This window comes from Clostridium sp., from assembly GCF_050717635.1.
Taxonomy (GTDB): domain Bacteria; phylum Bacillota; class Clostridia; order Clostridiales; family Clostridiaceae; genus Clostridium_AD.
Genome location: NZ_JBOITO010000039.1, coordinates 173,015 through 230,685 on the forward strand (window position 1 = coordinate 173,015; position 57,671 = coordinate 230,685).

63 protein-coding genes and 4 pseudogenes (2 of these 67 running past the window's edge) are annotated in these 57,671 nt (G+C 30.3%); 18 read left to right on the forward strand and 49 right to left on the reverse strand.

Translation table 11 applies throughout. The features are described from left to right. Positions 1-780 carry the 3' portion of an IS4 family transposase gene (locus ACREWB_RS19685; RefSeq protein ID WP_431549168.1) on the forward strand. The gene continues 498 nt to the left of window position 1, outside the view, so only the last 780 of its 1,278 coding nucleotides appear in the window; the start codon falls outside the window, past its left edge; the stop codon is at positions 778-780. Between the two features lie 269 nt (positions 781-1,049). On the opposite strand, the gene ACREWB_RS19690 is transcribed toward ACREWB_RS19685, so the two are convergent. The 9 genes and pseudogenes from ACREWB_RS19690 to ACREWB_RS19730 form a co-directional block, all read right to left on the reverse strand. Continuing rightward, complete coding sequence (locus ACREWB_RS19690; RefSeq protein ID WP_431549169.1) at positions 1,050-1,415, reverse strand: uracil-DNA glycosylase family protein; 366 nt, start codon at positions 1,413-1,415, stop codon at positions 1,050-1,052. A gap of 96 nt (positions 1,416-1,511) precedes the next feature. Then, on the reverse strand, positions 1,512-1,736 hold the full coding sequence (locus tag ACREWB_RS19695; protein WP_431549170.1) for a hypothetical protein: 225 nt from the start codon (positions 1,734-1,736) through the stop codon (positions 1,512-1,514). 392 nt (positions 1,737-2,128) lie between these two features. Next, positions 2,129-2,299 (reverse strand): annotated as a pseudogene (locus ACREWB_RS19700) (cell division protein FtsZ); the annotation flags it as partial. A gap of 15 nt (positions 2,300-2,314) precedes the next feature. Continuing rightward, a complete protein-coding gene (locus ACREWB_RS19705; protein WP_431549171.1) occupies positions 2,315-2,716 on the reverse strand; it encodes a hypothetical protein in 402 nt (133 codons plus the stop codon). A gap of 396 nt (positions 2,717-3,112) precedes the next feature. Continuing rightward, the gene (locus ACREWB_RS19710; RefSeq protein WP_431549172.1) at positions 3,113-3,985 is read right to left on the reverse strand and encodes a DUF4351 domain-containing protein; all 873 of its coding nucleotides are present in this window, start codon (positions 3,983-3,985) and stop codon (positions 3,113-3,115) included. A gap of 514 nt (positions 3,986-4,499) precedes the next feature. Then, on the reverse strand, positions 4,500-4,664 hold the full coding sequence (locus ACREWB_RS19715) for a hypothetical protein (RefSeq protein ID WP_431549363.1): 165 nt from the start codon (positions 4,662-4,664) through the stop codon (positions 4,500-4,502). After that, positions 4,585-4,830, reverse strand: a pseudogene (locus ACREWB_RS19720) (LexA family protein); the annotation flags it as partial. The gene ACREWB_RS19715 and the pseudogene ACREWB_RS19720, both read right to left, overlap by 80 nt. A gap of 259 nt (positions 4,831-5,089) precedes the next feature. Next, positions 5,090-5,632, reverse strand: a complete 543-nt coding sequence (locus ACREWB_RS19725) for a type I restriction enzyme HsdR N-terminal domain-containing protein (protein WP_431549173.1) — start codon at positions 5,630-5,632, stop codon at positions 5,090-5,092. A 16-nt stretch (positions 5,633-5,648) separates the two neighbouring features. Further along, on the reverse strand, positions 5,649-5,897 hold the full coding sequence (locus tag ACREWB_RS19730; RefSeq protein WP_431549174.1) for a hypothetical protein: 249 nt from the start codon (positions 5,895-5,897) through the stop codon (positions 5,649-5,651). A gap of 418 nt (positions 5,898-6,315) precedes the next feature. Here ACREWB_RS19730 and ACREWB_RS19735 point away from each other — a divergent pair. Beyond that, positions 6,316-6,826 (forward strand): annotated as a pseudogene (locus tag ACREWB_RS19735) (IS1595 family transposase); the annotation flags it as partial. 80 nt (positions 6,827-6,906) lie between these two features. After that, a complete protein-coding gene (locus ACREWB_RS19740; protein WP_431549175.1) occupies positions 6,907-8,118 on the forward strand; it encodes a hypothetical protein in 1,212 nt (403 codons plus the stop codon). A 94-nt stretch (positions 8,119-8,212) separates the two neighbouring features. Here the strand turns inward: ACREWB_RS19740 and ACREWB_RS19745 are convergent, their stop codons facing one another. The 6 genes from ACREWB_RS19745 to ACREWB_RS19770 form a co-directional block, all read right to left on the reverse strand. After that, positions 8,213-8,335 (reverse strand): hypothetical protein, encoded by a 123-nt coding sequence (locus ACREWB_RS19745; RefSeq protein WP_431549176.1) that lies wholly within the window; start codon positions 8,333-8,335, stop codon positions 8,213-8,215. Positions 8,336-8,479: 144 nt separating this feature from the next. Next, the gene (locus tag ACREWB_RS19750) at positions 8,480-9,136 is read right to left on the reverse strand and encodes a hypothetical protein (protein ID WP_431549177.1); all 657 of its coding nucleotides are present in this window, start codon (positions 9,134-9,136) and stop codon (positions 8,480-8,482) included. Between the two features lie 9 nt (positions 9,137-9,145). Then, the gene (locus ACREWB_RS19755) at positions 9,146-9,307 is read right to left on the reverse strand and encodes an SEC-C metal-binding domain-containing protein (RefSeq protein ID WP_431549178.1); all 162 of its coding nucleotides are present in this window, start codon (positions 9,305-9,307) and stop codon (positions 9,146-9,148) included. Then, entirely contained in the window at positions 9,295-9,459 is a 165-nt protein-coding gene (locus ACREWB_RS19760) for a hypothetical protein (RefSeq protein WP_431549179.1), read from the reverse strand. Before ACREWB_RS19760 ends, ACREWB_RS19755 begins: the two co-directional genes overlap by 13 nt. A 96-nt stretch (positions 9,460-9,555) precedes the next feature. Continuing rightward, positions 9,556-10,635, reverse strand: coding sequence for a Fic family protein (locus ACREWB_RS19765; protein ID WP_431549180.1), 1,080 nt, complete (start codon positions 10,633-10,635; stop codon positions 9,556-9,558). A gap of 69 nt (positions 10,636-10,704) precedes the next feature. After that, complete coding sequence (locus ACREWB_RS19770; RefSeq protein WP_431549181.1) at positions 10,705-10,842, reverse strand: hypothetical protein; 138 nt, start codon at positions 10,840-10,842, stop codon at positions 10,705-10,707. A 357-nt stretch (positions 10,843-11,199) separates the two neighbouring features. Between ACREWB_RS19770 and ACREWB_RS19775 the strand changes: the two genes are divergently transcribed. Further along, positions 11,200-11,448 carry a hypothetical protein gene (locus ACREWB_RS19775; RefSeq protein WP_431549182.1) on the forward strand — a complete coding sequence of 83 codons (249 nt, stop codon included), beginning with the start codon at positions 11,200-11,202 and terminating at the stop codon, positions 11,446-11,448. Positions 11,449-11,473: 25 nt separating this feature from the next. Here ACREWB_RS19775 and ACREWB_RS19780 read toward each other — a convergent pair whose 3' ends face one another. The 3 genes from ACREWB_RS19780 to ACREWB_RS19790 form a co-directional block, all read right to left on the reverse strand. After that, a complete protein-coding gene (locus ACREWB_RS19780; protein ID WP_431549183.1) occupies positions 11,474-12,463 on the reverse strand; it encodes an ADP-ribosylglycohydrolase family protein in 990 nt (329 codons plus the stop codon). Between the two features lie 239 nt (positions 12,464-12,702). Next, positions 12,703-13,821 carry a HipA domain-containing protein gene (locus tag ACREWB_RS19785; RefSeq protein ID WP_431549184.1) on the reverse strand — a complete coding sequence of 373 codons (1,119 nt, stop codon included), beginning with the start codon at positions 13,819-13,821 and terminating at the stop codon, positions 12,703-12,705. A gap of 209 nt (positions 13,822-14,030) precedes the next feature. Then, complete coding sequence (locus ACREWB_RS19790) at positions 14,031-14,765, reverse strand: AAA family ATPase (protein ID WP_431549185.1); 735 nt, start codon at positions 14,763-14,765, stop codon at positions 14,031-14,033. A 242-nt stretch (positions 14,766-15,007) separates the two neighbouring features. On the opposite strand from ACREWB_RS19790, the gene ACREWB_RS19795 reads away from it, so the two are divergent. Next, entirely contained in the window at positions 15,008-15,328 is a 321-nt protein-coding gene (locus ACREWB_RS19795) for a hypothetical protein (RefSeq protein WP_431549186.1), read from the forward strand. Positions 15,329-15,367: 39 nt separating this feature from the next. On the opposite strand, the gene ACREWB_RS19800 is transcribed toward ACREWB_RS19795, so the two are convergent. Next, the gene (locus tag ACREWB_RS19800; RefSeq protein WP_431549187.1) at positions 15,368-15,751 is read right to left on the reverse strand and encodes an ADP-ribosylglycohydrolase family protein; all 384 of its coding nucleotides are present in this window, start codon (positions 15,749-15,751) and stop codon (positions 15,368-15,370) included. A gap of 323 nt (positions 15,752-16,074) precedes the next feature. Between ACREWB_RS19800 and ACREWB_RS19805 the strand changes: the two genes are divergently transcribed. Together ACREWB_RS19805 and ACREWB_RS19810 are read left to right on the forward strand one after the other, a co-directional pair. Further along, positions 16,075-16,290 (forward strand): hypothetical protein, encoded by a 216-nt coding sequence (locus ACREWB_RS19805; RefSeq protein ID WP_431549374.1) that lies wholly within the window; start codon positions 16,075-16,077, stop codon positions 16,288-16,290. Continuing rightward, positions 16,230-16,667, forward strand: a complete 438-nt coding sequence (locus ACREWB_RS19810; protein WP_431549364.1) for an Rpn family recombination-promoting nuclease/putative transposase — start codon at positions 16,230-16,232, stop codon at positions 16,665-16,667. The genes ACREWB_RS19805 and ACREWB_RS19810 overlap by 61 nt, the downstream gene beginning before the upstream one ends. A 161-nt stretch (positions 16,668-16,828) precedes the next feature. Here the strand turns inward: ACREWB_RS19810 and ACREWB_RS19815 are convergent, their stop codons facing one another. The 4 genes from ACREWB_RS19815 to ACREWB_RS19830 form a co-directional block, all read right to left on the reverse strand. After that, entirely contained in the window at positions 16,829-17,059 is a 231-nt protein-coding gene (locus tag ACREWB_RS19815) for a DUF4351 domain-containing protein (RefSeq protein ID WP_431549188.1), read from the reverse strand. Positions 17,060-17,380: 321 nt separating this feature from the next. After that, positions 17,381-17,695 (reverse strand): TIGR04540 family protein, encoded by a 315-nt coding sequence (locus ACREWB_RS19820; protein ID WP_431549189.1) that lies wholly within the window; start codon positions 17,693-17,695, stop codon positions 17,381-17,383. Between the two features lie 3 nt (positions 17,696-17,698). Continuing rightward, complete coding sequence (locus ACREWB_RS19825; RefSeq protein WP_431549190.1) at positions 17,699-18,499, reverse strand: ExeA family protein; 801 nt, start codon at positions 18,497-18,499, stop codon at positions 17,699-17,701. Further along, positions 18,492-18,971 (reverse strand): Mu transposase C-terminal domain-containing protein, encoded by a 480-nt coding sequence (locus ACREWB_RS19830; RefSeq protein ID WP_431549191.1) that lies wholly within the window; start codon positions 18,969-18,971, stop codon positions 18,492-18,494. The genes ACREWB_RS19825 and ACREWB_RS19830 overlap by 8 nt, the downstream gene beginning before the upstream one ends. 278 nt (positions 18,972-19,249) lie before the next feature. Here ACREWB_RS19830 and ACREWB_RS19835 point away from each other — a divergent pair, with 278 nt between their 5' ends. The 3 genes from ACREWB_RS19835 to ACREWB_RS19845 are packed head-to-tail and all read left to right on the forward strand — an operon-like array spanning position 19,250 to position 22,471. Further along, the gene (locus ACREWB_RS19835; RefSeq protein ID WP_431549192.1) at positions 19,250-20,509 is read left to right on the forward strand and encodes a site-specific integrase; all 1,260 of its coding nucleotides are present in this window, start codon (positions 19,250-19,252) and stop codon (positions 20,507-20,509) included. Continuing rightward, positions 20,502-21,458, forward strand: a complete 957-nt coding sequence (locus ACREWB_RS19840) for a tyrosine-type recombinase/integrase (protein ID WP_431549193.1) — start codon at positions 20,502-20,504, stop codon at positions 21,456-21,458. Before ACREWB_RS19835 ends, ACREWB_RS19840 begins: the two co-directional genes overlap by 8 nt. Beyond that, positions 21,455-22,471 carry a site-specific integrase gene (locus ACREWB_RS19845; protein WP_431549194.1) on the forward strand — a complete coding sequence of 339 codons (1,017 nt, stop codon included), beginning with the start codon at positions 21,455-21,457 and terminating at the stop codon, positions 22,469-22,471. Before ACREWB_RS19840 ends, ACREWB_RS19845 begins: the two co-directional genes overlap by 4 nt. Positions 22,472-22,556: 85 nt before the next feature. Here ACREWB_RS19845 and ACREWB_RS19850 read toward each other — a convergent pair whose 3' ends face one another. From ACREWB_RS19850 to ACREWB_RS19865, 4 genes are all read right to left on the reverse strand, one after another. After that, positions 22,557-23,342, reverse strand: coding sequence for a DDE-type integrase/transposase/recombinase (locus tag ACREWB_RS19850; protein ID WP_431549195.1), 786 nt, complete (start codon positions 23,340-23,342; stop codon positions 22,557-22,559). 158 nt (positions 23,343-23,500) lie between these two features. Then, positions 23,501-24,106, reverse strand: coding sequence for a hypothetical protein (locus ACREWB_RS19855; protein ID WP_431549097.1), 606 nt, complete (start codon positions 24,104-24,106; stop codon positions 23,501-23,503). Positions 24,107-24,254: 148 nt separating this feature from the next. After that, complete coding sequence (locus ACREWB_RS19860; RefSeq protein WP_431549196.1) at positions 24,255-24,413, reverse strand: hypothetical protein; 159 nt, start codon at positions 24,411-24,413, stop codon at positions 24,255-24,257. Between the two features lie 83 nt (positions 24,414-24,496). Next, a complete protein-coding gene (locus ACREWB_RS19865) occupies positions 24,497-24,649 on the reverse strand; it encodes a hypothetical protein (protein ID WP_431549197.1) in 153 nt (50 codons plus the stop codon). Between the two features lie 223 nt (positions 24,650-24,872). Between ACREWB_RS19865 and ACREWB_RS19870 the strand changes: the two genes are divergently transcribed. Together ACREWB_RS19870 and ACREWB_RS19875 are read left to right on the forward strand one after the other, a co-directional pair. Beyond that, positions 24,873-25,136: a hypothetical protein gene (locus ACREWB_RS19870; RefSeq protein WP_431549198.1), complete on the forward strand. Its 264-nt coding sequence runs from the start codon at positions 24,873-24,875 to the stop codon at positions 25,134-25,136. Next, a complete protein-coding gene (locus tag ACREWB_RS19875) occupies positions 25,072-25,377 on the forward strand; it encodes a DUF3231 family protein (RefSeq protein WP_431549365.1) in 306 nt (101 codons plus the stop codon). Before ACREWB_RS19870 ends, ACREWB_RS19875 begins: the two co-directional genes overlap by 65 nt. On the opposite strand, the gene ACREWB_RS19880 is transcribed toward ACREWB_RS19875, so the two are convergent. From ACREWB_RS19880 to ACREWB_RS19950, 15 genes and pseudogenes are all read right to left on the reverse strand, one after another. Next, positions 25,287-26,219: a zinc ribbon domain-containing protein gene (locus ACREWB_RS19880; RefSeq protein ID WP_431549199.1), complete on the reverse strand. Its 933-nt coding sequence runs from the start codon at positions 26,217-26,219 to the stop codon at positions 25,287-25,289. The two genes, ACREWB_RS19875 and ACREWB_RS19880, sit on opposite strands and share 91 nt — an antisense overlap. Before the next feature lie 456 nt (positions 26,220-26,675). Further along, complete coding sequence (locus tag ACREWB_RS19885; protein WP_431549200.1) at positions 26,676-27,227, reverse strand: Uma2 family endonuclease; 552 nt, start codon at positions 27,225-27,227, stop codon at positions 26,676-26,678. 294 nt (positions 27,228-27,521) lie between these two features. Then, the gene (locus tag ACREWB_RS19890; protein ID WP_431549201.1) at positions 27,522-27,662 is read right to left on the reverse strand and encodes a hypothetical protein; all 141 of its coding nucleotides are present in this window, start codon (positions 27,660-27,662) and stop codon (positions 27,522-27,524) included. A gap of 37 nt (positions 27,663-27,699) precedes the next feature. Next, positions 27,700-27,897: pseudogene (locus ACREWB_RS19895) on the reverse strand (molybdopterin dinucleotide binding domain-containing protein); the annotation flags it as partial. A 15-nt stretch (positions 27,898-27,912) separates the two neighbouring features. Continuing rightward, on the reverse strand, positions 27,913-31,284 hold the full coding sequence (locus tag ACREWB_RS19900) for a UvrD-helicase domain-containing protein (RefSeq protein WP_431549202.1): 3,372 nt from the start codon (positions 31,282-31,284) through the stop codon (positions 27,913-27,915). Next, positions 31,274-34,330 carry a PD-(D/E)XK nuclease family protein gene (locus tag ACREWB_RS19905; protein ID WP_431549203.1) on the reverse strand — a complete coding sequence of 1,019 codons (3,057 nt, stop codon included), beginning with the start codon at positions 34,328-34,330 and terminating at the stop codon, positions 31,274-31,276. Before ACREWB_RS19905 ends, ACREWB_RS19900 begins: the two co-directional genes overlap by 11 nt. Positions 34,331-34,497: 167 nt before the next feature. After that, a complete protein-coding gene (locus ACREWB_RS19910; protein WP_431549204.1) occupies positions 34,498-34,890 on the reverse strand; it encodes an SMI1/KNR4 family protein in 393 nt (130 codons plus the stop codon). 2 nt (positions 34,891-34,892) lie between these two features. Continuing rightward, on the reverse strand, positions 34,893-35,441 hold the full coding sequence (locus tag ACREWB_RS19915) for an HNH/ENDO VII family nuclease (protein ID WP_431549205.1): 549 nt from the start codon (positions 35,439-35,441) through the stop codon (positions 34,893-34,895). Next, a complete protein-coding gene (locus tag ACREWB_RS19920; protein WP_431549206.1) occupies positions 35,438-38,707 on the reverse strand; it encodes an ATP-binding protein in 3,270 nt (1,089 codons plus the stop codon). The genes ACREWB_RS19915 and ACREWB_RS19920 overlap by 4 nt, the downstream gene beginning before the upstream one ends. 15 nt (positions 38,708-38,722) lie before the next feature. Next, on the reverse strand, positions 38,723-39,223 hold the full coding sequence (locus ACREWB_RS19925) for a hypothetical protein (protein ID WP_431549207.1): 501 nt from the start codon (positions 39,221-39,223) through the stop codon (positions 38,723-38,725). A gap of 12 nt (positions 39,224-39,235) precedes the next feature. Beyond that, positions 39,236-41,509, reverse strand: a complete 2,274-nt coding sequence (locus tag ACREWB_RS19930; RefSeq protein WP_431549208.1) for a dynamin family protein — start codon at positions 41,507-41,509, stop codon at positions 39,236-39,238. Next, positions 41,506-42,867 (reverse strand): dynamin family protein, encoded by a 1,362-nt coding sequence (locus ACREWB_RS19935; protein ID WP_431549209.1) that lies wholly within the window; start codon positions 42,865-42,867, stop codon positions 41,506-41,508. Before ACREWB_RS19935 ends, ACREWB_RS19930 begins: the two co-directional genes overlap by 4 nt. A gap of 399 nt (positions 42,868-43,266) precedes the next feature. Further along, complete coding sequence (locus ACREWB_RS19940) at positions 43,267-43,842, reverse strand: GGDEF domain-containing protein (protein ID WP_431549210.1); 576 nt, start codon at positions 43,840-43,842, stop codon at positions 43,267-43,269. A gap of 217 nt (positions 43,843-44,059) precedes the next feature. Beyond that, positions 44,060-45,043, reverse strand: coding sequence for a helix-turn-helix transcriptional regulator (locus ACREWB_RS19945; protein ID WP_431549211.1), 984 nt, complete (start codon positions 45,041-45,043; stop codon positions 44,060-44,062). Between the two features lie 83 nt (positions 45,044-45,126). After that, positions 45,127-45,294 (reverse strand): hypothetical protein, encoded by a 168-nt coding sequence (locus ACREWB_RS19950; protein ID WP_431549212.1) that lies wholly within the window; start codon positions 45,292-45,294, stop codon positions 45,127-45,129. Between the two features lie 527 nt (positions 45,295-45,821). Between ACREWB_RS19950 and ACREWB_RS19955 the strand changes: the two genes are divergently transcribed. From ACREWB_RS19955 to ACREWB_RS19975, 5 genes are all read left to right on the forward strand, one after another. After that, positions 45,822-46,868, forward strand: coding sequence for an Rpn family recombination-promoting nuclease/putative transposase (locus tag ACREWB_RS19955; protein ID WP_431549213.1), 1,047 nt, complete (start codon positions 45,822-45,824; stop codon positions 46,866-46,868). A gap of 258 nt (positions 46,869-47,126) precedes the next feature. Continuing rightward, positions 47,127-47,606 (forward strand): MarR family winged helix-turn-helix transcriptional regulator, encoded by a 480-nt coding sequence (locus ACREWB_RS19960; protein ID WP_431549214.1) that lies wholly within the window; start codon positions 47,127-47,129, stop codon positions 47,604-47,606. After that, positions 47,587-49,329: an ABC transporter ATP-binding protein gene (locus ACREWB_RS19965; protein WP_431549215.1), complete on the forward strand. Its 1,743-nt coding sequence runs from the start codon at positions 47,587-47,589 to the stop codon at positions 49,327-49,329. The genes ACREWB_RS19960 and ACREWB_RS19965 overlap by 20 nt, the downstream gene beginning before the upstream one ends. Then, entirely contained in the window at positions 49,319-51,064 is a 1,746-nt protein-coding gene (locus ACREWB_RS19970) for an ABC transporter ATP-binding protein (RefSeq protein WP_431549216.1), read from the forward strand. Before ACREWB_RS19965 ends, ACREWB_RS19970 begins: the two co-directional genes overlap by 11 nt. A gap of 222 nt (positions 51,065-51,286) precedes the next feature. Beyond that, positions 51,287-52,294 carry a DUF3231 family protein gene (locus ACREWB_RS19975; protein WP_431549217.1) on the forward strand — a complete coding sequence of 336 codons (1,008 nt, stop codon included), beginning with the start codon at positions 51,287-51,289 and terminating at the stop codon, positions 52,292-52,294. Between the two features lie 72 nt (positions 52,295-52,366). On the opposite strand, the gene ACREWB_RS19980 is transcribed toward ACREWB_RS19975, so the two are convergent. The 6 genes from ACREWB_RS19980 to ACREWB_RS20005 all read right to left on the reverse strand — a co-directional run bounded on the left by ACREWB_RS19980 (position 52,367) and on the right by ACREWB_RS20005 (position 56,016). Next, on the reverse strand, positions 52,367-52,999 hold the full coding sequence (locus ACREWB_RS19980) for a hypothetical protein (protein ID WP_431549218.1): 633 nt from the start codon (positions 52,997-52,999) through the stop codon (positions 52,367-52,369). A gap of 195 nt (positions 53,000-53,194) precedes the next feature. Then, on the reverse strand, positions 53,195-53,524 hold the full coding sequence (locus tag ACREWB_RS19985; RefSeq protein WP_431549219.1) for a DUF3784 domain-containing protein: 330 nt from the start codon (positions 53,522-53,524) through the stop codon (positions 53,195-53,197). Positions 53,525-53,551: 27 nt separating this feature from the next. After that, entirely contained in the window at positions 53,552-53,887 is a 336-nt protein-coding gene (locus ACREWB_RS19990; RefSeq protein WP_431549220.1) for a hypothetical protein, read from the reverse strand. Positions 53,888-54,041: 154 nt separating this feature from the next. Then, a complete protein-coding gene (locus tag ACREWB_RS19995) occupies positions 54,042-54,866 on the reverse strand; it encodes a metallophosphoesterase (protein WP_431549221.1) in 825 nt (274 codons plus the stop codon). A 242-nt stretch (positions 54,867-55,108) separates the two neighbouring features. Continuing rightward, entirely contained in the window at positions 55,109-55,612 is a 504-nt protein-coding gene (locus ACREWB_RS20000) for a hypothetical protein (RefSeq protein WP_431549222.1), read from the reverse strand. 158 nt (positions 55,613-55,770) lie between these two features. Next, positions 55,771-56,016, reverse strand: a complete 246-nt coding sequence (locus tag ACREWB_RS20005; RefSeq protein WP_431549223.1) for a hypothetical protein — start codon at positions 56,014-56,016, stop codon at positions 55,771-55,773. Positions 56,017-56,222: 206 nt separating this feature from the next. On the opposite strand from ACREWB_RS20005, the gene ACREWB_RS20010 reads away from it, so the two are divergent. Continuing rightward, on the forward strand, positions 56,223-56,495 hold the full coding sequence (locus tag ACREWB_RS20010) for a hypothetical protein (RefSeq protein ID WP_503417249.1): 273 nt from the start codon (positions 56,223-56,225) through the stop codon (positions 56,493-56,495). Between the two features lie 169 nt (positions 56,496-56,664). Here the strand turns inward: ACREWB_RS20010 and ACREWB_RS20015 are convergent, their stop codons facing one another. Continuing rightward, positions 56,665-57,671: the 3' portion of an ATP-binding protein gene (locus tag ACREWB_RS20015; protein ID WP_431549224.1), read on the reverse strand. 703 nt of this gene lie beyond the right edge of the window; 1,007 of the gene's 1,710 nt are visible here — the last part of the coding sequence; its start codon lies beyond the right edge, outside the window; it ends in the stop codon at positions 56,665-56,667.

The following is a 57,671-nucleotide window of genomic DNA, read 5'->3' on the forward strand; positions in this document are numbered from 1 at the left end:
ATAACTTCTGTATTAGGTAAATATAGAGCAAGTGAGAGAACTCAGGCTGAACAACTTATAAATAAATTAGAGGATATAGGTTTTTCAAATGACTTGATTCTATTCGATAGAGGTTATCCATCAAGGGATTTAATTTCGTTTATAGAAAATAAAAAGATACATTATCTGATGCGTGTATCTAGTTCATTTCTAAAAGTTGTAGCTAATGCACCAAATGCTGATCAGATAATTGAAGTAAAACATAAGGGTAAAATTATAAGAATGAGAGTTCTTAAATTTAAATTAAGTGATGAAATAACAGAGACATTGCTAACAAATATATATAACGAAAGCTTTAGTATATCTGACTTTAAAGAACTTTATTTCAGGCGGTGGGGAATCGAGGTAAAATATGATGAACTAAAAAACAGACTACAAATAGAAAACTTTACTGGTTCAACACCTATTTCTATAGAGCAGGATTTTTATGCAAGCATGTATTTATCTAACATGGTCACACTTGCAAAAATGGATGCAAACGCAATAATTATGGAAGGAAATAAAGATAAAAATTTAAAGTATGAATATAAGGTTAATACCAATATTCTCATAGGTAAATTAAAAAATTCATTAGTTTATATGCTTTTACAAAAAAGTTCTAGAAAACGATCAAAAATACTAAAGAACATCATGGATGAAATATCGCGAAACATAATACCCGTACGTCCAGGAAGGAAATTTAATAGGCGAATGACCTTAAAAGCTAACAAACATTCATTAAATAAAAAAAGAACATTGTAATTGGTATATTTAAACTGAAAATTCAAAATAGCTTTCAGTCAAAATAACTGATGGCTTATTAAAGTTACTCATAAATAGTGAAAATTGCAATGTCAAAATTATTTTAAATCAAAACATAACAAATTTTAGTCGAAAATATAGATAAAACATAAATATTGCATGCTGCTACTGATATTTATGTTTTATCTGATTTTTAAGCATTGAGCTTTTAATTGTAATTTATTTACACGATAGCTTGATGACATTGCCCACGTGGCAAGTGGCAAGTTCTAAACGCATTTCGCCGACTCAAATAATGTAATTAATTCACCATATTCTGTACTGTCCTTTTTAATTACAGAAGCATTGCATAACGCCTCTAAAACCCCATATGAATAAGACCGTCTCATCTCTAAATTACTTACACGTGCTGCTGGATGTGGTAAATAAATCACATTAGAATTTTGGGGTGCTTTTCTTATAATTCTGGATGTTTGTCTTCCAAAAGCAAATATTACCTTTGGCTGTAATACCTCAATTTCTTTAAGCAAATGCGTCGTTACGCATATATTTACCGTTTCTTTGCAATATTTTCTAGTATTATCTCCACTTTCAGTACCGCATTTAACTGCATTAGTTACATAGGCATTATCCAATTTAAATAATAAAATAAGAGATAAAATGAGCGCTCCGTAATTTTTCTGGTTGAAAAAATTCGGATAAGCAAAATCACTTTGGTGCGTCTTCCCCTCCTATCTAACCCATGACCATGAATTTAACATAGGTCTTTTTTTATATGGCAATTCCTCACAGTATCGATACATTCCCTTTTCACTATCCAACCCGTTATATTTTTTCGGTGCTTTACCAGGATTTTCGAACACAAACATTACACCATCTTTATGCCAATCCTCCCTATGTAATGGAGCATCGGTTAAGTATCCCCTATAATCAATTGTATGCGTTCCATAAGTCATAAGGCTAAGACTTTTGCCTGAGACCATATTAAAACCATTTTCTTCACATTTAGTACAGTAACCTGAAATTTCATGCCCACTTTATAACTCTTTAAAATAACCATAATTATAAAACGGAATAATACTTTGATCTTTCAACTTTAGTATATTGGAAAACGAAATGCTTCTAAGTTTAGTTAAATCCATTTATACATAACCTCCGATTAAAATATATATATTTAATTTCTACATTATATTTTAAAAAATTCTCTTAATTCCACTCTATCACATTAGCATTGCTAAATTAGGGGAATGCTGTCACATTTGAAATTAAAAATGATGTCCCTCCACTAATAAGTGACAAAATGAATAGTTAGATACTTATTAACTATTCACCGCATTCACAATTAAATTTATACTCCAATAATACTTACCCTCATCTCATCCACCATACTTTCATCAAGCACTACAGTGAATAGTATTGTTTCCTTATCACCATAGTTGTCCACTACAATTTGTGCTGCATTATTAATCTCTAACAGGCCTAAACTCTCATCACCTGAAAAAGTAAGTAAAAGTACCTTACACTCTTTATAATTTTAAAAACTATATATATTAATTAATGCTAAAGTAGCTGCTCTCTCTGCTCTATCTTCTCCAGTTGCTGATGCTGAAGATACATAAGCTATACCCTTATGATGTGTAAATGTATCTATTATATAAATTGGTCCAATTACACTTGTACATTTTGTTGTAAATTCTAAAATAGTATTCATATACTGCTTTACTAGCTCTTCCTTAAGATTATTTTTATCTAAAGAGCTAAATGCGTTCTGCTCATATTGTTGAACTTGATTATTTATGATTGGTACTAACACATTTACTTTTGTAGATATTTCTCTTATTATGTCATTATCTATGTTGCTGCTCATACTTAATAGCAATACAGTCTTTATATCTCTTAAGTGTGCATTTTGTATAATATAATCAAGCTTTGTCATGCCTTCAGTATCCTCATAGTCTCCAATTAATAATGCTAAATCTGTATCACATAATAATTTATTATTCTTCTCTAAATCTTCAAATTCTACCTCCTTAAGATTAATAAACTTTCTATACTCTGTATTTTGAGTATTTAATTTATTACTTCCTTTTCCTCATCTAATCCTAAAAAATGTATTAAATCTTTATCCATATTAAAATCCCTCATTCACATTTACTTTTTATTTTTTATGTGCTTATATTTATATGGTATCATTCACCAAAGGTAAAAATTTGCCTTGCAAAATATATCTTATGTGCCACCCACGTGACAAGTGGCAAGTTGCAAAAAAAATAATGGATAAGCATTAAATGCTTATCCATCATACTCAATATTATTCCTGTGATAACCCATCCTAAAAATATTTTTCTATTTCCTTCACATCTTTCATGTCAAATAGCTCAAGTCCTATTATCTCTATAGTTTCATCGGGTAATTCCATTATCTTATTTTTATATTCATTAGGTATTTTATTGAATCTCTTTGTTAACTGTTTTAATAAAAGCTGTGCTTTTCCTTCTTTCCTACCCTTTTCTATTCCTTTGGCAATTCCATCCTCTAATATCATTTTCCCTATTTCTGTCATATTAAAGACCTCCTTCAATTTTTTCTTGCTTTCAGCATCTCCGAATTTCTCTAATAATGCATATAACATTGTAAGACACTTTAATTTGCTCTCACTTATATTTATCTTATCTGCTAATTCTATACTTCTTATAGTTCTTTCTGTTCTGGTTAGCTTTCCCTTCATTAATGGTATAAAGGTTAAACTTAATACTTCCTCATTTGTAAGTTCTTCATTATTATCGATTTTGTTTTTCAAATAGTTATATTTTTCATCACCATCTATATTATTCATGTAATAGGCTTCTATATTATATTTGATACTTCCTGCATCTATATAGCTTTCTACCTTTTTAATATCTGAAGAATATACCACTATAGTTCTTATTTTTCTATTTCCTTTATAATGCAAAGATGCATCATAAAACATAAATCTTCTTATATCCTCTTTCTTATTTGTCGTTTGGAATTCGAAATGAAGATAATCACCATCTTCTGTATAGAAGGTATAATCCATATAGTGTGTATTTATTTTTATATCTTTTAGCTCTGTTTGTGCCGGTGCTATTATCTTAGTATTTATTCCAAAAAAATCAACTGCATTTTGTTGAAAAAAATCCATAGCACTTTTAAGCACCGAATCTTCAATTTTCTCGTAATCCATATCTGTTCCTCCTCTATTATATCATAATATTGTGTATATATAGTATTAGTATAATTTTGGATTGTATGCGAACAATTGTTCTTATTGATTCACTAGCTGATATTTTATTTTTAAACTAGTTCTTCTGAAGCCTCACGTAATTAATATTTATATCTAATAATATAATTGTACAATGAGCCAGCTAAGAAGTTTTTTTCTTACAGAATATTTTTTCATTCTTTAAATATTTTTTTAGAACTTTGGAAGCTGTAATTAAGTTTTTTAAAATTAAAAAGCTATCAAAATGTTTATTACATTTTGATAGCTTTTAGGTGCCACCCACGTGGCAAGTGGCATTGCTCGTTTCTTCCTATTTCATCACTCTTCTAACCCAATAGCAAGTTCAGCCAAGGCCTCACAAAGACCCCTAGGGGCAAACCGAATGATGTCGATAATTTTTTCTTAACAATATTTACATCATCGTTCTTTAATATATTTACAACATTATTATAAGGCAATGTAGTAGCAATACTCTTTAAGTATAGCATTTTCTATACCATTTTAAAGCCTCCGCATAGTCTTTTTCCAGTTCTCTTCCATGTTCATACCTATCTGCAATTTCATATTGTGCTGCGGAGTGTCCTTGTTCTGCTGCTCTTATGTATAATCGTACTGCCTGACCAATATATTGGATTTCTATCCATCCATTCTGGTATCAAAAGGATTGTATCTCCCATTTTCATGTATCTCTTTAACGTTGCCGATTCTGCATCTGTAGCCACAGCAACGATATCCCTATTATCAGCAGTTTGTCTAACCTCCAGTACTACTAAGTCTCCATTATCGATATTTGCACCAATCATGCTATCTCCCTTAACGACATTTCAGAAGGAAAGCATCCCACTTCTATAAGTGAACGTTACACACTATAGCAAATAGAAACCTTCAGTGAGAGTCTAAATCTCCTTCTGAAGTCGTTAATATTGCAGCTTCGCAGAAGATGACTTAACATTTAAAATAAAATGTTCACCACTATTCCCTACCCAATCAGTAGGCACGTAAAAGTTATCTTGAGCTTGAGAATTCATGTATATAGGTAGCCCTGCTGCAATTTCACAGTAAATATTAAGCCGTATTAAATTCAGGTATATCATCTATAATTTCAAAATCCTTATTAATAATAGTAACTTCGTTTCCGTTAGTTACAATTCCATATTGACAAGTATTACTGTTTGACATATAAGATTTTAATTGGTTTAGACCATTTTCCAAATTCGTATGAGGATCTTTAACCTCCATGAATACATATGGAATAGGATTATTGTTACTATAAATTTTAATGGCAACATCCACAAGTCCTATTTTAGAAAAATTATTAACTTTATATTCTACACTTATTAAATCTTGTGGATATTTATAAATATTATTTAATTCCTTTATAATCCACTGTCTTACTTTTTCTTCACGGGAATATATATCTATAATATTGTTCTTATAAGCATAGTTTTCCATAGATACATTATAGAATTTACTTAATTTACATTTATACTTTAATTTTAAGTACTTTGAATCAATATCTTCTAAAAATCTAGAAGGTTTCCCGCTACTTGTTAAATACAATAGCTCGTTTGCCCTTGTCATTCCTACGTATAGTAATTTTCTCTCCATAGTTTCTTGCATACCTTCATCTTCTGCTTCTTGATAGGATAGATAAGGTATTTTTTATTTCTGAAATATTATAACCCGCTTCCTCCTTTGTAGTTTTAAATTGCGTACATGTAGGATAATACCCTTGCCTATCAATTAATGAAGGTTTTACAAAATTATCATCATTTATTATATTTGGATCCTTATCTAAAAGACTATAAGCAGCCTTAGCAATTTGAGTTGTTGTCCTATAATTTTTCGATAGTACATTACTCTTACCACTCATATCAAACCCTATACTAGTAAAGCTTCTACCCTTAACTAACCATGAATGTGGATAAATGCTTTGAGATATTGCCCACTTGGTTTCCCCTGTATTAACTTTTGTTGTTCTACAGTTAATTGCATGTTTCGTCCCCCTAAAGGTAAATTTACTAATATATATATATTATAGTATAAATTTGTATATTTATCAAAATATTTAGGTGCCACCCACGTGGCAAGTGGCAAGTTCTGCAGTTAATCTCGTTACTTCTATGCTTACAGGTTCACACTTTAAATAAAACAGCTCTAATGAATCACCATCTTACCTTCTAACCTTCTAACCTTTTAAAATTAGGCTATGTTTAAGAAAGATGTTGAAAATGGATAGATTTTAGATAATATAGTATAATAATACTATAAGAAGGTTTATGGAGAGTTTATGTATGATAAACGGTTATTCTATAAGGAAATGTGCCGAAATTGTGGGGATAAGTATACCTACGTCATTTTTTTGGAGACATAAATTTTTAGATGCTATCAGAGTATATATGGGCGTAGGTAATGTCGGTGGCGTAATTGAAGTTGACGAGGCTTTTTTTAGAATCATTTAAAGGCAACCACAAGAGAAGCACAACTTTTACTATGCCTCGAGAAGCCCATATGAGAGGTGTTAAAGGTAGAATGAAACATACAGATTTAGAAAGGCTCTTTACATGCAGAATTGAGGATGAATCTATCATCTGTACCTATTCACACAAAAGCTATATTCGTTTTGCACAAAATTCAGGTGTTGAGCTACAACAAATTAAACGAGGAAAGCATAAAAAAGCTATATATCATATACAACATATAAATGCTTTTCATAGTAAACTAAAAGAATGGATGTATGGATTTCATAGTGTTGCCACAAAATATCTTGCTAACTACATGTACTGGTTTAAATGGCTACAGTTATGTTTAATATTTCATATAATTATACAAGAATACAGTGGTATTTTATTGCGGTAACTTAATATCACAGGAGGGTACATATGAATTTAATTGATTTAAGAGAATTTGAGTCTAAAATAGATAAAATAATTCCATTTGACGATACTGAATTTATTTTCAGCACTACAGAATGTGAAAAAGAAGATTACAAAAGGTATTTCTATAAATACAATATGAAGAATAAACATTTTTGCAGGATAAACAAAATAGGAATAGATACCTATGCAGATGTTTATTATAATAATTATATTTTAAATAATTGTATATATACCAATTCTTATAAGGTAAAGTATAATGGCACAGAAACATTTATGAGCAAAGTTAATCTTATAGATGGTAAAATAGATAAAATTTACTCTATAGAAAAGGATGTAACTTTTATTTTTATTTTTATTAGTGAAAGGTATTTACTTTTAAATAGTAGCAATTGTAATATAGATGAAGAACATTTTGATGTAAAAAAAGATATTCAAGGTGAGTATGATTATGCCATTCTATGCGATTTGAAAGAAAAAAAAGAATATGAAATAAAAGATAAAAGAGTTGTTTTAGGTACTAGAGATTATTTTATATCTTATATTGTTGATAGTAAAATATATATAGTTTTTGAAGAAGCCTATATGGAAGATTATGAACTTGAAGATATGTTTAAGGAAAGAATTAAGAAAGAAGACTTTTATAAAAGTGGATATAGAGAAAGTATTAATGTTATCCCCTTAGATAAATTTGTTGAATCTGTACAGGAAGGGTGTGAGATAATTCCTTTCAATCAAATCCATAAGACAGAGATTACTTCATGGACAAGATACTTTGGCATGGATGAAAAAAATATTTATTATAGAGTAAAGGATTTTGAGAGTAAGATTCAATATATATATTCAATTAATAAGAAAACTTTAGAAAAACAATTATTAAAATCTATACAAATGGATAATAGTGAGTTATCATTTTTAAATTATTCTATATGGTATGATAAAGATAATAGAAAAATATACGAAACTAAAGTTATAGATGATAACACAAAAGAGGTTAAAGAGATAATGCATGAAGATTTCACTTTTAAATATGACGGGATTAAAGAAGAATTTGAAGGACTAATTGAGAATCACCTTATAACAAGTTATTGGATAGAGGAAGATAATGGATATGATTATAAGAATTTTGTTAAGGTACAAGATACTAAAAGTGGGACTATAGATACTTATGAAGGAGTTTGTACAATAATTAAAGATAATATAATATTATTTATATAGCTATGCATTTGAGGAAAAAGCTATCAAAATGTTTTTTACATTTTGATAGCTTAGGTGCCACCCACGTGGCACGTGGCAAAAGTATATTTTAAACTTAATTTCCTTCTAACAATGCCTGTTCTAATTTACCTTGCATTTCAAATTTTATTAAATCTACTATATCTAGTAGTGCCTTACAATACATGCCTGTATTTTCATCTTCCCGAAGTTTATACATTTTCGAATTATATAACTTTTAACTTGTTATATACACTGCTCCCACTGATACCCTTAATTCTTTTTACCGCTTCTATACCCCAAATTAAAAAGTATTGTCTATCATAACCATACTACACAACACATTCAAGAATACAAAATAATCTTAATCGTCTTCATCTCTACCTTCCGTGCAAAGCCCATCTAGACATCCATCATCCATAGCTGACCCTCTATTTTTATAAGGAACTGAACGTGCTCTACCCATTTTATAAAATCCGCATGAATATGGTCCATAACAAAATGTCTCAAATCGGTATTTTTTTATATCTTTATCGAAATCCCATTGAATTTCAACATTAGCCATATTGGCCCAGATACATTTAAAACATTTTGTTTTCCACAAACTTTTACTTAATAATCTAGCACCTCTTTCTTCATACGTCTTCATTGTTGGAGGGACCATTATCCATGGTGGTGTTATAATTTTAGGTTTCACGGTTGCTCTATTCAAAAGTTTTAAAGCACCAGCTTTATAATAATCAGCAAATTCTCTTTTTTCATATTTTTTTGTCCATGCTGTTCCCTCCATAACATCACCTACCTGAAATAAACCCTTTAACTGCTGCTTTTCTGAAATTGCAACTGTAAACTGTTTTTTAACTTCACTACTATCTCCTACAATAAACAAATTGTATCCTAAGTAATAATGTGTCCGATTATGAGTAAGATATCTCCAGACTCTAGTTCTAGGTTGAATAGATACAATTTCCCCTTGCCAATTCACTTTTAATGAAGTACTTTCTAAAATATTCTTTATCATTTGCTTTTTTCACTTCCCGCAACATTTTTTATATTTTTTACCACTACCGCAAGAACATTGCTCGTTTCTTCCTATTTTATTACTAAGGATATCAGAATCTTTTTCATCTTTGACTATACCCTGTGTTCTAGAACTATTTTCAGTTCTTATATTTAGGTTTATTTCTTCCAAACGTCTATCCAACTTCTAACGGCTTTATCATATTGATTATCAATTAAAAATTGATATCCACCTTGCATCTTTGCGTCAAACTCTATAAAGTCCTCTGAAACTAGTTGCGGATTATTGTGAAAGTTTTTATTATTAATCCAGTTGTTTTTCATTGCTTACACTTTGCCTCCCTTTATAAAAAGTTTTCATTATCTTGAAGTTAGCGTGCTTTCGAGGCATATATACGAATTGATATGAGCTTCATACTATTATTCCCTACTTTTAGTGTATTTTACCAGGTCATATAATCTTTTATTTTGATAAATTCGCTCCTTACCTATCTTTTCTGACACAAGAAAACCTTCTTTTTCTAAAGTCTGTAGATAGGTAACTGCTGTTCGTCTCGAAACTGATAAACCCTCCTCAATATATTTTATCTTTGTGTAAAATTCATAAAATAAAAGTTCTATAAGTTCCTTTGTGTATATCTTGGGAAGCTTTTCTTTAATCTCCGCAGTCATAGTTATAACCTCGTCATTTATTCTCTTAACCAGAGATAAGGTTTCTTCTGCAGTTTCCTCTATACCAGTCAAAATGTAAACAATCCAATCTTCCCAGTTTTCATCGGTGCGAACTTCCTGTAGCAGCTTGTAATAAGCAGATTTATTTCTAATGATATAGCTACTCAAATAAAGTATTGGGCTATGTAGGAGTTCCATTAATACTAAGTACAAAATATTTATTATTCTACCTGTTCTTCCGTTGCCATCATAAAATGGATGAATGCTTTCAAATTGGTAATGGATTACCGCAAGCTTAATAAGAGGATCAACTCCATCAAAATCTTCATTAATATATTTTTCAAGATTGCTCATCAAATCTAAAATTTCAACTTCACCGCTTGGAGGAGTGTATACAGTTTCACCTGTTGCTTCATTCAATAAAACTGTTCCAGGTAGTTTTCTGATTCCAGCACGATTATCTTCAATACACCCTTGAATATCAACAATCATATTCGTAGTAAGCATTCCATTCTCTTTTACCTTTTTATAGCCAAGCCATAAAGCACTTCTGTATGAAACAACCTCCTTTGCGGCTGAATTAATCATACTATTACCACTCATAGCTTTATATATATCATCGTGGGTAGTTACAATGTTTTCAATAGCAGAACTGTCCTTTGCTTCATTTATCGTTATAGCATTTATTAAAATATATTTATTTGGAATAGTATCCGCATAACCTTTTAACTCCGCAAGTGACCGGCTTGCTCTTGTTAGTGCCTTCAATACTGCCTTTGTTTCTAGATTCGCATTTGGCGGTAACATAGGTAATTTATATTTATTCATTACACTCGCCTCCTCAATATAGGTAGTTTATCATATGTTTTTGCATACGTCAATGGAACACATGCAAATTTACTTGTTTTTTTGCTTATATATTATTTTATCCATTTTTTGCGGATTCTTTCTGCTAACTCTTATTTCACGAATTTTTTCCAAAAGTTCATCAAAATAGTCTTTTCCAAAGGCTTTCCATTCTAACCATTTTATCATTTAAAACAAATCCTTTAGTTATATATTCTGTAAATTCTCTACCAAGAATTCACGTACGATTGTATAAGGCATTAGTTTCAGTATCTTAATAAATAAATCAGTTAAGCATTTAATTAAATTCTTGCTAAATTTTACAAGATTCTAGTTAAATTTAACTAAATTTAACTAGAATCTTGCCATGCGAATATATGTTCGCATGGTGAATGTAGAGAAACCCCTCCATATGAACCAGAGGCACCTGTATTGTCTATATTAGTAGCAATGTAATTGGCTTTCAAGTAACACTCTTTTATTTTACACATATTATGTAGAAGGTCACAATACCTAAATAAAAAGTATATAAAGGGGGTTTTATAAATGAAAACAGACGAGGAGCGTGAGAAGTTAAGGCTGATAAAGCATTCTATTATTTTGAACATGTTACAACAACCATCTTGTTTTATAAATTTCAATAAAACATCCAAAAATCACTCAACAAACATCAAACCAGAAAGCATAAATGTTGAAAATAATTCAGAATCTATGATTCGTAATAGTGCTAAATCCAGTATGGCGAAATTCCTTGTTATTTTAAAACTCTTACAACAACCACATTATATTGTATGAAAATTGTACATTTATTTTTCGTAAACTATAATAATAATTGCCTAAGCCTTTGTATTTCTACTTTTCCCACAGCCTCACTTAGCTCATTACAAAGTCTTTCTATATACTCTCGTTTTGCTATAACAGAAATCCATTCTTTAGGAATACTATCATAACCATAATATAGCCCTGCAAGCCCTCCTGCAACTGCAGCAACAGTATCAGTATCCTCACCAAGATTCACAGCTAAAAGAACACAGTCCTTGTAGTTTTTTGTATTTAGCAAGCACCAAATAGCCGCTTCAAGTGTATCCACTACATACCCGCTACTTTTAATACTATTAATAGGCGTTTCGGAAAAGAACATATCACTTAGTCTATTATAATGATATAGTTCACCGGCAAACTCATCATGTCTTTTATAGTAATTAATTGCATTTTTAATACCCATTTCAACTCCGCTTAAAACATCCATGCTTCCTATTAACATATTTGCAACAGATATGTATATTCCACATGCAATTGTGCTTCGTTTATGTGCATGAGTAAGTGCTGAAACTTCATGAATTATATTCATGGCATCATCATTTTCAGTGAACTCTTCTCCATAAATAGACCTAATATAAAATAAAGTCGGCAGAATCCTCATAAGCGACCCATTTCCGTTATCATTTTCAGATAGCCCTCCACAATCCAAAGGAGCTTTTCCGCCTTCAAACCGTCTGAGCGCTTTTCTGGTTGCATTTCCTACATCGAAAACCTCTCCATAGGGTGTGTATTCTCCACTATTAATCCACTTAATAAAATTAGTCATTATATCCTTATAATCAAGCCCCTTAGAAAGGCTATCAATAAGGCACAATGTCATGCTTGTATCATCAGACCAGGTCCCTGCTTTCTGGTTATGGGTACCATAGGAACGCATGTAAGTCACGGGTTCTTTACTAAGCGTTTCTCTATTTACAAATTCAACTGGCACACCTAAAGCATCAGCAACGCAAGCGCCCATTATTCCATTCAATAAGTTATTTTCCATTTTATCACCTTCCTCTATTTAGTCCACCTAAGTGACATGTGCAACACTGATTATTTGACCTTTATCATTCTACACTTTAAACTTGAAAATATATCTTAGGTGCCACCCACGTGGCAAGTGGCATTGCTCGTTTCTTCCTATTCCATCGCCCTTCTAATAAGCCAATATTATTATCGCATTATCTCAGAATAAAAGAAAAATGCACTTCTCTCCACAACAGCGGGAGTGCATTTTTATTTTTACTTCAATAGTTCTTCATAATTGTTTTTAATTATTTTAAATACAACCTCACTAAATCCTGCCTCTGAGCTTAATGTGGGGAAATCTTTTAATGTATCAGTTATAAGTCTTTTTATCCATTCTAAATCAATCTTAGGTACATCATAATTATACTCTTCTAATATTGGCTTATAATTATTTCTTGTAAATGATGTTGAATACCATGTATTTTCTAAACCGCTATTATTAAGAACTCCTGATAAGCCTAGATTATTATCAAAATTTGGTGCAAGTCCTACTGGCTCTCCATCTTTTCTTAATATTCCAAAGTTAAAGGTATGTCTATCTATGTTATAACACAAAGCATCCATAAATGTAATATTCAAAAAATCTTCTATATAACCAAGTTCTTTTAATATACTTATAGAATCATCTATTTCCCAATAATCCCGAACAAAGCTGAACATTGGCTCGAAGTCGACTTCGCAATTATTAGTAAAGTCTTTACACTTAACTAATGCACCATCTTCCATAGCTTCATATTTAACAGCATGAAATCCAAGGTTAATTGCAATATTTGCTATTAATACTTCCGCAAAATTCTCCTTATAAGTACCCTTTTTTATCATATACCAACATCCATCAATGAGCTTCCAGCACTTCTCAAAGCTTCCTATGTTGGTTAATTCAGGCGTTATATCTACATCTTTAAAGTTTATTTCTGTAGCATTGCCGTACAAAGCAACCGTATTTAGTCCATCCGATAACCTGCTTCTTACTTCATTATAAGTTACATCTTCATTTATCCATTTTAGCCAATAGTTATCTGTAATACTTATAGCTCTAGCTTTAATAACTATTTCCTTAGGAACCTCTGATCTAACACTTAACCTACGCCTTACTTGCCTTGAATTTGTCCTAGTAGTGTCTATTACTCTAGTTTGTAGCCATACTTCTAATGATACAGCATTCTTATTCATCATTATTACTGGTAATAGATTATCATCCAATGATTTTACAAACTCTGTGTCTTTTATTTCAGCTACTTGTTTGTCCTTATACATCAAATACCCAGTAAAATTATATTCTTCATGCTTTAAATATTTATTTGCTAAGTTAATTAAATCTATTTTTCCCATATAAATCCTCCATAATTGAGTGAATATTTTAATTCTCTTATATTGTAACCAAGCATTTCATTTTAAACATCCATCTCTATACTTACACGGGCTACAGTTTTCACTTTCTAAATCTGCTCTACCTGCTCGCATTTCATATTTTATCATCCTTCCATAAATGTTCACGTCCCCCGAGGGTTTTTATGAGCGCAGCAAATTTGCTACTTTATTTATTCTTCAAATAAAAGTGTTTTTAGCATTCTTTCTGGATTATCAAGAAATGCTTTTGTTATCTTATAATGCTGCGTATCCTTGTAATTAACTTCTTTTATGCCATCACTTAATTCATAAATTATTGAATCTGGGTAAGCCATTATTATAGGTGAATGAGTAGCTATTATAAATTGAGAACCTTGCTTTATTAATTCATCCATAAAAACTAGCAAAGACATTTGTCTTGATGGTGACAATGCAGCTTCAGGTTCATCTAAAATATATAAACCATGTCCACTAAATCTATTGCTAATAACCGATAGAAAAGATTCCCCATGAGATTGTGAATGTAGAGAAACCCCTCCATATGAACCAGAGGCACCTGTATCGTCTATATTGGTAGCCATATTATAGAAGCTTTCTGCTCTTAAGAAAAAACCATCATTTGGTCTTTTAACTCCTTTAACTAATTTAAGATTTTCATGTAAATCTGAATGGGTATCATTTGTAGAAAAATTAAAATTTCTAGTTCCACCCTCTGGATTAAAACCATATGCTACCGCAATGCCTTCAAGTATTGTTGATTTACCAGTACCATTTTCTCCTACAATAAATGTTACACTCTTATGAAATTCCAATATATATAAATCCTTTATAGCTGGCACGCAGTATGGATATTCTGAAAATGATTGTATTCTTTCTCTACATAATTCAACATGTCTTAAGTATTGATTATATTTCACTGAGTTCATTTATCATTACCTATGACCTTTCCTTGTTCTCTTTGTAAAACTATATTTTTAGTATGTATATAAGCATACTTTCTTATATCTTATGATTATAATATAAGTCCATTATATCATAATCATACCACACAACAAATTTAAATTGTAAAATAATGTAATTAAGTTTCAAGTAACACTCTTTTATTTTACACATATTATGTAGAAGGTCACAATACCTAAATAAAAAGTGTATAAAGGGGATTTTATAAATGAAAACAGACGAGGAGCGTGAGAAATTAAGGCTGATAAAGCATTCTATTATTTTGAACATGTTACAACAACCGTCTTGTTTTATAAATATCAATAAAACATCCAAAAATGACTCAACAAACATCAAACCAGAAATCGTAAATGTTAAAAATGATTCAGAATATATAAAAAATAAAGATGAAATTTATACTAACTCCGATAATATTTATGAAACTTATAAAAATCAAAATGATGATTTTTTTGAAAGTTTAACACCAACTTCACCTATTATAATAGAAGCAGAAGATATAATAGAAGATATAGATATTCCTAATGAATAATCCTACTTACAAGCTTAACATATTCTTCTGAATCTTTAACTATATTTCAACCTCAAAAATAGCCGCTTCAAGTGTATCCACTACATACCCGCTACTTTTAATACTCACTTCAACTCCGCTTAAAATATCCATGCTTCCTATTAACATATTTGCAACAGATATGTATATTCCACTATTAATCCATTTAATAAAATTATTCATTATATCATTATAATCAAGCCCTTTAGAAAGGCTATCAATAAGGCACAATGTCATGCTTGTATCATCAGACCAGGTCCCCGCTTTCTGGTTATGGGTACCATAGGAACGCATGTAAGTCACGGGTTCTTTACTAAGCGTTTCTCTATTTACAAATTCAACTGGCACACCTAAAGCATCAGCAACGCAAGCGCCCATTATCCCATTCAATAGGTTATTTTCCATTTTATCACTTTCCTCTATTTATTCCACCTAAGTGACATGTGCAACACTGATTATTTGACCTTTATTATCTTATATTCGTCATCTAATAACTTATCTGAATCTATATGCCATAATTTATTACTTCCTCATCCGCTATTATTTTTTATAATAAATACATCAGTTAAGTATTTAATTAAATTCTTGCTAAATTTTACAAGATTCTAGTTAAATTTAACTAAATTTAAAATATAGATATGCGAATACACGTTCGCATTATGGTAATAATATTATTATAATATATATATTATTTATACGTGAAATTTGATATAATTAGGAGTAATACTATGAGTTTTAAAAACGATTTAAATAATATTCATGATAAGAGTTATAAAGATTTACTTTCTACTAAGGATGCTTTTTTATCCTTTGTTAACACATTTGTTAAAGGAGAGTGGTCCAGTCAATTAGAAAAGGATTTAGACTTCCTGCAGTCATTCCCATTGTTCTTTATAATGGTACTAACAAATGGACCTGTGCTACAAACTTTAAAGATATTATAACTGGTAGTCAATTGTTTGGAGATAATGTTTTAGACTTTAAATATATACTGGTAGATATTAATAGATATTCTAAAGAATATTTGTATGGATTTAAAAATATTTCCTCAGCAATATTTTTATTAGATCAAGATATAAATGCTATGGAATTTTTAGAAAGATTAAAGAATATAATAATTAATTTTAATAGTTTAACTTCTGAGGAAAAACTATTATTAAAAGGATGGATTAAAAATACAACTAATAACAATGATATAGTTGATATGAATAAGCTCGTGGAAAACATTTTTAATAATGAAATGGAGGTAGAATCAATGGTTTCTAACGCATCAAATATCTTTGAGTTAGAAAAAATTGAGGATCTAAAAAAATACTTGTAATATTTAAATTTAACTTGTTTGCAATGGTGAATATAGGATCAAGTACGTGACTTCCTGAAGCCTTTCCAAAAATATAACTTAGGTGCCACCCACGTGGCAAGTGGCAAGTTACAAAAAAAATAATGGACAGGCACTAAATGCCTATCCTGTGTTAACCCATCCTAAAAATATTTTTCTATTTCCTTCACATCTTTCATGTCAAATAGCTCAAGCCCTATTATCTCTATAGTTTCATCCGGTAATTCCATTATTTTATTTTTATATTCATTAGGTATTTTATTGAATCTCTTAGTTAATTGTTTTAATAAAAGCTGTGCTTTTCCTTCTTTCCTACCTTTTTCCATTCCTTTAGCAATTCCATCCTCTAATATCATTTTCCCTATTTCTGTCATATTAAATACCTCCTTAAATTTTTTCTTGCTTTCATCATCTCCAAATTTTTCTAATAATGCATATAACATTGTAAGACACTTTAATTTACTATCACTTATATTTATCTTATCTGCTAACTCTATACTGTCGATTTTCTTTTTATATTAGAGTTAATCTTCAAATTATTTAGGGCTATTTTTATAAGAAATAAGCTAATTTTATCAAATTAATCTAGTATTAAGCCTTAGATTAGTCAGTTTAAATTAGGTTTAATAGAGGCTTATTATTTCAGCAAATTCTAAGAGAATTTTAAGCACCATGCAAAGCATGATGCTTAAAAATTATAACATTTTAAATTGGAAACCATTAAGCATTTCTTCTACTAAATAAGCTCGTTTTTTTCCTATTCTATTTAAAATGGTAGGGTTCAATTTATTTCCATTAAATATTTTTGTCCCATGAGCTTGTCCATAATGCCAAATTAAATCTCTTAATGAATTTTCGGAGAGTCTTAGTGCAAGATAGCTATCACAAGCTTTGATTATTTCAGTAGCTAATGCTTTTATAGTTGTAGGATTCCTAAGAATATTCATGTTAATCAATTCTTGTATTAAACTCGTACATTTCGTATCATTTTCTTTCTGTTTTCGTACCAAAACTTATAGCTCACACTCCTTGTATCCCTGATAAACACAATCTTCATCAATAACTTCCATTTTCATAGAATATGCATACATCAAAGCGGCAGTTGTAACTTTATTTATCATTCTTGGAAAACCCTTTGATACTGAGGCTATCGCCTCCGCTGATTCTTTTGAAAATATTGTTGTTGCTACTCCTGATAATTTCATTCTACTATTCAAGTATTCGTAAACTTCATCCTTTTTTAATCCAACCATGGTATGTTTTACTGTTATCCGTTGTTTAAGAGGAACATTAATGGATAAATTAAGCTTACTCTTTAATTGAGTTTGTCCAGATAAAATTAAAATATAGGGGCTCTCTGAATCCATATTAAAACTAAACAAAAGTCTCAATTCCTCTAAAATACTATTTGATAGCATATGTACTTCATCAAGTATTATTACAGGGGTTATTTTTTGATTATAGTATAGAGAATTTATTGTATTTTGAATTTGTTTAAACATAGTTACTTTTTTGCTAGAGGGTATCTCCCCCAGTTCAGTCAATAGTCCTCTATAAAAATCGGAAACCGAAACAGTAGCTAATGTGAAATAGCAGCTTTTATATAAACCAGGGTTCAATCCTTTTACAAAATTTCTTAAAGCCGTTGATTTACCAGTACCTGGTTCTCCAATCAGCACAAATATACCTCGAGTACTTTTAATATATTTAAATCTAGAATTTACTTCCAGTAGGTCCAGACTTTCAAAAGAGTTTTCAATATCTAATTCCTTTGAAAAAGGATTGAATTTCATCCCATAAAATTGCTTAAACATTATGCAGACCTCCCATAATACTATTGAATAATATTGGTTGTTCACTTATTGTTTCTGTCTCTGTAATTTCTATCTCACTGTTGTCACCCTGTATATCAACTTTTTTTAATGGCTTATATGTTGATTTTCTTTTCATATGAGCATTTTCATGAAAATTCACTTGACGAGCTTCCCCCATTAGTTTATCATCTTTATATAGTAGTACTGGAATACTAATAGACCTTAGCCATTCTGGCTCGTAGCGGACTTGTATTTCAGTGTTAGCGAAGCTCTCGGGGGCTTCGTATAGTATCTTATTCATAGAGAAAGTAGCATCGTGCTTAATCTTTCTTCTTTCTCTTAGTAAGAACTTTTCCTTTAATAGACTTGGATGTTTAAATAGTTTAATCTTATCATTTTGAGATATGAACACGTCTAATGGAGATAGATTTTTATGTGCTGAGTGTTGTTTTCTCTGATAGTCAGATTCCAACCATATTTTAAATCTTTCATTTAATTCTTCGATAGATTGCAGCTTTAATGGATCTACTGTTGACAGGAATCTTTTTCTTACAGTTAAGAAAAAGCGTTCAATTTTGCCTTTTTAATGCAAAGCTTTGCATTAAAAAGGTTATGTATAGTAAATGATAATGTAAAGTAACATTACCTACTTATTGTAAATACTATGATTTATGCTGTTTAACTTTACATTATTAAACCTATAATTTATATATAGGAAATACCTAATAAATTATGGGAGGAAAAGTAACCATGGAACAAAATCAATTATCTAGTTCATTAAATATAATGTCAAAAGAATTACTGACTTACTTAACTAAGCTTGAATACTCGGAGGTAAGGGTTAATAGATATCAAACTTGTGCTAAACACATTCAGTCATTTATGACTAAAGAAGGAATTACTCTGTACAATTCAGAAGCTTGTGAATTATTCATTAAACATTTAATAGGAAAAGAGTCATACCAAGAGTTAAGTAGATGGCATAAAGATGATATTCGTTGTGCAAATACTATTTTAGAGTACAATTTAACTGGAAACATCTCTTATAGGTCTTCCAAAAAGAAGTTTGAATTTAATGGAACAATGGGAACTATCATTTCAGATTATCTCATATACCGTAGGTCAAGAAATATTTCTAAAGATACATTAGATAGTAATAGGTTATATCTAGTGCGCTTCCAAAAGTATTTAGATACAAGTAGCATTTCTGATTTTAAAAATATTTCTCAACAGGATATACTTTCATTTGTTAAGAGTCTTAGTTTTTATACATCGGCAACTCGGCATTGCATACTATGCTCACTAAGAGGTTTTTTAAAATACTTATACCAAAGTAATACTCTTTGTACCGATTGGTCCTATCTTGTACCAAAAGATAATTATAAAAAAGAGGCTAGATTGCCAACCACATACACAAAAGATGAGGTGGAATCTATTCTTAACGCAGTTGACCGGGGTAATCCGAAGGGTAAGCGAGATTATGCTATACTTCTCTTAGCATCAAGGCTTGGTCTAAGAGCATCAGATATATGTCGTATGACTTTTGAGAACATCGTATGGGAACAAAATATTATTATTTTGAACCAACAAAAAACAGGAAGGAGAATAGAATTACCTATATTATCGGATGTTGGTAATGCTATTATTGATTACCTGAAGTATGCAAGGCCTAACTCTAACTCAATCTTTGTTTTTTTACATGTGAATCCATCTTATGAAAGACTGCAAGAGCCAACAATTCATAGCATTGTATATCAATACATGAAATATGCTGGGATCCCTATTCAAAATAAAAAACATGGACCACATGCGCTTCGACATAGTCTTGCTGGATTTTTATTAGAAAAAAAAACACCGATATACATAATCTCAGAGGTGCTTGGTCACAAAAATATTGAAACTACAAAATCATATCTTAGAATAGATTTATCATCTCTCCGCCAATGTGCTTTAGAGGTACCCTCCATGAACACAACATTTTACTCAGAAGGAGGATATATAGATGATTGAATATTACAGTGAATACTCACCATTTATCACCCAATATATTGAATTTAAGCGTAGCCTTGGTTATGAGTTTAAATGTGAGTACGTTTTTACTCCTTTTGATAGATTTCTCATTGAGAATAATATTACTAATATAGGTTTGACAAGGAAAGACTGTGAGCTTTGGGCAACAAAACGTCCGAATGAAGCTGATGTAACAAGATATAAACGGATTAATGATATTAGAAACTTCTCCATATTTTTAAATAATATTGGATATTCTTCATATGTTGCAAGAAAGTCAATACATTATAAGACAACTTTTGTTCCATATATTTTTACAAAAGATGAGATTAAACTATTCTTTAATGCGTGTGACTCGCTTGAATTGACTAGAAATTCACAGACAACACATATTTATCCTGCAATATTTAGGCTGATATACGGATGTGGTCTAAGAGCGAATGAGGCTTTATTAATAAAATGTGGCGATATAAATTTAATAGAAAAATATATTATTATACGTAAATCTAAGAATGGGGAAGACAGAATGCTTCCTATATCAAGTACGCTAGTAGATGTTCTAAATCTATATAAGTCAATATATCGTATTAATGCTGATGAAACTGACATATTTTTTGTAAAGAAAAATGGAGATAAGTGTTCATGTGATACTATGTATGAATGGTTCCGTAAAATTCTTAGAAAGGCTGGTATATCTCATGGTGGAAGGGGTAAAGGTCCTAGAGTACATGATTTTCGTCATTCTTTCAGTGTTCATTCACTGGCTAAAATGTCGGATGAAGATCTTGACTTATATTACTGCCTGCCATTACTTTCAAAATATTTGGGACATAAGTCATTGGAGGCAACAGACAAGTATGTTCGTTTAACTGCTGATATGTATCCAAATATTATTACAAATGTTAACAAACTTTGTTCATATGTGTTCCCGGAGGTAGAGTTATCATGAAACCTACTGATTTTTCATATTATCTTACAAACTTTATTACAAAATACCTTCCTAATGAATTAGGAGCTAGCCACAATACTGTTGCTTCTTATCGTGACACATTTATTTTATTACTCGTATATATGAGAGACATACAAAAAATGCCTGCTGAGAAAATCACACTTAACGATATCTGTAAGAAATCCATAGAAGAGTACCTGTCTTGGATTGAATCGGAAAGAAAATGTTCTGCACAGACAAGGAATGTACGTTTGGCAGCTATACATTCTTTCTTTAAATACTTGCAGTACGAAAATCCAGATAACTTAGCCGAATGGCAGAGAATTCTTTCTATACCGGCTAAAAAAGCAGAAAAAGGGACTTTAAATTATATGTCACTTGAAGGTATCAAATTACTTCTTAAAATGCCTAATGTTAGAAGTAATGGCGGTAGGCGTGATCTAGCATTACTTTCTTTAATGTATGATACTGCTGCAAGAGTGCAGGAAGTTATTGACCTAACTCCATCTATGTTACGTTTTGAAAAACCATCTACTATAAAACTGATTGGAAAAGGAAATAAAGCACGTATTGTTCCATTAATGGATTCACAAGTTATAATACTAAAGGAGTATATGAAAGAAAATCAATTACTTGTGCCTCAAGCAAATCAATACCCTTTATTTTACAATAAAAGTCACGGAAAGCTAACAAGAGCTGGAGTGGGTTATATTCTAGATAAGTATGTTAATATGGCACGACAACGTAATTCTTCAATAATTCCAGATAAATTTTCATGTCACTGCCTTAGACATAGTAAAAGCATGCATATGCTTCAAGCAGGAGTAAATCTGGTGTATATAAGAGATATTCTTGGGCACTGTTCAATCCAAACAACTGAAATCTATGCGAGGGCAGATTCAAAACAAAAACGTAAGGCAATTGAAGAAGCGTACATTGATGTATTACCCAAACAGCAGCCCAAATGGCAAAATAATAACAATCTGCTTGATTGGTTAAAAAGCTTCCGCTAGCGAAATACATTTAATAATGTAAAGTAAATCTACAACTATCACAGTATATATAACATTTAACGGCTTTACTTTACATTATCATTTACTATACATAACCTTTTTCGTTTGGAGAAAATGGCTTAGCATGAATTAAGACCGTTCCTATGCTAGCGCATATAAATTCAAACTGCTGAGAACGGTATATTTTACCGTTGTCGGTGTAAATTAATTTTGGAATTCCTCTTTTTAACACTGCTTCTTTAAATGAATATCTTAATGATTCATAATTCTGTAAATAGAAGAATTCAGCATGTGTTATTAGCCTAGATGCATCATCAATATATGCGAAAAGATAAGTCTGTTTCTTTTTAGTTCCCACTTTAATATACGGCCCATACATAACGTCTGTTTGCCACAATTCGTTAATGTTTTGATGTGCAAATCTTTTTAAATCTTTTAATTCTTCCTCTGGTAATTGTGTCTTTGGAACCACTTTAAGAAATCTATAAAATGTAGAAAGAGATACAGTATTTGATTGTATAACCTCCTCTTTTAATAACATATCATAAATAACCGTCTTAGGAGCTCTAGGATACTTGTTTACATACTCCAATATCTTTTCTTTTATATCAAATGGGATCTTTCTTATATTACCTTTATCACCTCTAACACTTGGTTTTAAGGCATCTAATCCTTCACGGATGTATTTACAATACCAATTTTCAATTGTTTTGGGCGAATAACTATTAAAACCATAATGTGGCATTTCAATTTGTTGTGCTGCTACTTCTGAAAAATAAGCTTTTTTGTTGGATACTTGTCCATTTATTACTGGACCAAGCAATGAGAATCTTTTTAGAGCTATCGCTGTTCGAGTATTTTCATCAAGCATAATTATTAAACCTCCATTAAATTATTTTTATATCATCATGTCTGATTCTTTTAATATAATATAAAAATATCACAGAGGCATCTATAAATATAGGAAAATACAGTGTTGCTGAATTTTTTATGCAAAGGTATTTATATTTCATTAAATTAATGCTACAATTAAAGTGGTTTTTGTTTGCAAAGCAAAGTTATTAACGTTTCCTCATGGAATCTCTGTGAAAGCATATTGATCGGGCATGACCAATTATTCACGAGAGTTAATACTTTCTTTGCTTTTTCTTTTTTATCCCCCAAATCCTCTGGCAACTTTATCTTAGAATCTAAGACTCTTAATGTAGATTTTATATAGCGTAAATTATCAATAAGCCTTTTAAAATAGTAATATAATAGCTGTCTTGATAAATTCACACCTGTTGATTTCTTTACAATCTCCAAAACTTCTTTAACAGTGCCCTTTCTCTCAAAGTATTCCGTCAAACATATGAATATTTCTTTTATCCCATTGATAAATCTAGGATGACAAAAGTTAGGCAGCATAGAAATAGTATGATTACAGCCTTTACTTGGACAAATATATCTTCGTATTTCAATTTTATCCGAGAATTCTTTGCAATTATAGTATCTTTTATAATAGCCATGTTTTTTAAACCGGCCTATCTTGCCACAGCATGGACATCTTTGAATTGGACCATATTGTGAAAAGCCTTTCCTCATATTTAGCCAATAATCATATGCTATTAATTTAGATAAAAATAGTTTTTGCATAAAAACACCTCTCTTATTATCTATCTTACTACAAAAAAGCCTATAATATAATGAAAAACTTTCTTCACTATACAATAGGTTTGCTATTTACATCTAATTTATTTAATTTGACTTTTAATGTGTAAATTACCTCTGTTAAATTAACGATTCACACTATACTCCTTATAGTTCTTTCTGATCTGGTTAGTTTTCCTTTCATTAATGGTATAAATGTTAAACTTAATAATTCTTCATTTGTAAGTTCTTCATTATTATGGATTTTATTTTTCAAATAATTATATTTTTCATCACCATCTATATTACTCATATAATAAGTTTCTATATAGTATTAGTATAATTTTGGATTTCATGCGAACAATTGTTCTTATTGATTCGCTAGCTTATATTTTATTACCAGCTACAGTTTTCACTTTCAATCTTCTCATAGTCAACCAAACGCGCTTCAGTGTTCATTTTATAGAAACCCTTATCCATAGCCTTCATAAGCTTAGTTACCTTATCATCATCATATTCAATAGAAATCACTTCGCCTGTTTGCAGCATATATAGCTTTAAAATTATCTCATCAGCCTAGAGTAAAGTGAATAGAATTGGTTTCCGCTATAAGCCCTCATTTTTTTTAAAACCATATAAAAGTATAATTTAATATGGATTAAAGCATAATATTAATTAATAGCATCATAAATTTATAGATTCAAAAACTTTACTAATAAAAGTATTCTTATAAATCTTGTAATTACAAATTTATAAAGAAAGAAGGATTTAAATGGCAACGGAAGCAAAAATACAATTAACTTCATCAGAATTAGGTATATTATGGATGATTTATACATCACAGTCAGCAACGCTAACAGTATTTAATTTATTCAGATATAAAACTATTGATATAGAAGCTCAAAACATATTAAACGCCTTCATTACTGACACGACAAGTATAAAAAATATGATTATTAATTTATTTAATGATGTATGTAACCAGTTTAATATCCAGTACACCATTAGGGTTTACTGCATTAGGTACATCTTTTAGTATGAGAAATGATTTGCCTATTAAACTTGGACTTATTTCAAAAGATAAATTGGATTATGCAAAAAAAGGTTCGAAGATAATGATTAAATATAAATGGATGGAACAACCTCCTCAAATGAAAGATAGAAATAAGCACCCCAGGGGTGCTTTTCACTTGATTTTGTCAATATTGGCTGAATACTTTAATAACAGTTCTTTCACTTCACTTTCCTTCATATCTGAAATACCTGTGAGTCTCTGATACATACCTCCTGAATCAGCATAAACTGATTTAACAACTCCAACACCAGGAGCATACCAAACTTTGTAACTATAGCCCGCTTGAGCAAAATTCTGTTTTACTACAATACAATTCTCAAAAGTTTTAAATCCCATATTGCAGCTAACATTTAGCTCTTCAATTTTAAAGCTTACTCCATCCATTGCCCAAGAAGTACCTTCAAGAATTTCACTTGGTAAATATTTTATATAAATTTCAGGATTATAATCATCTATCAAATATATTCCATCATCTCTTTTTACAATATGCTCAGTAAAAACTTCAGACTGCGGAATAATATTAGACATTGACATTAAAGGCACTCCTTCAATATGACCTACCCATACATCTACTTCACCTTCATCACCATCAACATATTTATTATAATATGTATATTTTTTATTTAAAGTTGGTAAATAAGTAGAAGATTTATTTAATTCTTCATTAAGAGTACCTTGTGGTGATTTTTCCACATTCTGATCTGAAACTTTATTATTTTCAGTTGAAGTAGTATTATTTGTTAATACTTTAGGTTTATCTGCAACATTGCCTCCTGAATTAAATTTTTTATAAAAATAATATCCAGACCCAAGTGCAATTATAATTACTGAAATAATAATAATAATAATAATAATATTATTATTATTTAACCCGTTATTCCTATTTACAGGATTTTGTTCACGATTATTTGTTATAATTTCTTCGCTAGTTACTGAGTTCTCAGGGAAACTATTTTCGCTTTCCAGAAATTTAAATCCACACTGGCTACAAAAATCTCCCTCTTCTTCTATAGGACTTCCGCACCGGCTGCAATATTTATCCATTTTACCTCCTCTATTCATTAACCATAATAATTCTTCTCTTTAATTAATTTAGATAACTTTTATATAAATCTTATGGAACACCTGCTTAATATATTCCATTTTTCACCATAAAAAAAATGGTGCCACCCTAGTGGTACTTTTGAAGGAGGAACGACTGAGATTGCTCTCGCTCCCACAAAGGTGACTGTCACCTGTCGAAAGATGCGTCGAAGGTTTAAATTCCGAAAAATGGTGCCACCCACGTGGCAAGTGGCAAAAAAATAATAGATAGGCGCTAAATACCTATCCATCATACTCAGTATTATTCTTTTTCATATGAATCTTTCTCTACCTTCAGTGCAAAGCCCATCTAGACATCCATCATCGATAGCTGACCCTCTATTTTTATAGTGATACCAAAATAAAAAAGCTATAAAAATGTTTTTTACATTTTTATAGCTTATATAATGATTTTTTTTATACAAATAACTCTTGTAGACTAATTAGAATGTCTTCGAATATTTGTGATTTCACTATATCATCTTTGGAGTAGATCTTCGGTTCAGAATATGTGCCACCTTGCTGTAATGAAAATATTTCAACAGTCTTACTCCTAGGCGATATTATCCAATATTCTTTTACCCCGAATCTCATATATAAATCCATCTTTTCTATATAATCTTTTGATGTTGTAGATGGTGATAGAACTTCAACAGCAAGTGTTGGAACGCCTACATAATTTTTTTCATTAAGGCCACTTTTATCACATATAACTACTAAATCTGGTTGAACCTTGCTCTTTTCTCTTTCATTTTCAAATATAACATCAAAAGGAGCAACAAAATGCCTACAGTCTTTACCTTTAAAATAATTGCCAAATTCAGTAGACAAGTTTGTAACAACAATTTGATGTGCTACTGACGGCGCTGCTTGCATATACACTCTTCCATTTATAAACTCTAAGCTTTCATCTCCACTATCCATTATCTCGAACTCTTCATAACTAATTAAATTTTCTTGTGGAATCACTATATCAACTCCCAACATTTTTTATTATACCTTACCCCGGGTCACCTGACCTAATAGTATTATACCATGAATTTTCCTGCCTGTTCTAATTTACCTTTCATTTAAAATGCTATTTTATTTTTGTTAGAAACTAATTATGTCTTTACACAATTTCCATATGGGCAACATAATAATTATTTAAATCATAGTTAAATATATTTTTAGTTGATTTAACATTAATTATGTATTCAAGTGGATTAAGACTTAAAATTTGTAACCTTATAAAAGGTAAATCACTATTTAGTCTTTCATAATCTAATAATAACTCTTTCCTAGTAAAATAAACTTATCATCAATATGCTCCATTGGTCCTCGATAATCTTTTTTATTAGCTTTGATCCAAAAAACGTTACACAAACAGCTATAACCAACCCTAGTTGCTACCAATTTTTCCATTAGAACATCTCCTTTAAAATTTCAGATAATAAAAAAGCTAATCCCTACTTTCTAATCTACAAAAACACTCATAGTATGCCGCTTGGTCCCCTATATCACTTACTGCATCAGTTGTCAGCATATTTACTGATCCACTTTTATGCCACATATCTTGATAAATCATAATTACGTTTTCGCCTACATTATCACTTATAAGTAGATATGCTTCGATTTCACTGTGCTTTGACTTTACTTTTACTAATTGGTTATTTTAAGGAGTTTGCACTTCTCGCCACAACCAGCAACCTTCTCTATACTTACACCAGCTACAGTTTTCACTTTCACTCTTCTCATAGTCAGCCAACCGCACTTCAGTATTCATTTTATAGAAACCCTCATCCATAGCCTTCATAAGCTTAGTTACCTTATCTTCATCATATTCAATAGAAATCACTTCGCCTGTTTGCAGCAGATATAGCTTTAGAATTATCTCATCAGCCTTCAGTAAGGACATTACTGCTTTCCCATATATCATTAATTGATCAGAATATACTTCTTTAAAATGCTGTTCATTATAGGTGTCACTTACTTTGTTAGTCTTATAGTCAATAATTACAGCAATTTTCTTATTACCTTTTTTATATAGCTTCAGTCTATCAATAAAACCATTTATCATCATTTTTTTATCTAGAAGTGGCGCTAGTAGATAGGATACTTCGCTACTACTTTTTATAAGTTCTCCATAAATACATTCATTATTTTCTTTTTCTTCTATTAATAAATAGTTGTTAACAAAGGTTTTTATTTCATCTTCTAAATAATCATCATCTAAAATATCTTTAATATAAGTTTCATAATTCTCATTACCCTGCTTATTCATACGTTCTAAAACCTTATGAACAAGTAATCCTTTATCTGTTGCCTTCATATTATTTTTAGCTGGATCTTCAAGTTGCTTTGCGCTATCTATTCCACTTTCTAAATCTGCTGCTTTTCCTTGTAGTTTCACTTCCAGTATTTTTGTGTAATCCTCATACCTTCCACCTAAAATATTTTCATAATAATATTTTCTCGGGCAACTACTATAGCTCATGTATTTTGAAGCACTGGCATAGACTCTTGGTTTAATTTGTGGTTTATATAAAATTCTTTTTCTTATACCTACCTCATCTATTATTTCCTCTTCTTTTATATTGTGTTCCTGCACCTGTATTTGCTCCATATCCTCTGAATTCATAAAAGCTATTATGTCTAGACATGCTCTACCATCACTCATTGCATATTTTATCATCTTTCCGTAAGTATTTATATTTCCCACTATGTTTTCATCACACAATTCAAAGTTTCCATCATACTCCTCTTCTTTACCTGTGAGTACAATGTGCTGTTTGGCTCTGGTCATAGCAACATATAATATTCTTATTTCTTCATGGATTTCTCCTATTAATTTTTCATTTAGAGCCCCCATAAATTCACTGTTTTCTTCTCCACTCATGTTATATCTTGAAAGTATTTTTCCTTTATAGTGTATAAATCCTACCTTCTTATTTTGATTTTTACTTAAATTAATTACGTTTCTTTCAATACTCGGCACAATAACTGCTTCAAATTCAAGTCCTTTTGAAGCGTGTATTGTCATTACCTTTACTGCCTCTGAATCTTCTGTATCAAGTGCTGCCTCAGCTTCACTATTACTATTATCACTCAGACACTCAATGTATTCTATAAATTCTCCGCTACTAAAAAATTCTTCATTATCGTACTTCTCTGCCAGCCTCAAAAGCTTTTCTACATTTCGTAGCATTTGTGCTCCATTAGGTTTAGAAAGATATATTTCTCTAATTCCGCGACCGTCTATTATACACTCTAATATTCTTACAACACTCATTTTTTTTGCTGAAGCTTCCAATTCTTTTAGGTATTCATAGGACTTAAGAAGACTGCTCCTTTGATACTCCTCCGAAAGCTCCTGTGCTGTACACGCCATAGCATCAACATAAGATCTATCCCCTATTTCCAGCTCCTTTTGTCTTACTTTTAGGAGCACATCGTCTGGAAGTTGAAACAGTGGACTTTTAAGTACTGATAAAAGTTTAATTAACTGCTGATCTGTCTGTTTTTCATTAAACCCATTGACAGCTAACTCGTATAAATCTAGTATGTTCTTTGTTTCACTCTTTTCATAGAACCCAGTTCCACCAATTATACAGTAAGGTATTTTATATTTGCACAGCTGTTCTTCAATATCTGGGACTATATTTCTGCTTCGTACAAGTATACAGATATCTTTAAAGTTTAGTCCTTTATCTCTCAAAAGCTTTATTGATTTTATTACTGCTTCCGGTCCTTTAGAGGGCTTTGTCATAACCTCTCCAAAACTCTCTTTTATTCTTTCTAGAATTGCTACAAATTCTTCAATTCCTCTTTTTTCTTTTATTATTGCCTTTGCCTCTTTTATTACATCTAAATCCTCTGATTTTTCACCACTATAGGTAACTATATTTATTCTTTTTTCTATTTTATTATTATTATTCTGATTTTCATCCTCGTCTTTATGCTTAAGTGGTTGATAGTCTTCTATAAGGTACTGAAATATTTCATTTATACCCTTTATAATCTCAGGTTTACTTCTATAGCATATATTAAGAGACTTCAGTCCACTTTCCCCCATATCCTTAGATACCCTTTTAAATATTGTAGAATCTGTTCCCCTGAAACCATAAATAGCTTGCTTAAAATCCCCAACTATAAAGAGTTTCCTCGGAATTAATTTTCCACTATCATCTGCTGTAAGCTTGTATAATATTTTTCTTTGAAGTTCATTGGTATCCTGAAATTCGTCTACTAAAAAATTCTTGTATCTATCCTTATAATTATTACACATAAGCTTATTCTCTAGTATTTCAAATGCTTTCTTTTGAAGATCTCCAAAATCTAACACATCTTTTGATAACTTGTACTGATAATAGCTCTCATCTAATTCACTAACTATTTTTAAAATAAAGCTAGCTAACTTCTCCCCTTTTACTTTTTCTGAAATTTCATAAACACTCTCACTAGTTTCAGCTATATCCTCTCTAAGCTTTAGTATGTCACTGCACAATTGTTCTCCTAAATCATCATTTTCATATAAATTATAAAGTTGACTAACTTCTATGCTATAATTTTCATTAGAAACCATGGTACCAATTATTTCAGAAAGTTTTTCTTTTAGAAATACAGTCTTTTGAATTTGATTAATTATGCCAAAATTAAAATCAATACCAAAAAACGCAGCATTTTCTCTAACGATTGTTGCACAAAAGCTATGGATAGTATTAATATTAGCTCTGTTTAGATTATCTAACTGTTGCTGCCATAATGCCCTACTTTGCTTATCTTCTATTGCAATCTTATCCAGTATTCCCGATCTAATTCTACTTTTCATCTCTAGTGCAGCTTTATCAGTAAATGTTATAGCTACAATTTCATCTATGGAAGTACCACTATCTAGCAGTGTTAGGAACCTGCTAGTTAAAACTCTTGTCTTGCCAGAGCCTGCTCCTGCTGAAAGGGAAATATTTTTCTGGACATCCACCGCTGCACTTTGCTCTTTGTTTAGTCCAAAGAATTTGGCAAAGCTAAACTTCTCTTTAATGTGCATCTGAATCACCTCCATTAAAAGCTACATTTTCTAAAAATATCTTATTCTTGTTATATCTGCATACATTTTTAAAGGAGCAACTATATCCACCATAACTTTTCCCATCAAAAGAGTCACAATTAGATTTGTAGTTAAACTTTCCTTTTTTTATGTCCTTAGCTGCATCTATTACAAGTTCTTTTACATACCTGGTGAGTATATTAAACATATCTTTATTTACATCAAAGTGTTTTCTACCAAAATCAGTAGAGGCTTTGTACTCAGTTCTATACAAACCTTCTTTAATTAGGCCAGTCTTATTCTGCTTTTCTACGCTTAAATAAATAAGACCCATGCAATCTAATTCTCTACTTTTTAGTAATTTACTAAATTTATTTTTTAATAAATATTCCACCATATAATAGTAAATTACAATTTGGCAATCTTCTCTTCCTAGCATTGATGTAATATCAGATACTTTGCTCTTCTTGTAATCATATACCATATATTTACCTGTAGGTTTAAACTGATTGTCCACATACTCAAATTCTAAATCAACCCTATCCACCACGCAGGAAATAGGTACTCCAAAGACCTCTTGTTCTTTAATTTTTTCTTCAATTAAAAATGGGACAAGAATATTTTTAGTATCTTTTAAATATTTTTTCATTCTTTTAGCGTCATGCTCTAAAAAATTATTTAATGTATTTCTATAGCCTTCCAAGATGTTTTCTCTCTGCTCTTCATTTATATCTAGCACTCTAAGATTTTGTCTTTCATCATCAAATATCTTATTAAACTTATCCACATTAAATATCAGGTCTATTTTACCATTATCGATTAAATAAAGTTCTTCTATTATAGTATTTTCGTAATATCTTTTCAAAACCTCATGATAGAAAGTTCCTATTTCGAGAGGATTAAACTTATCTTCTTCCTCTTTTACATCCCTAATTCCAAAAACTTGTTGCATATAATACTGATAAGGACATCTGAAATATGTTCCTACTGCTGATGGCTTAAAATACCCCCTCTTATCCTCTGCGTAATCACTGCCAATCCAGCCTTCATAATTATTATAGCCTTCTTCCGATTCTCTATGATATTCAACAAAGCACCTTGTAAAATAGTCTTTTATATTTCCTTCAAATTCCTGAGCTAAGGATATTCTCTTTTCTATATCCATACCAGTAAAGCCCTTATAGTATTTTTCAAATATATCCTTTAGGACCACTGTTTTTAATTCCAATTCGCTCATAACCTGATTTAAACTTATATTGAATCTATCCCTCATAGTCAAAGATTTTTCTTCTTTGAGTCCCGTTAAAAATTTAATTTCCTCCACAAAGGAAGACGCTATGGCAAAGCCACCCTCTTCACTTGCACCTCTATAAGAAAGTGTTATGCTCTCTTTTGCAGCTGCTAATGTGAGATTGAATCTTATCTTCTCCCTTGAAAGCTCATATTTGTAATTTCTATAATTAATACCTTGTGTGTAAAGCTTGTCTACTTCCCTATCAGTAAATAAACCTGCGTTTTTAACAACCCCTGGTACTTCCCCTTCATTTAACCCAAGTATATATACATGCTTATAAAATACTCCCTTAGCAAGGTCAGTATTTAAAATCTTAACTCCATCTCTATTCATATTTTCAATTGTTATTGTTGAATTTAAGGCGGAATCCTTTAAGAAACCCACAAATATGTTACTCTCCATCTTATTTTCAAGCATATCGCAGATTTCAAAATTATTTCTTAGATTTTTGAGAAGTTTCTTTAAGCCTTCATAGCCTTTCAGTAAGACCTTATCCTCAAAGGACAAATCACTACTCAGCCCATTTAAAAATACCGGTTTAATTATTTCATGATATTCTAAAAACTTTTCCTCAAGTATATTAAGCCATGCAGAAACTGATTTTATATTTCCCTCTTCATTTTCTTCAAAACTTTTAATTATTTTTCTAACCTCTAATGAATCAGTAAGAGGAATTTTATAGATCATCTCAACTGGAATTTTAAACTCCTTAAATATCTTTATAATACTTGAGGAATAAAGAGTACTTTTATTCACAAATACTGCTACTTCTGAAACCTCATCGCCACCCATTAAGGATCTTTTAATTTCTCTAGCAGTTTCTCTAACCTCTGCTTGTATGCAAGGATACTTATTTATTTTTATACATTTAAATTCTTCTGGGGTATTTTGGTTTGAATTAAGATTTGATTTCAGCTTTTCTCCTGAGTAAAGCATTCTTGATAACAGTTTTATATTTTCATCACTTTCATACTCTCCATCTAAATTATCTTCTACATCAAAATCCATAGTCTGAAGCTTACTCACAATCTCTTCCCTTATAAAGGGCTCAATAAGATTATTTCTAAAGGAGCTGTTTACATATATATGTATGTCTTTGTTCTTTGATATTTCATTTATAAGTTTCAGATTTACCACATCTATATTAATAAATCCATCTAATATAATTGCATCATAATCATCAAACACCTTACTCGTTTTCACAAATTCAACGGCCTTTAGTGATATATCATTTATGTCATAGACATTATTATCACTTAGACTTTTATTATAAGCCTTATAAATGATATAAATATCTTCTAGTTTGCTCTTTAAAATTTCATTTTCTTCATTATTTATTATGTTTATCAGATCATCTTCAGTTACAGTTTGCCTTTTTAGTGCCTTTATGAAGGATCTGATTTCTTCAATAAAGCCACTCTTTGTGCATATTTTCTTGTAATATGTAAGGTTTTCTATGGATTCTTCACATATGCCTGCTATTAAAATCTGTTCAAACTCTTCATATATAATTCTTTCACTGTTTATATGTGGCTCTATGATAAGTTCTTCAAGTTCATCCAAGGTGATAATATATGAATTGATAATTCCTTGATTCTTATCTATAAGTGCATATCTAACGTCTGTTATAGCTTCTCTAGAGGGTAATATATAAATGAAGTTTTTACCCTTTTTCTGAAGTTCTGAGCAGTATTCTAGAAGTTTTTCTCGTCTTTTAGTAAATAGTTTTTCAAAATAAATAATCTTATTCATGGGTACATCTCCTATGGCAAATAGACTTTTATTGGGATATTTTACTTTATTATATCATAAAAGTGCCACCCACGTGGCAAGTGGCATGTGGGGAAATAAATAAAGCAAGCAGTAACTTTTGGTTACGGCTTGCTAATGATATAAAAATAAAACTTAAAATGAAAACCTTATAAAATTTCTCCTTCTAAGAATTCAAAGAAAGACCCGTATAATTTTTTATTTTGGTTACTTCTAGACTCATATACAATTCCCTGTCCATCTAATGTAATTAGTATATCGCCCGTTCCATAATCCTGTATTACAATATACTTTTCTAAACTATTCCCATGAATCTCCCTTTCTTCCAACGTTGAACTAACAACATTAAGATACCCATTTACACCCAACCCAAAAATTTCATTGCTACCTGATACCAACACCCCAAAATTTTCAAGGAATGTTCTATATTCATTATTAAATTTAAAATTAAGTTCTTTTTCCGCCTGATTTATCATTTCGTCATTAACTTTCCCAGTAGTTCTAGCATTAGAATTACTAATTAACTTCACAATATCTCTCATTTTTACTCGCCCCTCTCATCTCTGATTTGTTCTGCTCTTGCCTTCCAGTACTCCTCTTTTTCCTTTTTAAATTCACCTCTGTCAATATCAGATTCCTTTTGTTTATCATGTAATATAGTGTCATTTCCATTCCTCATATGCTCATCTTTTGTTAATTCAGCAAGTGGGGAATCCATATCTTGACCAATATGATGCAATTCTATAGGTTTTCCATCTTTCAATGGTGCTAACCCTTGCTCCATTCTTTCTAAGTTTGTTCTGCCAAATTCATCCTTTTCATCATAATTTATATCTGACCTCTGTAACGATTCACGTCCATTAACTTCACCTTTTTTTAGTTCGGCATCGCCATATATTGTCTTTTCTGCATCAGAGGCATTTTCTAAAGCCTCATCTATTGTTTTATACTCTTTAGATTCAGAAATTTCTTTAGCTATAGGCTTATCCAATTCTTTTACATCTGTAATTTTTCCTTCCATACCCCTAGATAAATCATACAGTTTACTTTCTTTTACTGTTGTTTCAACTAATTTTAATAATGCCTCCATCATAAAGTTCTCCCCCTTAAACCAGATATCCAAGCTGAGTATATTTCTGATTTTTCCTGATTATTTTCAGAGATATTTTTTAATAAGCATTGATTAATTGATAATTTTAAATCTTCACTCAAACCAACTGTAACATTCTCTAAGGAACTATCAAGCCTCCTTGTTAAATCCACATAGTCACTTGACAAGTCAACAGCATTATTTGTAAATCCTTTTCCCTCAATAATATCTGAAACTACCTCCGATAGTATATAAAAGCTATCTTCATTCCATATTTTCAAACAATTCTTTTCCTTATATTCTACAATTAATTTACTAATAGCAATCTTATTTTTCGTAGTAATTGATACTACATTAAGTAAGTTTTGTAATAAATCTATGTCAATCTCTATTTCTTCATTTACTCTGTTTTTGAGCAATAATTTTAGCATCATAGAATTGAATAATTTACTATCAATAGTTTGTTCGTCCACCTTTGATGCATAAATGTAGGTTTCTTCTTCACCATCAAATTTACTCACTTTGCAAAGTACAGGTTCTAACCAGTCATTTTGGTATACAACCGCAACCCCCTTAGGTAATTTTGCTATTTCATCTAGTTGCTCATCCTTAAGTCCAGCTGATTTCCCTGCCATCCTTCTATCCATTTCGTCTGGTAGTCTCATAATTATTTTTGTGTTTGTGTTCCTAATAGCAGAAATATCAACTGCATTTGGTGATTGATCCGCTATAATAAAGCCTTCACCATATGTCCTCATTTCAGCTATAGCATTTGCAATCATCTCTACTGATTTACCCGTTAGGCTTGGATTTTCAGGATTTTGATCACTTGAGGATTTCTTTAAAATATTATGTGCTTCCTCAAGTACAGTTACATGCTTTAATGGAGAATTCATTCTTTCGGTAAAGCACATTCTATGTTCGTTAAGTCTCATTATAAGCATTCCCATAATAAGTGATTTTGTTTCAAGAGATCCAATTCTACTTAGGTCAACTATTACATTGCTATCAAATAACAATTGATTATTTGTTTCATCTGCAGAAAATATTCTTCCGTTTAATCCATTGGTAATTGACCTTACTCTTGTTACAAGTGCGCCTTTATAGTTACTTTTAAGCTCTTGTGAATATGCAGAACTTTCTATAACATCCTCAAGTTCAACTAATAAATCTTTGAACGTTGGAAACAAATTTTCTGAATACACATTTTTTGAAGCAATCAAATCCCAACCACTAACTTCATAAGCTTGAATAACAGCTTCTTTTAATACCGCAGGCATTGCTGCATACATGGGCCAACATACATTAAATATTTCAATTAATCTATCAACATGTTCTAAAACATGTATTCCTTTAGGAAATTTAAATGGATTTATTCTAATCAATTCGGTTACACCTGGATTTGTACCTAAAATCTTAACCCCTTTTTTATTCCCAAAAATATTTTTGTACTCCCCTTTTGCCGGCTCAATAATTAGATACTTTATACCTAAAGTGTCTAATTGATCTAATATTTCATAGACAGTGTTAGATTTACCTGACCCTGTAGATCCTGTAATAAAAGTATGCATTGATAAACTCTGTATATCTAATAAAACTCTATTATTACACTCTCCACCCATATTAAATATTTTGCCCAAATTAATACAATTATTGGATTTTTCATTATAGCTTACGATTTCCTTACCAAAATCAGCATGTTCTATTACTGGAAATCCGCATACTGATTTCCTTGGTAATCCCATATGAATAGCTAATTCATTACCGCTAACAAGTGATGTTGGTGTTACAGGAATTTCCACTCCATTGTTATTATATCTAAAGACAGGATGCATGAAATTAGTAACATAATTTTTAAGTAGTTTAGTTTTTTCTTTATCTCGTTTATTCCATAGATTTATAGCAGAAACTTCAATTCCAGAATCTTCGCCTCTCATCAAAGCTTTGTAAGTAGAAGCTGCAATCTCAGATGCATGTGAATTCTCAGAAAGGAAATACGCTGCACATTCCCACATTCCTAGGCTCTCAAATTCGTTTAATCTATTAAATTGGTTATCTATTCTCTCCAAACAATTAATAATTGATTTACTTTGAATAGTTAATTGAAGATTTTCATTGGAACCTGATGTTACCCCATTAGTATCTGTAGTACCTTTATTAGTCGTTTTGTTTGTTCCAAAAGTCTCTCCACTAGTTTCAGAATAATTGTCTGTTGAGGTATTGCTTTGTGATGTTGAGTCACTTACTGTTCTATGTGTAGCACTTGAAACTACGGTACCAATTAAACTACCTACGGCTCCACCTAGTGCACCACCCACTAAGGTACCTGCTCCTGGCACAATTGAGCCGATTGCGGCACCCGCTAATGCTAAAGAAGTTGCTATTGTTTTGCCCGCTATACTTCCTGATGTTTCTTTTGATAGAGACGAACTTTCACCAGTGCTTGTACTTGTTCCCTTCGATGTAGCACTAGAAGAGTTTTTACTATAGTTTTCACCCTCCGCTACGCCCTCGTTATATGACTTAGATAAATTTATAGAACTGTTAGCACCATAACTTACTTGTAAATTGGCAAAAGGAGATATCATAGTATAAATATCTTCATACCCTTTTCTTACTTCTAATAGTTGTTGCTGGTCTGTAGAATTTGCAATTATTATCCCTGTATACCTTTGTCCCTGCATAGACAGCGCGAGTTTTTCTAATCCCTGAATAAAAAATTTATTGTCATTTTGTTCTTTATCCTTACAATTTGCAACACTAGATACAGCTGCTATACTACTACCATTAATACTTTCAAATAAATTTTTCATCTCATCTTCTAGAAGGTTCTCTGTCTTTATTCCTGGAAATTGACCATGAATAACATTCTCTAATGTATCGTATGAGGTTTTTGTACTATTTTCTGAATTCATTGATCTTATTCCCATATAAAAATCAGTTTTTTCTCCATCACTATCAATTATAATGAAAATTGCACTTTGCGTTGCAGCAACTGCATTAAAAACACTAGCAAACTTATAAGTTGCATATTCATCCTTTTGATATACCATTTCATTTATCTTAAATAATCTTACATTTTCTGTAATGTTGTTATTGTTAGTATCCTCATCTAATGGAATAATCTCCATATCTGCAAGCTTAGTCACGTAATTTTTTAAAACTACGTCATCCACAATATTAAAAGCCTTTTGAAATTGTAATTCCATAGATTTATATTGTGGGACTGCTATATTTTTTTTATTATCATTTGGTACTATATTACTCATAATATCCCCCTTGTACTATTTTTCCGAAAGCAATACTGCTACCCCTGCTAACGCAACAACTGCGCCTGTTGCTACTATAACTTGCTCGGCCACAGCAACTCCAACTACTGCAATAGCTACTCCACCAGCTACTGCACCTTTAGCAATTGTTCTTCGGGTAAATACTACTGAAGGAGAAGATGTATTTCTACGTTGTTCTCTAATTGTTTTAACCTTATCTACATATATATAACTACAAATTTCTTTCAAATGTTTAATTCTTTCCCTAGAAAAGTTACCCATAAGTTCAACCTTTATCTCATTCATATAGTTTTCTGACCAATGATTTTTATCATAATCTAATTCACCATCATCAAACTCTTCTAAGATATTATCCATTTTCTCTTTTGAATAGCTAAACATTTCATCAAACTCTGCAAAAGTTGGATCGATTATTAAACTATCTTTGAGTATTATTCTCACAAGTCTTGTTTTCCCCTCAGATACTGCATTTTTAAAATCAATAGATACCGACATTTTTACTCCTCCTTATATATCAAGAATATTTTTTACACGTTTTTGAATATCATCCAACCAAAAAAGTCTTTCTTGTGACTGCTTTATTATTTTCTTTATATTTTCTTCACTTAATGTACAATTTCTTAATTCATCAAGTTTTTTATTCAGTATTTCATCTAACTCTTTGAATTGATTTATAAAATATTTTTTAATATCTCTGATCTGCTCTTTTGCATATTTTACTGCTTCATCACTATTATCATATAAAGCCTCTTGTATAGGTGCAAAGAATTTTTGTGCTATCAAACTTCCATCAACATAATCTACATTGTCATAGACGTCCTCTGTAACATACTTTGGTTTCCAAAACTTAAAGAATCCGAAGAAACCTGATCTTTGTGAATTTTTAACTTCACGTTCTCCAGTCTTTACCCTTTCAGTATTGGTTGCAGACTTAATAATTTTTTCTATATTTTTAACATCTTGCAATTTGCCTTTAAGCAAATCAAGTGGATTTAGCTCAATTGATTTAATTGAAATATCATCAACTAATGATGCAATCTTATTAATATACTCGTTTAAAAGTGCTTCTGCATTATTATGAACATTCTTTGTAACAATATTCTCCAACTTCACTTTTACATCTACTTGAAGATTACGAGAAAACGTCTCAAATTCATTACATCTGTATAATGCATCTTTCTTAGTCATTTTTCCATTTGCTTCTTTCATTACTATTGTAATTTCAACTTCAGCCTCTTTAATTACAGCATTTGTCGCGGTTTTGATCTGCATATCATAATTGATAGCTTCAACTTTAACTTTAAATTTTTTTGCTTCCTCCCCACTTTTTAGCTTTGTTGTAATCAAATCAATCTGCGATTGAATTTCTTTGTGTTTATCTTCATTTTCTATTATTTCTCTTTTTATATTTTCAAATGATTTAGCACTTTCAAGTTTTTTATCAAAAGTATCAACTATATTTTTTATCTTAGCGGTTTTGGCATATTTCTCTACATACATATTTATAGTAGATTCAATTGAACGAATACCAGTGTGTACTAATGCCTCTAAATAAATATTTTCATCTTTCTTTGCTTTTGCTAATTCAGAAGATATTACTCCCCTAGTGCTTGGCGTTAGCGGAGCATATTTTTCTAAATGAAGATCATCATTACGATTAAGTTTTTTCACTTTCATTACAACTTCATCAATGGTGTCCTCATCCAAATCATTCCCACACTTCAAATATTCTCTTATTCCAAGAGCTGGAAGGGCTGCAGCCGGAAAAATATTAGGAGATACTATTCCTCTATCTTCTAAATATTTTCTTACTTTTTCTATTGATGAAATAACACTATCTTCATCTTTTTTATAATCATCGAGCTTATTAACGACAAATATATATCTGTCTTTTGATTGTTTTCCTCCAACTTTCATGCTTTCAGACACATACTTTAGCAACTCATAATCATCATTTACAGCTAACTGCGTTGCATTTAAAATGTATAACACTACCATCTTTGAAGATTCATCCAGCATTCGACGTGTAACAACTTTATGATTCAAATCACGAGAATTGTTGGGACCAGGTGTATCAACCATTACTAATGAAATTTCATCACAAGAAACAAATGGAATATTACCTTCAATGCTAATTCTAGATACTTCTGGATTACTATTCATTGACGTCATTGCTTCGTATGTTAATTTAGGATGAAATTCTAATGTGTTATTGTCTTTATCTAGTGCTGTTGCCCTAAAATCATCATCATTATTATCTTTAATTCTAGAGATTGTCGCTGTACACGCCTCTTGTTTTGCAGGCATCATTTTTCTACATAACAGCGCATTTATGAGTGTTGATTTACCAGCACTCATTGTTGCTACAACATTAACCTCAAATTCACTATTAGTTGCTTTTCTAAATGCATCTTTTACATCAGGCTGTTTTAATTCCTCGAATGGCCCATTCTGTATATCTTTAAATATATCCTTTATTGCTTCTTCCTTATCTTTTACTTCTTTAGCTGGAATATGAACACACTCAATATTTATTTTTTGCTTCTTTGCCTCTTTAGAAATAGAAAGCAAATCTTCATAATCAAGCATTGTACCATTAAAAACAACATGAAACTCCTTTGTATTACACTCATCAACTAAAAGCTTTGGTAAATCTTCCACCCACTCTTGAAACCTCTTATCTTCCATATTTAAAGAGCTATTTTTTTTAACAGGTTTTCCATCAACTAATATTACTGTTTCTACTTTGTATGGATTATACTTAATACTTACTTCTCTCATTGTCTTGCATCCTCTCTGCTAATTAATTTTTCTAAAGATGGTAATCCACTTTTTCTTAGGCACTCAGCTACTTGTAATGGTGTATATTTATCTATACTATTTGTAACTTTACCTTGCCAAGAAATTGGATCTTTGTAATATGTAGATAGATCAAATTCATTTTTACTAAATTTTTTCAATAACATTAAGCATTCATCATTTTCATCATCATTCAATGTCAATCCACAAAGAACTTTCTTAAATAATTGACCTGCATAAGCAGATACAGGTACTATTGTAGGCTCTCTAAATCCAATATTTATCAGTTGGTTATAAATTTTATCTAAGCTTTCTGATATTGAATCTTCGTTTTTTCTGAATCTATCTAACTTGTTTAGACCAAACACAACTTTATTATCGTCTAAGTTATCAAATACATATCTTATATGCACTAGATCATCTTCTGATCCTATATTCTCAGCGTTTATTAAATATAGTAGCTTATCATACTTTTGTTTTTTTAGAGCCTCATGTGTAATAGACACATGTTTATAATCCAATGATGAATTAACACCAGGTGTATCTATAATGCAAAATCTTGATAAATTATCAAATGACAGTTGCATAAAAGTTCCCATCTCAATTTCTTTTGTATTAGTATCATTTAACTTCATCAAATCCTTTTGTTCTGTATTTAAAGATATTGAATCACTTATACTACTAACAAAGTTGTCCTCAAACGCCTTCTCGTAAATCTTATAGCACTTTGCTGTACATGAGTCATTTTTCGTTTTTAGGACATTTTTCCCAATGATAGCGTTTATTAATGTTGATTTTCCAGCACTCATAGTTGCCGTTATCATAATGGTTTCAAGTGGCTGCTTAATAAATTTTTTATTTCTAATCCAATTCTGAACCTGATAATCTGCTAGTTTAAAATCTCTACTAATATTTTTGTTATTATACAAAACTTCATATAATTCATCTATCCCAGAGTGATATCTTGAATTAAATAACGTTTTAAATTCATTTAATATTTTTTTACCCAAGAGTGGATTATTGTAAGCATTTATGAAAACACAATCACATACAAATACAAATCTATACGTGAATAACTTAAATCCTCTTAATTTAAATTCACAGACCTTTTTTATACTTTTTTTTAATACAGTTTCTTGTAAAATATCTATCTTATAATTATTATTTATACTATCGTTATACTTGTCCATTAACTTATTAGCATAAACATCATTATTAGAATACTTGTAAACAAAATATTGTAAAGCATTAATATAATTCTCTTTGTATATATTTTTTTCATTAAGTATTGGGTGATTTTCTAAACTTAACGCTGTATAAAACCTAATATCCCCTAGCATTGTTACACCTACCTTAATTAATTATATATATTTGATTTATTTAATTATGAAGTAATCTCATCAACAAATTCTTTTGCCTCAGCAAATAATTATGCTTTAAAAGCGAATAATTTAAAAGATCTTTTCTAAAACTATTTTAATCTAACTTAATATCCACTACCAGTTATATTTTTATTGTTTTCCATAAAATATTAACTTTAACCTTAATCAGTTTTACTTTTAAATTAGTAAATTCAAATTTATTCTAACTAACTTTTATGTATAATTATTAAATCGTCTACATAATACCACAATATAAGTGAATAATTTGTCTAACCATGTATAAATAAACTTATTTGTAATATTTTTTATAATCGCATCGTGATTTTTCATTTATATCATTAAACCTCTATATAACTCTTACTCTTTCAACCTCTTACTAACATACATCCCCTCATCTGCACGTCTTATTAATTCACTAACTGATATTTTGCTGTTAGCTCTATACTCCGACAAACCACAACTTAGCCCAATCTTATAATTACTCTTATCCTCTTCCTTCAATTCATAAATATTCATACATACCCTTGAACAAATAGTCCTTGCCACCTCTAATGCTGTGTTTGGAAATATAATTACAAATTCGTCACCACCTATTCTAAATACAGTATCCTCTTTTCTAATATTTACTCTTAGAATATTACCAATTTCCGTTAGAATCTTATCCCCCTCATTATGACCAAAAGTATCATTAATCTTTTTAAAATCGTCAATATCCGCGAAACATATTATAAAGTTTTCTCCTTTCTTTACCGCCTCCCCAATAGTTGTCTCTAAAATTTTCAAACCTGCTCTTCTGTTTAATACCCCAGTGACACAGTCCATAGATGCTTGATGTTGCAGTTTAGCTTTCATGTTTTCAAGTTCTAATATAACCTTATCTTTTTCCTCAATTATTTTTATAAGCCCCGCTTTTTCTACTTCTTTGTATTTCAAATACTTTCACCCCTAAATTAAGTATTTTTAAAAATAATTAATAATTCTATCTAATAATCTAATTGTACAATTAGCCAGCCAGGAAAATCTTCCTTCCCATAATATTCTTTAATTACACCTTATTCTTTTATAACATAGACAAAAATAGACTCCCCATCAAAAGATGCGGAGTTTACATTTTTAATTAGAGATTAAAATTAAATGATCCAAAATTAATCTATATATCATAAACCTTATTCATATTCCTCACACTTTCCATAATCTCTTCTCTAAACACTACCGGCTCTATAACTTCTGCATCTGCACCAAAGCCCATAATCCATAGCTTTATTCCAAAAGTGCCATTACAAACAAACTCATAAACAAAATACTCCTCATTTTCCTCAATTAGACTTCCCTCAAGCATACTTTTTTCAGTTACTATCTTATAGCACCGATTCTTGAACTTTACCTTTACCCTTGTTTCATCTCCCCCGTACATATACCAGGTTCTTTTAAGGTAATCATACACATTAAATTTACTGTCTCTCTTTCCATCCTCAGCCAAAATGTTTACATTTGATATTCTATCCATTCTAAAATGTATCAAGCAGTCTTTTTTTTCTAAATACCCAATAATATAGTATTTGCCAAGTTCACAAGCAAAACTATAAGGTATTATTGTGTGCACCTTATGATTTCCCACAGCTGAATTGTAACTAAAGCTCACCTTTTTTTCATCAGCTATAGCCTTTCTTAAATTTTTAACATTTTGTTCAATATATTGGTGATCAATATTAGAACTTTTCTCAAAATGAAGCATATCCTTTAATTTCTTAGCTTCATTTTTAGGAAGTAGCCCTAATAAGCTGTTTTTTATTACTGCTATTTTTGTTTCCATAAAGGTTTGAGATTCAACGAGAGAAGCTAATATTAGGTTTACATCATCAGCTGTAACAGGTTGGACATATTTATTCGCCTCAAGTATTCCATCTCCATTTACATCCTCTTCATCATTTACTCTGTAGCTTTTTTCAGATTTATCATATATAATATCCGTTTCCCATTCTTCATTTAATTCTTTAACATAATTATGAATGTTATCCGATGGAATTTCAAATATATCTGCAATTTGTTGTGGTGTTGTGGCTATTCGAGATTTTATTAATCTAAAAGTTTCTAACAGTTTTCTACTTTTACCATAATCACTATAAGGTAACATAATATCAAGTCCTTTCCAATACGTCTATTACAGTTGATTATATCAGAAAAGCTTTGATATTACATATAACTTAAAGGTTTTTTCTACATTATTGCTATTTTTATATCATTAAGCATCTTACTTAATTCATCATCCTCATCTTCTGTATTATTACACTCAATTTTAACTTTATGCTTGGTTATCTCTATATTACTGCTTTCAATGATTACTTTTAACTTTGCATTTTCAATTTTCCAAAAAAATGGTGCCACCCACGTGGCAAGTGGCAAGTTCTATACGCACTAAAATATCAGCATACCCTTTGTTTCATTCTTCTAAAAATTGTACTAAACCCTTATCCATATTAAAATCCCCCCATCGCTTTTACTTTTTATTTTTTATCTTTTATGTGATTATATTTATATGATATCATTAGCCAAAGATAAAAATTTACCTTGCAAAATTTTATAAATAACAAAGTTATCAAAATGTTTATTACATTTTGATAACTTTATAAATATGTTACATTTTTTTATCCTTCATAATCTTAAAATGCACATTAAAAAATTCTCTACCAAGAATTCACGTATAATTATATAAGGCTTTGGTTTCAGTATCGTAATAGATACTTCAGTTAAGCGCTTAATTAAATTCTTGCTAAATTTTACAAGATTCTAGTTAAATTTAAATAAATTTAACTAGAATCTTGATATGCGAATATATGTTCGTATATTGGTAATGATATTATTATAATATATATTATTTATGCGTAAAATTTGATATAATTAGGAGTGTTAATATGAGCTTTAAAAAAGATTTAAACAATATTCACGATAAGAGTTATAAAGATTTATTTTCTACTAAGGATGCTTTTTTATCATTTGTTAATACATTCGTTCAAGGTGAGTGGGCCGGTCAATTAGAAAAGGATAAATTAATACTCAGTGATAAGTCTTTCATTTTGTCCGATTATGAGGAATTAGAATCTGATATAGTATACACGGCAACTATTGGAAAAGACGAAGTAGTATTTTATGTTCTTCTAGAGCTACAATCCAGTGTAGATCATAGTATGCCTATACGACTTCTAATGTATATGATAGAAATCTGGAGAGATGTATTAAGAAATAGCGAGAAAAAGGAAATTAAAAGAAAGGGCTTTAGACTTCCTGCAGTCATTCCCATAGTTCTTTATAATGGTACTAACAAATGGACCTGTGCTACAAACTTTAAGGATATTATAACTGGTAGTCAACTGTTTGGAGATAATGTTTTGGACTTTAAATATATACTGGTAGATATTAATAGATATTCGAAAGAATATTTGTATGGATTTAAAAATATTTCTGCTGCCATATTTTTATTAGATCAAGATATAAATGCTATGGAATTTTTAGAAAGATTAAAGAATATAATAATTAATTTTAATAGTTTAACTTCTGAGGAAAAACTATTATTAAAAGGATGGATTAAAAACACAACTAATAACAATGATATAGTTGATATGAATAAGCTTGTGGAAAATATTTTTAATAATGAAATGGAGGTAGAATCAATGGTTTCTAACGCATCAAATATCTTTGACAAATTTAAAAAAGAAGCAATAAAAGAAGGTTTAAATGAGGGAAAGAAAGAAGGTTTGAAAGAGGGCTTGAAGGAGGGCTTGAGGGAGGGCTTGAAAGAGGGTAAATCAGAACTGCTTATAAAGCTACTAATTAAAAAATTTAATGGCCTTTCTGATTATGATATAGAAAAGATTAAAAAATTGCCTGATGAGTCTATTGACCTGCTAGCAACTAACATATTTGAATTAGAAAAAATTGAGGATCTAAAAAAATACTTATAAAAAATAGGAAAAAATAAACTCCACATTTTTGATGTGGAGTTTATTTTACTTGTTAAGCAACCAGTCCAAAAAATTCTAATAATAATGTAGTTCTCTTTAAATAAAAACCAAGTTAGGTGCTGCTTCTTATAAAACTTTCTGCAATAGTTTTCAATTTAGTTTATGGTGAAATTTAGCGAATGTTTTTAGTTGATGTATCAACAATATTGTGTTACTCTTAATTTAGTTGATACATCAACTAAATTAAGAGGTGAAGTTATGGATGTAACAAAAAGGTATATTACAAAAATCTGCCGCGCAGCACAAAGATACGCAAGTATCCGCTTAAAAGGTACTAATATTGGGACTTCTGAGTATGAATGCCTACACTATATACGTAAAAATAATGGCGTGAATCAAGAAAAACTGCGCAGTTTTTTAAATGTGGACAAAGCTGCTGTTGCCCGTATGGTAGCAAACCTTGAAAGAAAGGGATATCTATATCGTTTGCAGGATGAAAATGACAAACGTGCCAAACAGCTTTTTACAACAGAAAAGGCAGTTGATATTAAAAATATAACTTCCTCTGTAGAGTCTTTTTTCTATGAATGGCTCCTTGAAGATATTGATCAGAATGATAAAGTGGTATTTTTAAAGGTGCTCAATGAGCTTTATATAAAAAGTAAAAAGGAACGTGTGGAACGTTTTATTAATATTGAGAAAAGAGAGGTTAATTATTATGGTAAAGCTGAAGATTGAGCCCATTAATGAGCCAAATAAAATTATTAACTATTGGAAAAAAGAAAAGTTTGTTGTAGCCTGTATTGTCATATTTGGCTTAACCTTTAATAGTGCAACAGTCCTCGGACCAATTTATCAAGGTAAGTTGATTGATTCCATTGTTAGCGGTGACGGCCTATCCTCCGTGGTAATTCTGGCCGTTACTTTTGTTTTACTTATAGCAATGATTCAATTAATGCGTTACTTTAAACGTTTTTACATTAGACGCTTTGCTAATAGTACAAGTGCTACCATGAGGCTTATGATATACAATAACATAATGCATAAGAGTACTGAAAATCTCCACAATGAAAATATCGGTAATTTAATGACTAGAGCAATTTCTGATGTTGACCTTTGCGTAGAGGGTATGCGCAAATTTACCACAGAGATATTTGATACTGGTGTGTTAATGACCTCTTATTTCGTATCAATGCTATTTTATGATGTGAAAATAACAGTTCTTTCTAGCATTTTTATTCCCGTTGCCATGGTGCTTGCTGAAAAATTGAAAAATATTATTTACAAGTACACCATTGCCTTTCGCAAAAAAAGCAGCCTTGTGACCGGTATTACCTATGATACCATTGAAAATGCCATGCTCTATCGCGCAAACGGCATGGAAGATCAAAATAGAGATAGGTATAATGCTCAATTAGAGGATTTGCAAAATAAAGCAATTAAAGCCAACATCTTAGAAAATTCCATGCAACCCATTTACAATGTTATTGCAATGTTTGGAGTAGTCATGGTAATTTACCTTGGAGGTACAAAAGTAATTAATGGTGGCTGGACTGTAGGTAACTTCTCTACCTACCTCATTATGTTTGCCGCAATGGGAATTAAAGCAAGTAAAGCAGCCAAGCTATTTAATTCTGTGCAAAAATCACAGATATCATGGAAGCGCATTAAGCCTTATCTTACAGAATACCAAAGTAAAACTACCACTTCCTGCATTAATAAGGATAATACCAGTCTTTCAGTGGCCAATCTCAGCTTTTGCTATGCTACGAGCAAAGAAAACATAATTGAGAATATTAGCTTTGAAGCAGAACAAGGCGAAATTATTGGAGTAACTGGTTCTATTGCCTCTGGAAAGTCTACACTTGGGCTATCACTCCTTGGATTATATTCCTATTTAGGCAGTGTAAAGATAGATGGCAAGGAACTTAAGCGCTACTCTGAATATGAACGAAGTCAGATGATTTCCTACCTAGGTCATAATCCTCAATTACTTTCAGATAGCATTTATAACAATATTACTCTAGGAAATGGTCAGGATATTACTTCTGTTTTGAAGGATGTTTGCTTTGATACTGATTTAGCAGCAATGCCTAAAGGCGAAAACACATTAGTGGGTAACAGTGGAATTAGGTTAAGCGGCGGTCAACAATCAAGGATATCCCTGGCAAGAGCCCTTTTAAGAAAAACCAAAATCATCATTTTAGATGATCCCTTTTCTGCAATTGATATGAAAACAGAAGAAGAAATCATTGAAAATCTTAAAAATAATTATAAAGACAGTTTAATTATACTAATTTCACATCGTTTAACTATTTTTAAGAGAATCGACAAGATTATATTTCTAAACAATGACAAAACCGCAGATTATGGTACGCATACTGAATTACTAGAAAACTATGAAGTTTATAGCACAATATTTAATTTACAATGTAATGAGGGGGATAATTATGAAGAATAGTCTAGTAAATACTTCAATTATTAATGTGGTTAAGAAAAACATAAAATTTGATATATTGCTACTCATTGCTGTTTGTGGTGTTGTTATAGCAAGCTTAATTCCCCCTCAAATACTTAAATACATTATTGATCTTAACCTTGTACCAAAAAGCAATGACAAGTTGCTTTTTCTAGCAATTTCTTATATGTGTGTAATATTTTTTATTGGTGTTTTTGATTTTTTTAAACAGGCTGTGCTTACAGTTTTAGGTCAAAAAATATCCAAAGAAATTCGACTTGAAATGATGCAAAAACTAAAAAAAATAAATGCCAAGTTCTTTTCCACAAATGATACAGGAACAGTTGTTTCAAGATTCATAAACGATGTGGATGCAATCAACTCCCTGTTTACAAGTGGTATTGTTGGAATGATGGTTGACTGCTTTAAAATTATAGGAATTGTAGTTTCTATATGGATATTCAGCGCGAAGCTTGGAAGTGTTACTTTGCTGCTACTACCTATTATTTATGCAATCACTCGACTTTTTCAAAAGAGAATGCTTACTGCTCAAATAGAAAATCGAATATTGGTGGGTAAGGTAAATAATCATATTTCAGAAAGCTTAAAAAATGTACAGATGATTAAATCCTATAGCAAAGAAAGCTACATGGAACAAAACTATACTAATTATTTGCTGGACAACTATAAAACCATTGAAAAAGTAAATTTCTATGATTCTGTATTTTCTCCTATTATTCAACTTACTCGTGCTGTGGTCATTGGTTTTATTGTAATACTATCTTCTAAGCAGCTGAACTATTTAGGTATATCACTAGGTATGGTTGCCGCTTCCATAGACTTAATCTCTAATTTATTTGCACCCATTGAAAACTTAGGTATGGAGCTTCAAAATATTCAGCAGGCAGTATCCGGTATTCGTAGGGTGAATGATTTTTATAGCGAACCTGAGGATTATTGTAATGATATTGAACTTAAAGCGGAGGATATTATTCCTGACCGTGCGGATATAAAACTATCCTTTAATGATGTTACCTTTCAATATGAAAAAGGAACTGATATTTTGCAAAACATTAGTCTTCATATAAACCCACAAGAGAAGATTACCTTTGTAGGCAGAACAGGTGTTGGAAAATCCACATTATTCAAGTTGGTTATGGGATTTTTGAAACCCTCTAATGGAAGTATCACCATAAACGAAATTAATGTTTACGATATACCAAATTCAGAAAAACGCAAAATTTTCGGATATGTTAACCAAAGCTTTCATATAATAAACGGCACAGTGGCAGATCAAATTAGTCTACAGGATGAGAATATTTCAAAGGATCAAATTGAAAATGCGTTGGACTTTGTAGGTCTAACTGACTATGTAGAAGCTTTAGAAAATGGTATTGATACAAATGTAAACAGTGACACTCTTTTTTCACAAGGTCAGAAACAGCTCCTTGCTATTGCAAGAGCAATTGTGACTAATCCTCCCATTCTACTACTTGATGAAGTCACTGCAAATCTTGATTCTATAACAGAAGAAAAATTTGTATCAGTACTTCAAAATGCAAGCCACGCTCACACAATTTTATCTATAACTCACCGCTTATCATCTATGATTGCCTGCGATACCGTGGCTATTTTAGAAAATGGCATAATTAAAAATTCTGGCTCTCCTGAAGAGCTTTTACAAAGTGATGAGTGGTATCGCAATCATCTCGAACTAGAGAGAATGACTTGGGGTTAGGGGGCATAGTCCTTTAAGGTTCCACCCACGTTTAATATATGCTTGTGTTATTACATTTATAAGTCCTCATTTTTTTAAAAGCCATACAAAGGTATAATTTAATATGGATTAAAGCATAATATTAATTAATAGCATCATAAATTTATAGATTCAAAATCTTTACCAATAAAAGTATTATTATAAATTTTGTAATTACAAATTTATAAAGAAAGAAGGATTTAAATGACAACGGAAGCAAAAATACAGTTAACTTCATCAGAATTAGGTATATTATGGATGATTTATACATCACAATCAGCAACGCTAACAGTATTTAATTTATTCAAAGATAAAACTATTGATATAGAAGCTCAAAACATATTAAGCACCTTCATTACTGACACGACAAATATAAAAAATATGATTATTAATTTATTTAATAATGAAAATGTAGTTATTCCATTAGGAATTAGTGAACAGGATATTGTAAGTGAAGCACCTCCTCTATATGATGACATTTTCAATATAATGAATCTTCGTAGGGCTACAAAATTATTTGCTGGTCGTATGGGTGTATTTTGCGTAATGACATATATGAAAGAGGTTAATGACATATTGAAACTTGGCTTCGAAATTTCTAATAAATATTATATGATGACTACAAACTACCTATTAGGAAAAGGATTGCTTACAAAGTCACCATATGTAACTATGCCAAAACAAGTAGAATTTATTGAAGATAAAAACTACTTGAGTGGATATAATATTTTATCTGATAAACGCTCACTAGATACAATTGAGGTTGGTTATATTAGTGAAGCTATAGAGAATAATATTTTGGATATGAAGTTTTTGACAGGATTTGCACAAGTTGCAACAGAAATTGAAGTTAAAAAATACTTCATAGAAGGTATAGAATTATTAAAAAAGCATATTACTGAACTTTGTAATATGTTATTACAAAGTGATATTGAACTTCCAAATACACGGGCAGGTATAGTTACAGATTCAACTAAGTCACCTTTCTCTGATAAACTTATGATGTATGTAAACAGTTTAATATCCAGTACCCCATTAGGATTTACTGCATTAGGTACATCTTTTAGTATGAGAAATGATTTACCTATTAAACTTGGACTTATTTCAAAAGATAAATTGGATTATGCAAAAGAAGGTTCGAAGATAATGATTAAATATAAATGGATGGAGCAACCTCCTCAAATGAAAGATAGAAATAGCCTTACAAAATAAAAAAATACACACCTTAACTTTAGACTTTAAATATATACTGATAGATAAAAATAAGCACCCCAGGGGTGCTTTTCACTTGATTTTGTCATAAGAAGCACCTTCAAGAATTTCACTTGGTAAATATTTTATATAAATTTCAGGATTATAATCAGCTATCAAATATATTCCATCATCTCTTTTTACAATATGCTCAGTAAAAACTTCAGACTGCGGAATAATATTAGACATTGACATTAAAGGCACTCCTTCAATATGACCTACCCATACATCTACTTCACCTTCATCACCATCAACATATTTATTATAATATGTATATTTTTTATTTAATGTTGGCAAATAAGTAGAAGATTTATTTAATTCTTCATTAGGAGTACCTTGTGGTGATTTTTCCACATTCTGATCTGAAACTTTATTATTTTCAGTTGAAGTAGTATTATTTATTAATGCTTTAGGTTTATCTGTAACATTGCTTCCTGAATTAAATTTTTTATGAAAATAATATCCAGACCCAAGTGCAATTATAATTACTGAAATAATAATAATAATAATAATAATAATAATAATATTATTTAACCCCTTATTCCTATTTACAGCATTTTGTTCACGATTATTTGTTATAATTTCTTCGCTAGTTACTGAGTGCTCGGGGAAACTATTTTCGCTTTCTAAAAATTCAAATCCACACTGGCTACAATATTTGTCCATTTTACCTCTCTATTCACTAACCATAATAATTCTTCTCTTTAATTAATTTAGATAACTTTTATATAAAAAATGGTGCCACCCACGTGGCAAGTGGCAAGTTCTACAGTTAATCTCGTTACTTCTACGCTTACAAGCTCACTTTATTCTAGCTTTAAATAAAGCCCCCCCTAATAAATCAACTTTAAGACTGCATAATTATTTTTTTATTCTACATTTTTTCTCCATATCATACATCATTTTTATAATTCCTATTACGTAAATAACCACCTGTACAATAGTTATATAATTATAAAATTTGCTACTAAAAAAAACACCAACAACTCCTATAAGAATAACTAATAGACCAGTATACAACATATCTCCGCCTACTATCCTTGATGCTATATCTTTATCGTATTTTTTCGCATCAAATCCATTCAGCATATCTCCTGCATTTTGACTTTTAATTACCCATCCTAAAAATGTAAACATTCCTCCCATAATTAATGTAATTATAAGTAACCCATATATATCCATACTTTTCATATAAAAACTCCTACATTTAATAATTTATTAATTTTGATTATTAATTAAGTCTTTCGCATTATCAAGTAACTTAGAAGGTACGTATATATCGATTTCAGAAGTACCTGGAAACCCATAAATGCCGTCAACACCTTGGCATTTTTTTAATGAGGGTATACCAAAGGATGTTAGTTTTGATTCAATTATTTTTGCATCAAAATCTTTACTAACTGATATAAGAAATACAACTGTATCCATATCTTTATTTCCTTCTATTTCTTCATCTTTTTCATATTCAATCATTTCTAATAATTCACTTCCACAGTCGCTACAATTTGTAAATCCCTCACGATACTCGCATTTACATTTTGGACACCATAACATAATAACATCTCCTAAAATAATTTTATTCTGAATTTTTACGAGCTTCTTTATATACTAATTATAACATCAATTTCAAGTATACGGAAATTGATTACTAATATTCAGGATTAAATTTTCTAACACCAGTATCCCTTGCTGCCCAAATTAAGTTTCCTTATAACACCAAACTAATTTCAACAATTTCTGGAACAGCAAAAAATCTTATAGGTAAAGTTCCATTACCTATGCCATTAGTTACTACTATATCTCTATTTTTCTCATGGACTATTTTCTTCACGTACCTTTGACCATATTTAGAAGATGTATGTGGTGCATATAATCCAAAAAAGGTTATTTGACCTCCATGGGTATGTCCTGATATCCCTAAGTCATAATTAATTAAATTCTTGTAATCACTGAAGAAATCCGGATTATGTGATATAGCGATAGTAAGTCTGCTACTACTTTCTTTAAGCAAATCAACTTCTGGATATCCTTTAACTAAGTCATCCATTCCTATTAGTTCAACACTATCTTTTTCAATATTAAGAGATACTTTTTTATTTTTAAGTAGCTTAAAAGAACTTATATTTATCTCATTTAATAGAGATTCCCTTCGATTAAAATAATCGTGATTCCCTAGCACCGTAAAAACCCCTAACTTAGATTCTAATTTTCTTATAATTTCAAATAATTCTTTTAAATACTTACTTACATCTTTATTACTTTTTACTGAAATATCTAAGTAATCCCCACCTATTATTACAATGTCTGGATTTAGTTTGTTAATTCTATCGACTATCTTTACCAATCTCTTAGCCCTAAAAAATCTTCCATAGTGTATATCTGATATAAAAACAATTTTAAAATTATTAAACTTTTTTGGTATCTTATCATTTTTAATTATAGTTTTTCGTACGCTAAAGACTTGAGCTTCAATTAGAATCCACAATATAAACAAAATAAATAAGTATATTAAAATATGAAATATATTAGTCATACATTCTCTCCTTTGCTAAACAGCTTCTTATTTTCCGCAACATTTTTTGTACTTTTTACTATTTCCACGTAGCTAATGTTTGAGTACATAGCTTTCTTTTGTTTTTCAAATCTATTTTATTACTAATTATATCATAAATAGCTCTTTATAATTCATTTCTCTCCGCATACCGCACTCACTATCTGAATTTTATATCTCCTATTATATCTTTCATTAATGATAATAAATTTATCAAAGCTTGTTTAATTATATTTATTTAATTCTGTTGCCAAACTATTAGTTACAGTCACAAGACCTTCATAAACCCCTTTATCAACACCAGGACAATTATTGTACCGTTCTATATATATTTTCATGTTTTCAATTAAATTTATATATCCATTTAAATCATTTGGCATATTGCCTTTATTTGAGTTTAAAACTTCCATGCAGTTTAAACCAAGTTGGCTCATAGCATCCTTTTCTTTTTCAGTCGATTTTTCCCATTGTTCTCTCCATGCTTTGCGAACTATTCCAGGTGCCGTTGTAGGCGGAAATGATACTCTGTGTTTTTGTGCATCCTCAAAAGAATAAGCTGAATAAAGCATATGACTTTTTATATATCTTTCATAGTCTATTTTATCTTCTTCCTCAATAATTTTTTTATCGGCAAGTTCAATTTCTAAGCTAATTTTTGCATTTCTATTTTTTTTCAAATATTTATTTGTATAATTTCTTGTTTGAGCCTGATTAATCGCTAAATTCATATTAGTTCCCCCTAAATATATAATAAACCTCAGCATTTTAACCGAGTATTATATGCAATTCTCTTATTTTTTTATTTTTATATTTTCCATAACAGTGGCAGTACCTTCAGGAATATTTAAGTGGCCATTATCATCTAATTTATACTCTTTCCCATCAACTATAAAAGAAGAGCCTTTTGTGTAACCATCCTTAAACCAATTAGAGCTAGTTGCTTTACTTGTTGATTTTTTATCTTTGTAATAGATGAAAGTAATTTTTTATATGAAGCGAATCGTTTTCCCACGTCATAAGATATATTATCTACTATGTTTTGAGAAAATAATTGTTCATCATCATTGTTAATCATTCCTTTAATAAGTAGAAGTATTCCACTTTTCTTATTAAATTTTATAGTAACTATCAAACTAAAAAATTTATTATTAAACACTTTATAGTATCGAAGTTATTTGGGATAACTTAACATATAATTACCATCTTCCAATATTAACTTTATTTTCATACAACAGACATTACAGATAACTTAAATAAAATAGAATCTATAACGGCAAGTAACTGGAAAGATATCACGAAATTAAAATCAGTTAAATAATTCTTAAGGTGGTGAATTTATTGGAAGATAAAACATTTGATTTAATGAGCAAAATGTATACGGAAATGAATTTAAAGTTTGATGAAATAAATATAAAACTGGATAAAAAAGCTGACAAAAGTGATATTATAAGACTTGAAGATAAATTTGAAGACAAAACTAAATCTTTATTTGATGGGTATACACAAACTTATGAGAAATTAACTAATATAGAGAAAAAGCTAGAGGCTATTTCCATTAAGGTTGAAAAACAAGATATAGAGATTAGGGTTATAAAAAATATTGCAAATTGATATAATAAAAAGCAACCATCTAGGTTGCTTTTTTTATATTAGCAACCAAAGATTGCCCGTTTAATTCCCAATCTCTGGAATCAATTTATTCTTACTAATTATTTCTTAAATCTCTTATTTTTCAACAGTTGACTAGTATCAAGCCCGTGTATGCTGATTTTATTATTACTTAATGTTCTTTAAATATTTTCTTTAATAATTTATCTAAATCATGAATAGCAAAAGGTTTAGAAATATAATCGTCCATACCAAACTCTATAAATTTTTCTCTGTCCCCTACCATTGCATATGCTGTCATAGCAATTATTTGTGTATGCTTATGATTTCTTATATCTAGTTCTCTAATGGCAGTAGATGCCTCAAAACCATTCATTATTGGCATTTGTATATCCATTAAAATTAAATCAATTTTGTTTTCATTAAATACTCTTACTCCTTCTTGTCCATCCTTAGCACATAAATAATTATAACCTAATAACTTTAAATATTCTGATGCTATTTTCATGTTTATTGTATTATCTTCAATTATAAGTATTATTTTTTTATTTAGATTGTTACTAACACCTTTGACTAATTTGCGTACCTGTTGTTTATCATTTTTTTTAATGTCAATGAGAAATTCTGCTGTGAAGTAAAAGGTACTTCCTTTTTTAAGTTCACTTTCATACCATATTTCCCCATTCATCATTTCAACTAATTGTTTTGAAATAGCAAGCCCAAGACCTGTTCCTTCATATTTCTTCGTAAAAGACAAATCTTCTTGATTGAAAAGTTTAAATATTCGTTCTTTAAATTCTTGTGACATACCAATACCAGTGTCCTCTATTGAAAATTTTAGTTTTAGTTTATCATTACTTTGGGATGCCTTATTAACTCTGAAAATTATGTGTCCCATTTCTGTAAACTTAATAGCATTGCTTATTAAGTTTGTTAATATTTGATTTAACCTCGCTACATCTCCAATTAAATCATTATTTATAAAAGGATCGGAAAAATACATTATTTCTAGTTCCTTTGCTTCACTCCCTATAGTTAGTTCTTTTATAATCCTAATAAGAAATTCCTTTAAACTAAATTTTGTATTATTTAATGAAACATTCCCCGATTCAATCTTAGAAATATCCAAAATATTGTTTATTATACTAAGAAGATGATAGGTTGAAGATTTTATCATTC

Excerpts from the sequence above, each read along its gene's own strand:
- ACREWB_RS19975 (WP_431549217.1), top strand. The coding sequence starts at position 51,287 with ATGACAACGGAAGCAAAAATACAGTTAACTTCATCAGAATTAGGTATA.
- ACREWB_RS19915 (WP_431549205.1), bottom strand. The coding sequence starts at position 35,441 with ATGATGGAGGCATTATTAAAATTAGTTGAAACAACAGTAAAAGAAAGT.
- ACREWB_RS19865 (WP_431549197.1), bottom strand. The coding sequence starts at position 24,649 with ATGCTGCAAACAGGCGAAGTGATTTCTATTGAATATGATGATGATAAG.
- ACREWB_RS19790 (WP_431549185.1), bottom strand. The coding sequence starts at position 14,765 with ATGAACTCAGTGAAATATAATCAATACTTAAGACATGTTGAATTATGT.
- ACREWB_RS19910 (WP_431549204.1), bottom strand. The coding sequence starts at position 34,890 with ATGAGAGATATTGTGAAGTTAATTAGTAATTCTAATGCTAGAACTACT.
- ACREWB_RS19775 (WP_431549182.1), top strand. The coding sequence starts at position 11,200 with ATGAAAACAGACGAGGAGCGTGAGAAGTTAAGGCTGATAAAGCATTCT.
- ACREWB_RS19825 (WP_431549190.1), bottom strand. The coding sequence starts at position 18,499 with ATGTTTAAGCAATTTTATGGGATGAAATTCAATCCTTTTTCAAAGGAA.
- ACREWB_RS19860 (WP_431549196.1), bottom strand. The coding sequence starts at position 24,413 with ATGAGTAATATAGATGGTGATGAAAAATATAATTATTTGAAAAATAAA.
- ACREWB_RS19875 (WP_431549365.1), top strand. The coding sequence starts at position 25,072 with ATGTATGTAACCAGTTTAATATCCAGTACACCATTAGGGTTTACTGCA.
- ACREWB_RS19710 (WP_431549172.1), bottom strand. The coding sequence starts at position 3,985 with ATGGATTACGAGAAAATTGAAGATTCGGTGCTTAAAAGTGCTATGGAT.
- ACREWB_RS19890 (WP_431549201.1), bottom strand. The coding sequence starts at position 27,662 with ATGGAAAAATTGGTAGCAACTAGGGTTGGTTATAGCTGTTTGTGTAAC.
- ACREWB_RS19815 (WP_431549188.1), bottom strand. The coding sequence starts at position 17,059 with ATGACAGAAATAGGGAAAATGATATTAGAGGATGGAATTGCTAAAGGA.
- ACREWB_RS19730 (WP_431549174.1), bottom strand. The coding sequence starts at position 5,897 with ATGAGTGGTAAGAGTAATGTACTATCGAAAAATTATAGGACAACAACT.
- ACREWB_RS19925 (WP_431549207.1), bottom strand. The coding sequence starts at position 39,223 with ATGTCGGTATCTATTGATTTTAAAAATGCAGTATCTGAGGGGAAAACA.
- ACREWB_RS19805 (WP_431549374.1), top strand. The coding sequence starts at position 16,075 with ATGAGTTTTAAAAACGATTTAAATAATATTCATGATAAGAGTTATAAA.
- ACREWB_RS19785 (WP_431549184.1), bottom strand. The coding sequence starts at position 13,821 with ATGGGAAAAATAGATTTAATTAACTTAGCAAATAAATATTTAAAGCAT.
- ACREWB_RS19845 (WP_431549194.1), top strand. The coding sequence starts at position 21,455 with ATGAAACCTACTGATTTTTCATATTATCTTACAAACTTTATTACAAAA.
- ACREWB_RS19880 (WP_431549199.1), bottom strand. The coding sequence starts at position 26,219 with ATGGATAAATATTGCAGCCGGTGCGGAAGTCCTATAGAAGAAGAGGGA.
- ACREWB_RS19930 (WP_431549208.1), bottom strand. The coding sequence starts at position 41,509 with ATGAGAGAAGTAAGTATTAAGTATAATCCATACAAAGTAGAAACAGTA.
- ACREWB_RS19870 (WP_431549198.1), top strand. The coding sequence starts at position 24,873 with ATGGCAACGGAAGCAAAAATACAATTAACTTCATCAGAATTAGGTATA.
- ACREWB_RS19740 (WP_431549175.1), top strand. The coding sequence starts at position 6,907 with ATGAATTTAATTGATTTAAGAGAATTTGAGTCTAAAATAGATAAAATA.
- ACREWB_RS19770 (WP_431549181.1), bottom strand. The coding sequence starts at position 10,842 with ATGATAAAATGGTTAGAATGGAAAGCCTTTGGAAAAGACTATTTTGAT.
- ACREWB_RS19985 (WP_431549219.1), bottom strand. The coding sequence starts at position 53,524 with ATGAAAAGTATGGATATATATGGGTTACTTATAATTACATTAATTATG.
- ACREWB_RS19990 (WP_431549220.1), bottom strand. The coding sequence starts at position 53,887 with ATGTTATGGTGTCCAAAATGTAAATGCGAGTATCGTGAGGGATTTACA.
- ACREWB_RS19905 (WP_431549203.1), bottom strand. The coding sequence starts at position 34,330 with ATGAATAAGATTATTTATTTTGAAAAACTATTTACTAAAAGACGAGAA.
- ACREWB_RS19840 (WP_431549193.1), top strand. The coding sequence starts at position 20,502 with ATGATTGAATATTACAGTGAATACTCACCATTTATCACCCAATATATT.
- ACREWB_RS19995 (WP_431549221.1), bottom strand. The coding sequence starts at position 54,866 with ATGACTAATATATTTCATATTTTAATATACTTATTTATTTTGTTTATA.
- ACREWB_RS19695 (WP_431549170.1), bottom strand. The coding sequence starts at position 1,736 with ATGACTTATGGAACGCATACAATTGATTATAGGGGATACTTAACCGAT.
- ACREWB_RS19900 (WP_431549202.1), bottom strand. The coding sequence starts at position 31,284 with ATGCACATTAAAGAGAAGTTTAGCTTTGCCAAATTCTTTGGACTAAAC.
- ACREWB_RS19765 (WP_431549180.1), bottom strand. The coding sequence starts at position 10,635 with ATGAATAAATATAAATTACCTATGTTACCGCCAAATGCGAATCTAGAA.
- ACREWB_RS19980 (WP_431549218.1), bottom strand. The coding sequence starts at position 52,999 with ATGGACAAATATTGTAGCCAGTGTGGATTTGAATTTTTAGAAAGCGAA.
- ACREWB_RS19780 (WP_431549183.1), bottom strand. The coding sequence starts at position 12,463 with ATGGAAAATAACTTATTGAATGGAATAATGGGCGCTTGCGTTGCTGAT.
- ACREWB_RS19935 (WP_431549209.1), bottom strand. The coding sequence starts at position 42,867 with ATGCTAGGGGATATTAGGTTTTATACAGCGTTAAGTTTAGAAAATCAC.
- ACREWB_RS19970 (WP_431549216.1), top strand. The coding sequence starts at position 49,319 with ATGAAGAATAGTCTAGTAAATACTTCAATTATTAATGTGGTTAAGAAA.
- ACREWB_RS19855 (WP_431549097.1), bottom strand. The coding sequence starts at position 24,106 with ATGCAAAAACTATTTTTATCTAAATTAATAGCATATGATTATTGGCTA.
- ACREWB_RS19760 (WP_431549179.1), bottom strand. The coding sequence starts at position 9,459 with ATGAAAAACAACTGGATTAATAATAAAAACTTTCACAATAATCCGCAA.
- ACREWB_RS19945 (WP_431549211.1), bottom strand. The coding sequence starts at position 45,043 with ATGTTACCTTATAGTGATTATGGTAAAAGTAGAAAACTGTTAGAAACT.
- ACREWB_RS19725 (WP_431549173.1), bottom strand. The coding sequence starts at position 5,632 with ATGGAGAGAAAATTACTATACGTAGGAATGACAAGGGCAAACGAGCTA.
- ACREWB_RS19960 (WP_431549214.1), top strand. The coding sequence starts at position 47,127 with ATGGATGTAACAAAAAGGTATATTACAAAAATCTGCCGCGCAGCACAA.
- ACREWB_RS19835 (WP_431549192.1), top strand. The coding sequence starts at position 19,250 with ATGGAACAAAATCAATTATCTAGTTCATTAAATATAATGTCAAAAGAA.
- ACREWB_RS19850 (WP_431549195.1), bottom strand. The coding sequence starts at position 23,342 with ATGCTTGATGAAAATACTCGAACAGCGATAGCTCTAAAAAGATTCTCA.
- ACREWB_RS19745 (WP_431549176.1), bottom strand. The coding sequence starts at position 8,335 with ATGTATAAACTTCGGGAAGATGAAAATACAGGCATGTATTGTAAGGCA.
- ACREWB_RS20000 (WP_431549222.1), bottom strand. The coding sequence starts at position 55,612 with ATGAATTTAGCGATTAATCAGGCTCAAACAAGAAATTATACAAATAAA.
- ACREWB_RS19795 (WP_431549186.1), top strand. The coding sequence starts at position 15,008 with ATGAAAACAGACGAGGAGCGTGAGAAATTAAGGCTGATAAAGCATTCT.
- ACREWB_RS19920 (WP_431549206.1), bottom strand. The coding sequence starts at position 38,707 with ATGAGTAATATAGTACCAAATGATAATAAAAAAAATATAGCAGTCCCA.
- ACREWB_RS19800 (WP_431549187.1), bottom strand. The coding sequence starts at position 15,751 with ATGGAAAATAACCTATTGAATGGGATAATGGGCGCTTGCGTTGCTGAT.
- ACREWB_RS19705 (WP_431549171.1), bottom strand. The coding sequence starts at position 2,716 with ATGACAAAGCTTGATTATATTATACAAAATGCACACTTAAGAGATATA.
- ACREWB_RS19750 (WP_431549177.1), bottom strand. The coding sequence starts at position 9,136 with ATGATAAAGAATATTTTAGAAAGTACTTCATTAAAAGTGAATTGGCAA.
- ACREWB_RS19965 (WP_431549215.1), top strand. The coding sequence starts at position 47,587 with ATGGTAAAGCTGAAGATTGAGCCCATTAATGAGCCAAATAAAATTATT.
- ACREWB_RS19955 (WP_431549213.1), top strand. The coding sequence starts at position 45,822 with ATGAGCTTTAAAAAAGATTTAAACAATATTCACGATAAGAGTTATAAA.